Consider the following 57,671-nt stretch of genomic DNA (forward strand, 5'->3'; position numbering starts at 1 on the left):
AATAGTGGCTTCAATCTCAGCACCTAATGTGGATCTATATAACCGTTGAGCAACGTTATCCGCTCTAGTGGTGACCAATACGTGCTTTAACGTGGAACCCTGCTTTGCCAGCTGCTCTTTAACCAAAGGGAGTGAATTTTCGATTAATTGTTTCCCAACCCCTTTACCTTGATGATTTGGCAATACTGCCAATTGCTCTAACTCCAGAACCGCCTCTGGACGGAAGCCGCTCTTTTGCATCCAAACAATATATCCAATAACGCTACACTGCTCCTCTACGACAAAGCAGAGAAATCGAGGAGTGGCACTGAGGCTGCATTTCAACCATTCATACGAATGCGTTTGGCGAGGAAATGCCAGTGAATGAACGTTTGCAGCTTCATCCAAATCAGCGCTGTTCATTGACCTTATTTTCATTAAAAACCTCATCAATTTATTGATAGCATATCGGCTGCGACTAGCCTTTCAGTGCCAACCCTATTAGCCTGCTAATTCACTTTAAGGGTTTAGCATGCAAGAAACGACTTTTCGGCAGCGCTTGGCGGGTGTGCTGATTCTGCTTGGGTTGATCGCACAGATTCTTGGGTTTACCGGTCTGATAAACACGGCGCACGCAGTGAGCTATGTGTTGTGGCTCGCCGTGATATTGCTGTGGAAGGACATTCCCAAGCGCTCACGTTTTCAGGCCGGCGTGTTGATGGTTTTGGGCATATTAATGCTGCTGGTGGCGCGTTTTTATTACCATAACCACGTAGATTGGCCCGCTATGCTGCAGGGCAATGCCTTTGTAGTGGCCATGCTGGTAGGCGTCAGCTTTATTTCCCTGGTAGGTAAACAGCAAGGGCGAAAAAAAGCGCCAGGCAAACGCTTAACGGGCAGTGGCGGCGTATTACGTACCTGGCTTGGCGTGCATTTTCTGGGCACGATTTTGAATATATCAACCGTTATTATGGTCGGTGACCGATTGGCACGAACGGCTCCTTTAACGATTCCACAGTACCTGGCATTGAATCGAGGGCTTTCAAGTGCCGCGCTATGGTCACCGTTTTTTGCTTCCATGGGAATAGTGATCGCACTCGCACCGCAGATGCAGTACTCCTACGTGGCACTCTTTGGATTCCCATTAGCAATGATTTCCGGGTTGCTAACGACGCTTGAACTTGGCCGTCGATTTGATTTACGTGAGGTGTATGGCTTTTCTCTGGCACCGCGTAGCCTGCTAATGCCCGTGATCATGGCCTTGTTGGTCATGGTGTTTCATTTCTGGCTAACGCCCAGGCTCTCAATCGTTGGCATTATTACTTTTTTGATCCCGGCCGTTGCCTTGATCTATAACCTGCGCGAAGGCACCGGCTATACGTTGTGGCGTGTTCGCCAACACACCACCACACGGCTCCCGGCCATGCGAGGAGAAGTCTCACTGTTTTTAGCGGCGGGGCTTTTTACGCTGGGGCTTTCAGCGCTTGTGGCTGCCGTAGCGGGCAACGATTGGACGCTATTCGAAACCTTTGGCGCGCAGCAAGGCATGATCAGTTTTCTCAGCATTGTGCTGAGTGCGCTAGTGGGGCTCCACCCAATTATTGGGGTATCGGTGCTGGCCTCTATCGTAAGTTTGCACGGTGGAGAGCACACTCTGTTTGCGTTTGTCTGTTTATGTTCATGGGCCGTGGGCACCAGCGTCGGGCCTTTATCAGGGATTAACCTAAGCCTTCAGGGCCGCTACGGGATCAACGGTTACCACATGATGAAGAACAATCTTCTTTATGCAGCGGTGATGAGTCTACTTTCGCTAGCCTCAATCACGGCGATGAGCTATCTGGTGACGTAGCTCATCGCCTGCTGCATCACACGGAATTACCAACGCAACAGGGGCAGCCCCCTTCGGCGAGCCCCTGCTCTGACCCGCCCTCGCTGCCCACACCGTTTGTTAGCGGTTAGAGAGATGCTCAGGTTTCGATAATCTTACTGGGAAACCGATAAAAGTAGCGGTGACCACATTGATGGCAAGGCTCAAGGCGCGCCACATGGGGCAGCATTACCTGGGCATCACAGTGGACACAGGCCATCAAACCCGGTGCTGCCATTTCACCTTCGCAGTAATCTGCCCGAGCCGCCTCAAGATCGTCATCAAAGCGTTCACGCTCTACAATGCTTCGATCTGCGATGGAAAGTAGTGACTCCGCAACGCGACGTGAAAGCCCGCTGATATCGACACCCAACCAGGTAGCGACCTGCATCCCGGTATCTGCCAGGTAGTGGCGCATATCTTTTAAGTCGCGCTCAACCCAAGCACGCAGCAGGGCCAGCTCATCTTTCGTGTACTCTTCAAGCTCCGCTTCAAAAGCGACTGCGTCGTCTAAATCCTTTTGCAGGTTGTCCCAGGTTAAGTCATTTGCGCCATGCTGCATGCGCTCCAGCAAGCGCTCATAGCCTTCGCGCAAGCGGTGGTCATTGTGTTGTTCACTCATGATGCCTCTCCTTTTGTCGACGCAGGTGTTTCCTATCATCAGCTTGCCGTTCAAGGATACCCCTTCATAGGATACAATCGACACTACTTATCTGACAGTCGTCATCTACCATTCACTTTGCGCCCTATTGGGCGAATACGCCAAGGCATTAAAAAAACCGATGGACGCACACTATAGCCCTCGTGAAATTGAACGTGACGCCCAGCAGTACTGGGACAAACATCAGTGCTTCAAAGCAGTAGAAGACGCGAACCGCGAGAAGTTTTACTGCCTATCCATGTTCCCCTACCCCAGCGGCAAGCTGCATATGGGCCATGTGCGTAACTATACTATCGGTGACGTCGTTTCACGTTTCCAGCGCATGCAGGGTAAAAATGTGATGCAGCCCATGGGCTGGGACGCGTTTGGCATGCCTGCGGAAAACGCAGCGATCCAAAACCAGGTGCCGCCTGCGGAATGGACGTACCAAAACATTGATTACATGCGCAACCAGTTGAAGGCGCTAGGCTTTGCCTACGACTGGAGCCGCGAATTCGCCACCTGCGATACCAGCTACTATCGCTGGGAGCAGTGGTTCTTTACCAAATTGGTCGAGAAAGGCCTGGTTTACAAGAAGATGTCCACAGTGAACTGGGACCCGGTTGACCAGACCGTACTAGCCAATGAGCAGGTCATTGACGGCCGCGGCTGGCGCTCAGGTGCGCTGGTTGAGCGTAAGGAAATTCCGCTGTGGTTCTTGAAGATCACCGACTACGCCGATGAGCTTTTGACCGACCTGGACAAAGTAGAATGGCCTGAGCAGGTCAAAACCATGCAGCGCAACTGGATTGGTAAATCGCGTGGTGTTGAGCTGACGTTTGATATCGAAGCAGCAGACGGTAGCGCGGCTGAACCACTAGCCGTTTACACCACTCGCCCGGATACGCTGTCAGGGGTTACCTACGTCGCGGTAGCCGCTGGCCACCCGCTTGCCAAACAGGCGGCAGAACAAAACACAGAGCTGGCAGCCTTCTGTGAAGAGTGCGCCAAAGGCGGCACCTCAGAAGCTGAAATGGCCACTAAAGAGAAACTTGGCATGGCCACCGGTCATGTCGCCATTCACCCGCTTAGCGGCGCTAAAGTTCCGGTGTTTGTGGCCAACTTTGTACTTATGGAGTTCGGCACCGGCGCTGTCATGGCAGTACCTGCCCACGACCAGCGCGACTGGGAGTTCGCCACCAAGTACGGTGTCGATATTAAACCTGTTATTGCCGATGAAAACGGCAATACGCCCGACCTTTCCGAAGCAGCGTATATTGAGCATGGCGCGCTGATCAATTCCGGTGAGTTCGATGGCTTGGAGTTTGAGCAGGCCTTTGACGCGATTGCCGCAAAACTTGCCGAAATGGGCCGTGGCGAGGTTAAAACCAACTATCGCCTGCGCGATTGGGGGGTTGCCCGCCAGCGGTATTGGGGGGCGCCGATTCCGGTTAAATACGGCCCGGAAGGCCAGACCGTTCCGCTGACCGATGAAGAGCTCCCGGTATCACTGCCCATGGAAGTGACGGTTGACGCCTCCGGCTCACCGCTCAAGAAAATGCCTGAGTTTTCCGACCTGGGCGATGGTTGGGTACGCGAAACCGATACGTTTGACACCTTTATGGAGTCCTCCTGGTACTTTGCGCGCTTCTGCTGCGCCGATAACCATGACGCCATGCTGGATGATCGCGCCAACTACTGGTTACCGGTTGATCTTTATATCGGCGGTATCGAGCACGCCATTTTGCACCTGCTATACGCACGTTTCTTCCATAAGCTGATGCGCGACTTTGGCCTGGTGGATTCTGATGAGCCCTTCCAGCAGTTACTTACCCAAGGCATGGTCATCGCGGAAACCTACTATCGCCATACCGATAACGGCGGTAAACAGTGGTTCAACCCGGACGATGTCGACGTTCAGCGTGATGAGAAAGGCCGTCCGCTAAGCGCTATCTTGATAAGTGATGGTCAGCCGGTTGAGATGGGCGGCATCGAAAAAATGTCCAAGTCGAAGAATAACGGCGTTGATCCGCAGTCAATGATCGACAAGTTCGGTGCTGATACTGTCCGCTTGTTTATGATGTTTGCGGCCCCGCCCGAGCAGTCGCTGGAATGGTCTGATTCAGGTGTTGAAGGTGCGCACCGCTTCATCAAGCGCATTTGGCGCCAAGTGAGCGAGCATCTTGAAGTCGGCACACCAGGTGAGCTGAAGGTTGATGCGCTTAATGATGACCAAAAAGCACTGCGTCGAAAAACGCATGAAACCATCAAGAAAGCCAGCGACGATATTGGCCGCCGCACCACCTTTAATACCGCTATCGCGGCAGTCATGGAGCTTTCCAACGCACTTGGCAAGTTTGATGACACCTCTGAGCTTGGTTTAGCGGTAAGCCGTGAAACGCTGGAAGCATGTATCTTGCTGCTTTCTCCAATCACTCCGCACGTGTGCCATCAGTTGTGGCAGAACCTGGGGCATGCAGAACCCGCTATTGAAGTGCAGTGGCCAGTGCTTGATGAAGTAGCGCTTACTCGCGATAGCATTGAACTTGTCGTGCAAGTAAACGGTAAGTTGCGTGCACGCCTGGAAGCACCGGCTAGTGCAGATAAAGCAGCCATCGAGAAACTGGCGATGGAAAACGAAAACGTCCAGCGCCACCTGGAAGACAAAACGGTCCGTAAAGTGATCGTCGTGCCAGGCAAGCTGGTAAACATTGTGGTAAGCGGATGAATCGACGCACATTTTTGACAACCAGCATCGCCGCTTCAGCGGCGGTGCTGCTCAGCGGTTGTGGCTTTCATCTGCGCGGCCATAGCGTTATGCCCAGCCTGCCTGCGCTTACGCTGGAAGGGGACATTAATAGCACCACGGCCCAGCAGCTACGTGCACGCCTGACACAGTTAGGAACGGAGATGAGACCTGACGCGCCCTGGCGCGTCACGTTAGGTACCCCTTCCTTATTGGAGCGACGTATTGGTAGCGATAGTCGCGCCAGCCGTGAACACGAGCTGGTGCTAAGCACAACGCTCTCGGTGCAACAGCGTCAGACCAATGCCTATGCGCTTAACGGCAGTAACGTATCTGTCAGCAGAACCATCCGTGTTAACGATGATGATTTGCTCAATCGTGAAACCTTGTTCAATGAAGCAGAGCGATCGCTTGCCCGGGAGCTAGCACAACGTATTGTGGAACGCCTGGTTAACATTAAGGGTGTTGAGTGAAGGTTTTTGCCGACCAATTGCCGGGTGCCTTAAGTAAAGCGCTGCCTAAGGTCGTCATCGTAGCGGGCGATGAGCCGCTCCAGCACCGCGATGCCTGTGATGCGGTACGTGCCGCCGCACGCCAGGCCGGTATTGAAGAGCGCGAAGTACTGGACGTAGATGCCAACTTTGCCTGGGGCCGCTTACTGGAGGCCGCCAGCAACCTTTCATTATTTGCAACCAGCAAGTTGATGGAAGTTCGCTTGGGCACCCATAAACTGGGCCAGGAAGGCAGCAAAGCACTAGCGCAGTACGCTGAAACCATCGCAAACAGCGACGACCTACTGCTACTCAGCATGGGTAAGCTGGATGGCAAACAGCAGAAAAGTGCCTGGTTTAAAGCCCTTGATAAGCACGGCCTGTTTGTCCCCGTATGGCCCGTAGATAATGCTCGCCTGGGCTACTGGCTACGTGATCGAGCATCAATGCATGGCTTGCAGATTGACCTTGAGGCTGCGCGCCTACTGGGTGAACGCACTGAGGGTAACCTGCTGGCCGCTGATCAGGAGCTTCAAAAACTCTCGCTGATTCATCCGCAAGGTACCCGCTTAAACGTTGAGAGCATCGCCCAGGGCGTAGAGGATAGCTCGCGCTTTGATGTGTTCAACCTGGCAGATGCCTGCTTGAAAGGTGAGGTTAGCCGCGCCTCACGCATAGTGCAGGGGCTGCGTAGTGAAGGGGTCGAAGCACCCATTGTGTTATGGGCATTAAGCCGTGAGTTGCGCACGCTACTCTCTTTGCATCAGCACCTGGATCAAGGGCAAAGTTTTGAGCACGCCTGCAAAACCCAAAAGCCAATGATTTTTGACAAGCGCCGCCCCGCTTATCAAAAGGCCATAAAGCGTCTTCCCATGAAGCGTTTGCACAAGCTACTTTTGATGGCCCAACGGCTGGACTTAGCCGTTAAAGGGGCCGCTAACGTGCCCTTGTGGCCAGGCCTTCATGACTTGGCGATGACCATGGCGGGCGGTAAAGGTATTCTTGCTGAAACAGCCTGGACCTATCGCATTAGTGCAAATAATTAGCATATTGGACAATAGACTTAAAGCCTGTCCTCTTTATTCCTATACTAGTGATTAGAGCAGCACAATGCTCGACACCCCTGACCAGTCTCTAAGGAAGAAGACGATGAAAACATTGCGCGCTTACCTCTCTACACTCTTGATCGCGGCGCTAGTGATCACCAGCCTGCCCGTCGCTGCTGCGCCTGCCGCCCCCCAATCCATGGATTTAGTTTCAACTCAGTCTGTTTTAGCAGGTGATCGTGTCGGCGCTGACCGTGAGCGGATAAACGAAATTCTGGCCCGTGCCGATGTACAGGACCAGCTGCTAAAGCAGGGTGTAGATCTTGATGAGGTGGATGCCCGCGTTGCCGCTCTGAGCGATGCCGAAGCACAGCAAATGGCTCAGCAGCTTGATCAGTTGCCTGCCGGTGCAGGCGGCGGTGTTATCGGTGCCCTGTTTGCCGTTTTCATCATTTTGCTGATTACTGATATTCTCGGTTTAACCGACGTTTATCCGTTTACCCGCTAAGCCAGTCGCTATGAAAACATTGTTACCCTACGCCCGCTTTGCGGGCGTTTTTATGCTCGCCCTACTGCTTTCTGCCTGTGCCCGCAGCCCCATTTTACTCGACAGCACCTACGAAGCCTTGACCCCTCAGGTAGAAAATCGTGCCGTGCCGTTTTTTGCCCAAAGCGAGTACCAGTGTGGCCCGGCAACGCTTGCCATGGTGTTGAACTACCAAGGCGTTGAGGTGGGCGTTGACCAGCTGATTCCGCAAGTATTCTTGCCAGGGCGTGACGGTAGCGTTCAACCTGAAATGCTGTCCACCGTTCGCCGCCACCAACAGCTTGCCTACCCCATTCGCGGTACCATGGATGCACTGTTAAACCATTTGGCTAACGGCGACCCAGTCGTGGTGATGCAGAACCTGTCACTGCCTATTTATCCCATGTGGCACTACGCGGTGGCTATCGGATTTGATTTGCCTGATGAAACGCTCATCCTGCGCAGTGGTGAACGTGAGCGACATACGTTGTCGTTTAGCCGCTTTGATGCGACCTGGGCGCGCAGTGGTCGCTGGGGATTTATTGTGGCCAACCCCGGCACTCTGCCGGAAGGCATTAGTGCCCGTAATGCACTGGAGGCTATTAGCGCTTACGAAGAAGCTCACGGCCCCAAAGAAGCTCTAAGCAGTTGGCAAGCCTTGGTTAACCGCTACCCAACTGACCCACTGGCGCAGTTTGCGCTGGGCAACGCGCTGTACGCCGACAGCCAGCCCAAGGAAGCGATGACAGCCTTTGATGCAGCGACCCAGCACGATGCACACATGGGGGCCGCTTGGCTCAACTTGGGTATTTTGCTGCTGCAACAGGATAAGCCCGACGAAGCACGCAACGCCTTGATGCAGGCAGCATCAATAGACGGCAGTTGGCAGGCACGCGCGCAGCAGTTACTGGATGAATATTAAGTATGCAAAAGGGGCCACGCAATTTCTGGTGGCCCCTTTCACACAGCGATGTATGACACTACACCTGCGCTTTACACTACCCAAAACGCGTTAAAACACTCTGTTCAAGCCATTTTGTGCTGCCACTCGGTACGCTTCTGCCATCGTTGGATAGTTAAAGGTTGTGTTCACAAAGTACTTAAGCGTATTGGCTTCGCCCGGCTGCTGCATAATGGCCTGGCCGATATGTAGAATCTCGGAGGCCTGGTCACCAAAACAGTGGATCCCCAGGATTTCCAACGTATCCTGATGGAAGAGAATCTTCAGCATACCCACGACATCGCCGGTTATTTGCGCACGCGCGGTATCTTTAAAGAACGCTTTTCCGACTTCATAGGGCACTTTGGCTTCAGTCAACTCGCGCTCGTTAGGTCCAAACGAACTAATTTCAGGAATAGTGTAAATGCCGGTAGGTACATCGTTGACGAAGCGATACTCTTTATCGAGCAGCTCGTTGCAAAGGTTTAGCCCCTGGTCATACGCGGCACTGGCAAGGCTTGGCCAACCGATCACGTCACCGGCGGCATAAATATGCGGAATTGTCGTACGGTAGTGTTCATCAACGCTGAGCTGGCCGCGCCCATTGGCTTCTAATCCAATATTCTCAAGCCCCAAGCTATCGGTATTGCCCGTGCGACCATTGGCCCATAAGAACGCATCAGCGCGGATCTTCTTGCCCGACTTAAGATGTACGACAACGCCAGACTCATCGCCTTCTACACTCGCGTATTCCTCGTTATGACGGATCAATACGCCATGTTTACGCAGGTGGTAAGAGAGCGCATCACTGATTTCATCATCAAGAAATGAAAGCAGGCTGTCACGGTTGTTGATGAGATCTACCTTGAGGCCTAATCCTGAGAAAATTGACGCATATTCACAGCCGATAACGCCTGCACCAAAAATCACTAACGTACGCGGTGTATGAGAAAGGCTTAGAATAGTGTCAGAGCAGTAGATACGTGGGTGGCGGAAGTTGATGTCCGCGGGCCGATAGGGCCGTGAGCCGGTAGCAATCACAATTTTTTTGGCGACCAGCTCTTCCATTCCTTCATGCTGGTCGCGCACAACCACGGTATGCGCATCTTTAAAGCGCGCAATACCATGAAACAAGTCGATTCGGTTACGTGCATAAAAGGTAGTACGCATTTCTACCTGTTTATCAATCGTGCCGCGCGAACGCTCCATCACTTTAGGGAAAGAAAACCAGCGCGGCTCACCAATATCGCGAAACATTCGGTTGGTGTTAAACGCCATGATTTGCTTAACCTGGTGGCGCAACGCTTTTGAGGGAATAGTGCCCCAATGGGTACAGTTACCGCCTACCTGTGCCTGCTTTTCGATAATCGCTACACGCTTACCGTGCTTGGCGGCGTTAATAGCCGCGCTTTCACCTGCAGGGCCTGTACCAATAACCACGACATCGTAATTGTGAACCGCCATACTCTCTGCGTCTCCTCGTTCCCCAATAATAAGGCGCAGCTGATCTCTCGGCTGCGCCCTGCACTCTTTCTCTTTCCGATACGGTTACGGATTGTGCTAGCGCCGTGTAGCGTCGTAGCCCAAGTCCGCTCCGCGGCTTTCATCACTGCGGCGACGCACATTTCCTCGCTTGCGGTTCTCCTCTTCACATACGTCATCTTTACCGCCACAAATATCGCAGCCGTCTTTCATACCAATCTGGTTTAAACCGCCACATGAACCTGCGATAGGCTTACGACCCATTAAAACGCCAACCGCCATTGCGCACATTATCAACGCCATAAAGCCAAATACCAGTAGCCAAATCGCCATGTTAACCTCCCCGCATTGCTATGGATGCACCACCTACCGACAACAGCTTAGGCAATTAGTGCCTTCCAGATACTCGCTATACCTTAATTGTACCTTAGCTGACACATACTTATTAGCTGCCACGTACTGATAACTGCCACGTACTGATAACTGCCAAGCACTTATTCACCGCTCAGCACCTATTAGCGAAGGTAGCGTAGGCTTGAGTCTATTCAAAACAAATGGGGCCAACCTTACGGCCAGCCCCAAATGTGCCCGAAGGCTACTTTCGATTACCTGAGCGCTTACCCGCCGAAGTCATCCAGCATGATATTTTCAGGCTCAACCCCGAGATCAAGCAGCAACTTAATCACGGAAGCATTCATCATGGGCGGCCCACACATGTAGTATTCACAATCCTCAGGCGCCGGATGGTCCTTCAGATAGTTTTCATACAGTACATTATGGATAAAGCCCGTCGGCCCTTCCCAATTATCTTCAGGCTGCGGATCAGAAAGCGCCAGATGCCATTCAAAATTCGGGAACTCTTCTGCCAACTGATCGTACTCTTCGTTGTAGAAGGTTTCACGCCAAGAGCGAGCACCGTACCAGAAAGACATTTTACGCTTAGACTTAAGACGCTTAAGCTGATCGAAGATATGGCTACGCATCGGCGCCATACCCGCACCACCACCGATAAAGATCATTTCGGCGTCGGTATCCTTGGCGAAGAACTCACCAAACGGACCCATTACGGTCACCTTGTCACCAGGTTTCAAGTTGAAGACGTAGGTAGACATTAGGCCCGGCGGATGACTGCTGCCTGGGGGCGGTGTAGCAATACGAATGTTGAACTTGAGGATACCCTTCTCTTCCGGGTAGTTCGCCATAGAGTAGGCGCGAATCACTTCCTCATTGCTCTTATGGGCAACCTTGAAAATTCCAAACTTGTCCCAATCGCCGCGATACTCTTCCTCGATATCAAAATCGGAGAATTTAATATCGTAAGGCGGTGCAACCAGCTGAACATAACCACCTGCGCGGAAGGCAACTTCTTCGCCTTCAGGCAGTTTTAGGTTCAGTTCCTTGATGAAGGTCGCGACGTTAGGGTTAGCGATAACTTCGGTTTCCCACTTTTTAACGCCGAACACTTCCTCAGGTACTTCGATCTTCATGTCTTGCTTAACGGGCACCTGGCAAGAGAGCCGCCAGCCCTCTTTCTTTTCACGCATGGTGAAATGCGACTCTTCAGTCGGCAGAATGGAACCACCACCCTCTTCCACACGGCATTTACATTGGGCGCAAGAACCACCGCCACCACATGCCGAGGAGAGGAAAATACCATTTGCCGCCAAGGTGTTTAAAAGCTTACCACCGGCCTGAGTCGTCAAGGTGTGCTCAGGGTCGTGATTAACTTCAATCGTCACGTCCCCGCTACTCACAAGCTTGCTGCGCGCTGCCAGAATGATCACCGTTAAGCTAATAACGATGATCGTGAACATGACAACACCGAGCAAGATGACAGATGTATCAACCATGTCGGTTTCCTATTGCTGAGGTTTCCTGTAACCCGGCAGCACAGAGCGCCGCCGGGAAAAACCGGCTCCGTTTAGAGCTGAATGCCCGAGAAGGACATAAAGCCCAACGACATCAGACCTACGGTGATGAAAGTAATACCCAGCCCTTGCAAGCCACCAGGCACATCGCTGTATTTCAGCCTTTCACGGATACCTGCCAAGGCCGTAATAGCCAACGCCCAACCAACACCGGATCCAAAACCATAAACGAGGGATTCACCGAAGTTGTAGTTACGCTCAACCATGAACAGCACGCCACCCAGGATGGCACAGTTGACGGTAATAAGCGGCAGGAATACGCCAAGCGCGTTATACAGTGCAGGCACGTACTTATCCAAGAACATTTCAAGGATTTGCACTAGTGCTGCAATGACGCCGATATAGCTCAATAACCCAAGAAATGAGAGATCAATGTTCTCAGCACCGCTAATACCGGTCCAGGAAAGTGCACCTTGCGCAAGCAGAAGGTTGAATACCAGGTTATTAACAGGCACTGAAATAGTCAGGACGACAATAACCGCAATGCCTAGGCCAAACGCGGAGGAAACCTTCTTGGAGACCGCGAGAAAAGTACACATCCCCAGAAAGAATGCCAAGGCCAGGTTTTCAACAAAAACCGAAGCGACGAAAAGGCTTAAATAGTGTTCCATTTTACACAGCCTCCTGTGGCTTGGAGTTTTCCTTCATCTTGAACTCAGTCTCTTCTACCTGCCCTGGATCGATTGAGCGCATAACCCAAATCATCAGGCCGATAATAAAGAAGGCGGACGGAGGCAACAGCAGCAGGCCGTTAGGCACATACCAGCCACCATCTTGAACGGTAGGCAGGATAGTAAAACCGAACACACTACCCGCACCCAACAGCTCACGGAAGAAGCCAACCACCAGCAACACGAACCCATAGCCCAAGCCATTTCCGATACCGTCCAGGAAAGACATGCCGGGAGTGTTGGACATGGCAAAGCCTTCCGCACGACCCATTACAATGCAGTTGGTGATGATCAGACCCACAAATACCGACAGCTGCTTGGACATTTCATAAGCATAGGCTTTGAGGATCTGGTCAACCACGATTACCAATGAAGCAATAATCGTCATCTGCACAATAATACGAATCGCGGACGGAATATGGTTCCGGATCAGCGATACGAAGAAGCTTGAGAACGCCGTTACAAAGATAACGGCCAACGCCATTACCAACGATACGCTCATGCTGGTCGTTACTGCCAGCGCAGAACAGATCCCCAATATCTGAAGTGCAATGGGGTTGTTCTGAAAAATAGGCGCTATTAAAACGCTTTTTGCATTTACGTCCGCCATGATTAAGCCCCCTCACCGTCTTCGAAGTCGGTATCGGTGTTGTCGGCATCTTCCGGATCAGCACCACTGCGGAATGTCGCAAGGTACGGACCAAACCCTTCTTCGCTTAACCAAAATTGCAGCATATTGGTCACACCATTACTGGTGAGGGTAGCACCGGATAACGCGTCAACTTCATTTTCGTTACTCGCGCCGCCTTTGGCTAAGTGGATGGCTGGCGAAAGAGAACCTTCTTCAGCGTAAATTTCTTTGCCTTCCCACTGCGCTTGCCAACGCGGGTTGTTCACTTCACCACCGAGGCCCGGCGTTTCGCCGTGGTCATAGTAGGTAATACTGATAATAGTATTACCGTCACCTTCGATCGACAAAAAGCCCATCATCCGGCCCCACAGGCCTTGCCCACGAATCGGCAATACGATTTGGTCTGGGTCGTCTGCATTACCGACCAAATAAACAGTCGCGTAATTTTCAACCCGAGAAAGCCCGGCGATATCGCGGTCTCCGGACAGTGTGCGGCCGGTTGCCGGATCACGCGATGCTTCAAACCCATCAAACGTTTCGGGGTCAAACTCATCGGTATACTCACCGGTTTCAAGCTCAACCACACGCGCCGTAATTTGGGTCCGGAACGCTTCCTCTACATCCATCCCCGGCTCGTATAAACGCGCCACGTTAAGGATGTTGGTTTTACGATCTAATTCCTGATTGAGCTGCTGCGCAGGACGTAGTGCCACGGCGGCCGTCGAAACGATTACCGAACACACGATACACAATGAAAACGCGACAATCAGGACCTTCTTGATTGAGTTATTACCTTGTGCCATTAGGCAGTCTCCTCGGCCGGAACGCCAGTACGCTTGATACGGCGTTTTATATTGGCCTGGACGAAGAAGTGGTCAATCAATGGTGCAAACAGGTTAGCAAAGAGAATTGCCAACATGATGCCTTCGGGGAAGGCAGGGTTAACCACGCGAATCAGTACCGTCAGTACACCAATGAGCGCACCAAATATCAAACGGCCCTGGGTCGTCATGGAAGCAGAGACGGGGTCAGTAGCCATAAAGACCATACCGAATGCAAACCCACCTATCACGAAGTGCCAATACCACGGCATGGCAAACATGGGGTTGGTATCGGAGCCAATCAGATTAAACAACGTACTGGTGGCTACCATCCCAAGGAACACGCCAAGCATTATTCGCCACGAGGCAATACGCGTGTAGAGCAGCACCAATGCGCCGACAAGGATCGCAAGCGTCGACACCTCACCTACTGAGCCTGGAATAAAGCCAATGAAGGCATCCCACCAGCTAAACGCATTAGTGACTGCACCCATGCCGTCCTGGAACGCCATCGAAAGTACCGTTGCACCCGTATAGCCATCAGCGGGCACCCAAATGGCGTCGCCGGAAATTTGCGCAGGATAGGCAAAGTAGAGGAAGGCACGACCAGTGAGCGCCGGGTTCAGGAAGTTTTTGCCCGTACCGCCAAAAATTTCCTTACCGATCACGACACCAAAGGTGATACCCAGCGCTACCTGCCAAAGCGGAATAGTTGCCGGAAGAATCAGCGCAAAGAGCACCGAAGTAACGAAGAAACCTTCATTAACTTCATGGCCACGCTTGATGGCAAACAGTACTTCCCAGAAACCACCAATGGCAAAAGTGACCAGGTAGATAGGCAGGAAGTACGTGGCGCCAAGAACAAAGTTGGACCACAAGCTACCCGCATCATGCCCGCCAGCCAAAGTCATCAGGATCGCTTCACGCCAGCCACCCATGGAGGCATAGCCTGCATCAATCGCCACGTTGGCTTGCCAACCCGCGTTCCACATACCAAAGAACATTGCCGGGAAAGTACACAGCCAAACGGTGATCATAATGCGCTTCAGGTCGATACCATCGCGCACGAACGACGTTGTTTTGGCAACGCTTGGGGGTGAGTAGAAAATCGTATCTACGGCTTCATAAAGCGGGTAGAACTTTTCGTACTTACCGCCTTTATGGAAATGCGGCTCGAGATTATCGAGTGTTTGTCGAATACCCATTATCAGGCCTCTTTCTCGATCATGGCGAGGTTGTCACGCAGGATAGGGCCATACTCATATTTGCCGGGGCAAACGTATGTGCACAGTGCCAGATCCTCTTCGTCTAGCTCCAGACACCCAAGTTGCATGGCAACTTCAATGTCGCCCACGATCAGCGAGCGCAGCAGCTGAGTCGGCATGATATCCAGCGGCATTACCGTCTCGTAAGTACCAATCGGCACCATGGCACGTTCAGAGCCGTTGGTCGACGTGGTAGGCGCGTAGTTACGCAGGCCTTTAATACGCGAGAGGTAAATACCGAGAATCGAGTGACGATCGGCCCCAAGAGAAAGCCAGCCTAACAAGGCACGCTTGTTGCCCTCTTCAAGCAAGCTAATCTGATTGCTGAAACGCCCCAAGTAGGTCAGGTGACCTTCCGCCGAGAAACCCGAAAAAACCGAGCCGGAAATTACTCGGGTGTCATCGGGTTTGATGACTTCGCCTGCCAAAAACTCTTGGGTACTTGCTCCCAAGCGGGTCCGCAGAAGACGAGGTTTTTCAGCGCGTGGGCCGCCAACAGCGACAACACGAGTTGTATGCAGTTTGCCTTCGGCAAAGAGCTTACCAAACGCGATCACATCCTGATAACCGATATGCCAGACTTGTTTGTGCAGCGCGACTGGCGAAAGATAATGGATATGCGTACCCACCAGACCCGCAGGATGCGGACCGGCAAAACTTTCGGTTTTCACACCGTCAATATCCCCGCCAGGGATATTGGCATCAGCCCCCGTGCACAGAAAAACGTTGCCCTCGGTCAGGCGTGTTAGCACCTTGAGGCCGTCTTCAAATGCCTGGGTTTCTTCATTGATGACAATTGCTGGATCAGCGCTTAACGGGTGGGTATCCACGGCCGTTACAAAGATATCAGCAGGAATGCTATCAATAGCTGGCGTACGAGAGAAAGGACGTGTGCGTAACGCTGTCCAAAGCCCCGACTCAACGAGCTGGTCAACGACCAACTGTCGGTCAAGCTGCGCTAAAGAAGCACGATCATGAGAAGCAAATGCCATCGCTTCTTCATTCTCGTCAACTTTAATAACGACAGATAGCAGGCGACGCTTTTCGCCACGGTTAATGGATACTACTTCACCGCTTGCAGGTGCCGTAAAACGGACACCCTCAATTTTTTTATCGGTAAAGAGCAGCTGGCCCAGTTTGACCTTATCCCCTTCCTGAACTTCCATGGTTGGCTTCATGCCAACGTAGTCAGTGCCCAGGATTGCCACGTAACGCACAGGCTGCGCATCTTCAATACGCTGCTCGGGCGCTCCCGTGATGGGGAGATCCAGGCCTTTTTTGACTTCGATCATAGTCTCGCCCAGTTGATGGATCGGATATACGAAGGTAAGGGGTTCGAATGCTTATTTTCTGTTCAGTGAATTGTTGTTTTCTGTCAGATCGTTACCAGTCAGGCCCAAGCACGCTTGAACCACCCCGAAAAATCTACAACATTATAAAGATAAGCGCGGACAATGACCACATCCCTGATGCCCACATAAAGTGTTACATGCCATCCATGACACTTGATTTTACAATTAAAAACGCCACCCGAAGGTGGCGTTAAGCAATCCAGACGCGATGGAAAAAGCTATTCCGCAGCTAATTCACCGGCATAGAGGCACTATGCGTGGCGTGGCAGTTTTAAAAACTGTACGTTCGACATTTGCTGCAGGATACGAATAACCTGGCAGCTGTAACCAAACTCATTGTCGTACCATACGTACACAACTACGTGATTACCGTTAGCAATCGTTGCTTTTGCGTCCACGATGCCAGCATGGCGGTTGCCAACGAAGTCCGATGAAACCACTTCAGCAGAGTCCACATAATCAATCTGCTTCTGATAAGACGAATCAATAGACATACGGCGCAAATAGTCATTCAGCGCGGCAGCATCGGTTGGCTTATCTAACGTCAGATTTAAAATGGCCATCGAGACGTTCGGCGTCGGCACGCGAATCGCATTGCCCGTTAGCTTGCCTTCCAATTCAGGTAGCGCTTTTGCTGCGGCTTTGGCCGCACCCGTTTCGGTTAACACCATGTTAAGCGCCGCACTGCGGCCACGACGGTCACCCTTATGATAGTTATCAATCAGGTTCTGGTCGTTGGTATAAGCATGAACAGTTTCCACATGACCGGTGGTGACCCCGTACTGATCATTGAGCACCTTTAGAACGGGCACAATGGCATTGGTGGTACAGGAAGCCGCCGATACAATACGGTCATTCTCACCAATGGTCGCGTGGTTAACACCGTAAACGATATTTTTAATATCGCCCTTACCTGGCGCCGTTAGTAGCGCCTTGGCCACGCCTTTACACTCCAAGTGCTGACCCAAGCCAGCCTCATCGCGCCAAATACCGGTATTATCAACAATGACCGCGTTTTTGATGCCATAAGTGGTGTAATCGATGTCGCTGGGTGAGTCAGCGTAAATAACCTGAACCACATTGCCATTTACAGTAAGCGTACGCGCTTCGGCATCAACAGAAATAGTGCCTTCAAACGGGCCATGCACCGAGTCACGACGCAGTAAGCTGGCACGCTTTTCAAGGTCTTTACCCACATCGCCACGCCCACGCACCACAATCGCGCGCAAACGCAACAGGTTTCCGCCACCGGCTTTTTCAACCAGCACGCGCGCCAGCAGACGACCAATGCGCCCAAAACCGTAAAGCACAACATCCTGCGGCTCGCCTTTACTGGCTCCCGGCTGATAACCGCCAATAATATCCTGCAGTTCGTTATGCAAGAATGCGCTTACATCACCGCCGCCCTGCTTTTTAAACATGACCGCCAGCTTACCCACATCAACATGAGCAGGCCCCAGATTAAGCGCACTCATCGCTTCAACGATGGGGAAGGTGTCCTCAACCGACAGTTCTGTTCCTTCAATTTTGCGCACAAACCGATGATCTTTCAGGATACGAATAACGGACTGATTGATCAGCGAGCGCCCAAACATGGTAGCCACAACATTGTTATGCCGATAAAGGCGCCCAACAAGCGGGATCATCTGTTCGGCCAGAGCCTGGTTGTTCTGCCATTCCTCAAAAACGTTTTCGAGAGCTTGCTGACTCACATGCGGCCTCATTGGGTAATGATAAGGTAGTGATAAAAGGTTACAGGCGCATTATCCCGGCCTTATTAGCTACTCGCAATGGAAGGATGGTCGCACACGTTGTAGGGGTATTACAGGAATAGAGGTTTGACTACAAACACAAAATAGGCTCTCACAGTAACAGTAATGTTTTGGCCCTCTAACTGAAAGAGGCGATCGTGTATGATCCAATATCCGTTTCAGCGCAAAATGACCTGACTATGCCTTCATTCTCTCTGCTCGAACCGCCTCAGCCACACGGAGCTCGCGACACGCTTTTCTGGACAGCGCCCCCGGGCAGTGCGTCTGCACTGGCGTTAGCCCAGGTAGCTTCTAGCGCTCCGCTGCTGGTAATTACCCCCAACACGGCAAGCGCTCAACGCTTGGAACAAGACCTTGCGTTCTACAGCGATGTCCCTGTGCTGCCATTCCCTGATTGGGAAACCCTCCCCTACGACAGTTTTTCCCCGCATCAGGATATCGTCTCGGCACGCTTGCGCACATTACGCCAGCTACAAGACGGTGTTCGCGGCATTGTATTGGTGCCTATTAATACACTAATGCAGCGCCTTCCCCCCGTCTCGTATATCGCGGGACGCGTGATGACGCTGAACGCGGGCGCCAAGCTTAATCGGGATACCTTTAGGGAGTCGCTTACCCGGGCAGGGTATCGCGCCGTTGAAACCGTGTACGAGCCTGGAGAGTACGCCATACGCGGCGCACTCATTGATCTTTTTGCGATGGGGATGGATGAGCCGATTCGTATCGACTTATTTGATGATGAGATCGACACACTTCGTCATTTTGACCCCGGCAGTCAACGTTCAACGGGCAAGATAGACACGCTGGAACTACTTCCTGCCCATGAGTACTCGCTTAGCCGCAGCGCAATCGCCTGCTTTCGCGAGCAGTTTGAAACCCTGTTCGATGTCGACCCTCGCCAGTGCCCGCTCTATAACGACGCTCTTAAAGCCATCCCCTCACCTGGGCTCGAGCACTATTTGCCACTATTTTTTGACGAGACGGCGTCTTTATTTGATCACGTAACCGATGATACGCGAGTAGCGCTGCTACCCGGCGTTTTCCAGGCCGCCGAACAGCACTGGCAATCCATTGAGGCACGCTACATCAACCTGGGCGTTGACCCTACCCGCCCACTACTGCCGCCTGGCCGGGCATTTTTCCCGGTTAACGATGTCTTTTCAGCGATCAAATCACGCCCTCGCATTGAACTCACTGAAGACGAAGCGCATCGCCATGCCTTAATGCCGGAAGCAAAAGCGCTTCCGCCGCTGGCCATCAATGCACGCGCCAAACAGCCGCTGAGCGAATTGGAAGGTTTTTTAAATAGCGAACCTGATACGCGGGTCCTGTTTGTCGCTGAGTCACGCGGGCGTCGCGAAGCATTAGAGGAAGTGCTTGCACCGCTCACCCTGTCACTGCCTTATGTTGATAGCTTTCAGTCATTTCTTAAAAGCCAACACCCCTTCGCGATCACGGAAAGCCTGGTAGATAGCGGCTTATGGCTTACTGACCCTAGCCTTGCCATTATTAGCGAAACGGAACTGTTCGGCGAAGTCGTTCGCCAAAGTCGACGGCGTGAAAAAGTCACAGATGATAATGAATTGGCGGTTCGCCACCTTTCGGAACTACGCGAAGGGGCACCCGTTGTTCATCAGGCGCATGGGGTAGGACGTTACCTGGGGCTAGAAACCCTCGCGGCCGGCGGGCAAGCCAACGAATTTTTAGCCCTCTCTTACGCCGATGGCGCCAAGCTTTATGTACCCGTTGACAGCCTTCACCTTATTTCACGCTACAGCGGCGCTGATGATGAGCTGGCACCGCTGCATAAGCTGGGTTCTGATCAGTGGGAAAAGGCGCGCCGTAAAGCGGCCGAAAAGATTCGCGATACTGCCGCTGAATTGCTGGATGTTTACGCAAGACGAGAAGCCCAGCAAGGGGTTGTCTATGAAGCGCCAAGCGATGAGTACGTGCGCTTTTCCGCTAGCTTTCCGTTTGAAGAAACGCCTGATCAACAAGCGGCCATTGAAGCCGTCATTGAGGACATGGTTTCTCCGCAGCCCATGGACCGCGTGGTATGTGGTGATGTTGGGTTTGGTAAAACCGAAGTGGCCATGCGTGCCGCGTTTCTGGCCGTGCAGTCAGGTCGCCAGGTCGTCGTTCTCGTGCCGACCACGCTGCTCGCCCGCCAGCACTTTGAAAACTTCCGTGACCGCTTTGCCGATACGGCCGTCAATATCCGTTTGATCTCGCGCTTTACGGCGGGCAAAGAGATGACCCAGACGCTCGAAAGCATCAAAAACGGTCAAACCGATATCGTGATTGGCACCCATAAGTTGCTCTCCAAAAATGTTGAGCTACCTCAGATGGGCCTGCTAATTATCGACGAAGAGCACCGCTTTGGCGTTGCGCAAAAAGAAAAGCTTAAAACCCTGCGTGCAGAGATTGATATTCTAACACTCACCGCCACCCCCATCCCACGCACACTCAATATGGCCATGAGCGGTATTCGGGATCTTTCTATTATTGCGACACCGCCCACTCGCCGCTTGTCAGTTAAGACGTTTGTACAGCAGCGTGATAACAGCATTATCAAAGAAGCCCTGCTACGGGAAATACTTCGCGGTGGTCAGGTCTACTTCCTTCACAACGAAGTAAAGACGATTGAAAACGCGGCTCAACAGATCCGCGAGCTGGTGCCAGAAGCTCGCGTAGCCGTGGCGCATGGCCAGCTCCCAGAACGCAGCCTTGAACGCGTAATGTCGGACTTTTATCATCGCCGTTTTAATGTATTGGTATGCTCAACGATCATTGAAACCGGCATTGACGTACCCAGCGCCAATACCATTATCATAGAGCGAGCCGACAAGTTTGGCCTAGCGCAGTTGCACCAACTACGAGGGCGCGTAGGCCGCAGCCACCACCAGGCCTATGCTTACCTGCTTACGCCTCCTCCCAAGGCCATCACGCGCGATGCGGTTAAACGCCTTGAGGCTATAAGCGCCTCTGATGACCTTGGCGCTGGGTTTACTCTGGCAAGCCACGATATGGAAATTCGTGGCGCAGGTGAGCTGCTAGGAGATGAACAAAGCGGCCAAATGGAAACCATTGGCTATACTCTTTATATGGAAATGCTGGATCGAGCAGTGAAAGCAATCCGCGCTGGCAAAACACCTAATATTGAGGCGCCCTTCAATACCGGCGTAGAAATTAGCTTGAACCTGCCAGCGCTGATTCCAGATGACTATATTCATGATGTACAGCAGCGGCTTGTTATGTATAAGCGCATTGCCAATACACAAAGCGATAGTGAGCTTAAAGAACTACAGGTCGAGCTCATTGACCGCTTCGGCCTACTGCCACAGCCGCTGAAGAACCTGATACGTCAAACAAAGCTACGCCAACGCGCAGAGCAGCTAGGCATTAGCCGTATTGAAGCAGGCGAAAGCCGTGGCCGGGTGCTGTTTGATGGCACAACGAAGGTCGACCCACTCACCCTGGTTACGTTGATTCAAACATCGCCCAAGCACTACCGCCTGGATGGTTCAGACACCTTGCGGTTTGAATTTACAATGGAAAACAGCGATCAGCGTTTCGAGCAAGTTGAAGCACTTATAACGACCCTTAATCAAAAAGTAGCGGCGGCGTGAACCTTGGGGCAAACTGACGGCAAGCAACCATTGTTTGCCCGTTTACGCGTACTAGCAGTGCACTAACTTATTAGGAAAGACCATGAACATTCGTCACAAATTCAACCTTTGGGGTCCTACCAGCCTGGCAGTATTGTTGGCAGCCTCCCTTACTGGCCCTGCTTATGCGCAAACCGCATCTGAACAAGCAGAAAATGCGCCCGCGATCGCCGATGAATCCGTGGCAAGCGCTGAGCAGATTACCGACGCGCGTGAACTACCCCGCGGGCATTTTCGACTCCCTGACCAAGGCGACATTATCGGTGAGTCGTATACCATCACGGTTGATGACCCTGCTGAGACTCTCATTGATATCGCTCGTCGTCATAATATCGGTTACGAAGAAATCCGCATGGCCAACCCCGGTGTCAGCATGTGGGTGCCTGGCGAAGGGACGGAAATCGTTATTCCAGCCCAATATATTTTACCGCCCGCACCACGTGAAGGGGTTGTTGTTAACCTTTCGGAGCTGCGTCTGTATTACTACCCTGCCAACAACCCGGGCATCGTTGAAACGTATCCGGTGAGTGTGGGCCGTGAAGAGTTTGCAACCCCCGTTGGCATTACACGCACGACCATTAAGGTAAAAGATCCGGCGTGGGCCCCTCCTGCCTCCATGCGTCGTGAAGCGGCCGCTCGCGGCGAGCCTGCTCCCTCCGTAGTGCCTGCTGGGCCGAACAACCCTTTGGGCGAACATGCCATCCTGCTTGCTATGCCGAGCTACCTGATTCATGGCACCAACCGCCCTGATGGCGTTGGCATGCGCGCCAGCCGCGGCTGCATTCGTATGTACCCTGAAGACATTAAGTCACTCTACGAGCGCCTGCCAAGCGGTACGCAAGTAAACTTGATGGATGCGCCTTTTAAAGCTGGCTGGGCAGCGGATGGCACGCTGTTCGTGCAGTCCTACCCGCAGCTTGAAGAGAACGTGGGTGACTTTGAACCGCTCCTGGATGCCATTGATCGCGTTGATGCGCTAACTGAAGACCAGGTAGCTGTCGACTATGCAAAAGTAAAAAGCGCCGTAGAATCACCTAACGGCCGTTTTGTAGCCCTTTATGGCCCTCAGCACAGCCAACCGTAGAAGAGGAGCCTGCCAGCCGTAACAGCCTGCTTGAGGAGGTAGAACTTAGCCACCGACAAATGACTGAAGAAGATGCTTAACCTAAAATAGACAAGCAATAAAAAAACCCCGCCGAGGCGGGGTTTTTTTACATCTTCAGCAACCGCTGAGTCAAACATCAACCCAGTGGTCCAAGCAGAATTACTTCTGCATGGAGCGCTGGAACATGCGGTTCATTTCTTCACGGTTTTGCTCAGTCATCTGCAGTGCAGCATTCGCGTCACGCTGTGCCTGGTTTGCAGTGTTCAGAGCTTGTGAAGCCATGCTGCGTGCTTCTGCGGCATCAGCCTGTGCAGATTCAGCAGTCATGCGAACTTCTTCCAGAGCGCTGGTAGAAGCACAGCCAGCCAGGATTGCCAGAGAAGCGGCAGCGGCGGTCATTTTCAGAGTCGTTTTCAAAGTCATAATGTTCTCCTTGAGTCTTCCTTGGGTACAACGTTAAGGGTATGACAAACCTAGGCTAATTGCTTAGCTGCGCTTTGTCTACCTGCGGTGCAGGTTCTTTTCAGTGACTTGTGCATGAGCACGCTAGTCAAACGCTGTTTTATAATAGACCACAACGCTTGTCTATAGCCACTTGTAGAAAACCTCTTACTTCCTTCAACAACATAAGACTAGCCGATCACGACGCGAGTGCCAATATCAACAAGCTGCACAACTCGCTCAATTTGCTCATTTGTTACCGCCACGCACCCTTGAGTCCAGTGGTAACGGCTATGAACATCAGGGTCTGCACTGCCGATACCATGAACACCAATGGCTCCACCCAGCGCCGTATTTTGCGGAGGATGGCCATATCGGCGGTAATAGTCGAAATAGGCTTCATAATCGCGTTGCGAGTATATGCCATTTTCTAACGCCATCCGCGCATGGGCCGGCGTAGGATAATCGATACCAATAAAGATATGCCATCGACTTTCGTAATTAAAACGATTAATACGAAATTCGCCCAGCGGCGTAACGTTATCCCCCATTACCCGCTGCGTTTTTGCACCTGAGCGACCCAGCGAAACCGGGCTAAAAAGCTCAACCAGCGTATCGCCACGATACACGCTAAGCGTAGATTCTTGATCATTTATCAATAACCATACTTCGTTGCTGTAGCGGGGCAAATGAGCCCGAGACAGTAACGTCTCAACCAGGTCTATCGGCTGTGAGTTTAGCGTAGCATTTGACGTAGCAGCGCTGGCCACTACTGGCCAGCCAAGCGCCAGCGCTAAAAAGCGGCGACGGTTTAAAGGCATAGGTTAGCTCTCAAAAACAGGTTAGCTCAGCACTGGCCAACTAAGCATTTCTTGAAGGTGTTATACCTTATATACACCGCGTCTGTCAGCGATTTTGAGAACAATTTAACCATGTGGACACGCCAAGCCCTGCCAATGAAACGCTATTCAACGCAGCGCTAAATATCGTCAAACTTTTGCATACTGCTGACAAGCTTACGAATTTCTGCTTCGTGCCCCTCTGCCAGCGCATTAAAAAACTCTGCTTCTGGCGGTATAGCAGCTCTGGAAGCGCGATGCTCATAGAGTTCTTGAAGCTTTCGATTGGACTCAACAGCCATGCGCGCTATTTCATCGACTGAATTCCATTCAGACTTTTCCGTAAAGCGCTCAAGCTCAGGTGGCTGGGGAAACTCACTTGACTCATCAAACCAGGTCTCCAACACGTCTCTATGGTCATAACCATCATGAAACAAGTCATCAAGCCCTTTCTGCATCCGAAGCTCTCGGCTAGCTAGATAAGTCAGCACCATGCTCAAACGCTCATTATCTGTCCTATCAGCCGCTTCGCTGTACTGACGAGCCATACGCTCGTGAAAACCTTCAGCCCATACGACTAAGTCCTTGACCTGGTTGTAGCGCATCCGCGTCTCCTTTTCAGTCGTTCTATCATCTCGGCAACATTATGCTGCTGTATGAGCGTAGCCGGTCAGGATAGATTCGTCATGAGGCATGCTTACCACTCCTGGCTTGTCTCCCTTAGAGCGGCTATTTCCCGCTTTGCATCGCTTACGTAATCAAGCAATTGTTCCCTCAAGCTTTTCTGGCTCCCCATGGCGATCATAGCGGGATTAGTGACGGTGCGTCGTGCAGCCCCGTCGCTGCTGTGCAACTGCTCTAATTTGAACGCCAGCCAGTTTAGCCAACTACCCGGCTCGCGCCTCACATCGCGCAACCGCTGAAGCTCTGCCATGGGCGGACCATCAAGGGCTAATAACTCACGCCAGGCATGGTTTTCCAGACGAGCATGTTCGGTGACTTCTTTCAGCAGCGAACATAACGCCAGTTCAAACAGGGCCAAGGCGCTCTCTTCGAGCGCCATTTGACGAGCGACCGCATGCTCATCCTCACCAACAGGCATACTTACCAGCAGCTCGGCCTGATAGAGCAGTTGATTAGTACGGGAGCGGTCGCTCATTTACGCTTGTCCTCTACGTGCCATTTGCCTGCATCGAACGTTGCTTTCCACCCTGTGGCTTTGCCTTCTTCATCGGTCATCACGTACTGCTCTTTGCTTTTACGCGAAAAACGAATTTGAGTTGGGCGGCCGTCCGGGTCTTCACTGGGCGCTTTGAGAATGAAGTGATACTTCTCAGGCAACTCGTCAGCATGAGCTTTCAGCTCCTTCACCAACGGCGGACGCGTTTCACGATTTTTGGGGAATTTACTGGCCGCTAAAAACAGGCCGCTTGCCCCATCGCGCAATACGTAGTGGTCATCCACTTTCTGACAGGCAAGTTCCGGCATCGGAATCGGGTCCATCTTGGGCGGCGCCACTTCACCACTTTTCAATAGCTTGCGAGTGTTTTTACACTCGCTATTGGTACAGCCAAAGTACTTGCCAAAGCGGCCGGACTTAAGCTGCATTTGTGAACCGCACTTATCGCATTCGATAACCGGGCCGTCGTAGCCTTTGATCTTGAACTTGCCCTGCTCTATTTCATAACCATCACAGTCAGGGCTATTACCGCAGATATGCAGCTTGCGGGTTTCATCAATCAGGTAGTTATCCATTGCCGTGCCGCACTTATCGCACCGATGCTTGGCACGCAAGGCGTTGGTTTCGGCCTCTTCACCGGCATCTGCCGCTACTGCTTCCTCACCCGGGATCAAATCGATCGTGGTTTTGCAGCGCTCTTTGGGTGGCAGGTTATAGCCACTGCAACCTAAAAACACCCCAGTAGACGCGGTACGAATCTGCATCTTGCGGCCACACGAGGGGCAGTCAATATCGGTTGGCACGGGCTGGTTGGGGCGCATCCCGTCATCGCTTTCTGCCTTGGCCAGCTCTTCACGAAATTCACCATAGAAGGCATCGAGTAGCGCTCGCCAGTTGCGTTCGCCTTCAGCGACCTCATCCAGGCTATCTTCCATACGTGCGGTAAAAGAGAAGTCCATCAAGTCAGGAAACGACTCTTTCAGGCGCTCGGTAACGATATCCCCCAGCTTCTCGGCATAAAAACGCCGATTTTCCAGCTGCACGTAGCCGCGATCCTGGATCGTCGAAATTATCGACGCATAGGTAGAAGGACGGCCAATCCCTTGTTTTTCAAGCTCTTTAACCAGGCTTGCCTCGGTATAACGCGCCGGGGGCTTGGTGAAGTGCTGCTGAGGGTCCAGCGTTTCCATCGCCATCGGCGTGCCTTTGGGCAAATCGGGCAGCGTCTGGTCTTCATTTTTACCGCTCGGCTTCATGACCCGCGTATAGCCGTCAAACTTCAGAACACGTCCTTTAGCGCGTAGGTCGTAGCCATCCACTTCAACGCTCAATGTGCTCGACAGATATTCGGCCGGCGTCATCTGGCAGGCGACGAACTGACGCCAGATCAACTCATACAAACGCTCAGCATCGCGTTCCATACCCACTAAATCGGTTGCCTTGCGCTCAACGCTGGATGGGCGAATCGCTTCGTGAGCTTCCTGAGCGCTCTCTTTGCTGCTATAGCGATTGGGCGCCTCGGGCAGGTAGCGCTCGCCGTACTCGCTGCCAATAAACTCACGCGCACTTTCAACCGCATCTTTCGAGAGGTTGGTGGAGTCGGTACGCATATAGGTGATATAGCCCGCTTCATACAACCGCTGGGCCATGGTCATGGTTTTCTTGACCGAGAAGCCCAGGCGCCCACTGGCCGCCTGCTGCAGCGTAGAGGTAATAAACGGCGCCGTTGGTTTGGAGCTGGTCGGCTTATCTTCACGCGAGGTAATCGCAAGCTTTGCATTACGCAACGCCGCAATACGCGACATCGTGTCTTGCTCAGACGTTGGCTTGAACGCCTTGCCATCCTGCTTGGCGAGCACAAAGCGTACCAGTTCGCCGTCTGGTGAGACTAAATCCGCGTGCACATCCCAAAACTCTTCAGGAATAAACGCGCGAATATCCCGCTCGCGCTCAACAATGAGGCGCACCGCAACCGACTGAACGCGGCCAGCGGAGAGGCCACGGGCCACTTTGGCCCACAGCAGCGGCGACAGCATAAAGCCCACCACGCGGTCCAAGAACCGCCGCGCCTGCTGAGCTTCTACACGAGGAATATTGAGCGCACCAGGGGCTTTAAACGCATCCTGAATCGCATTTTTAGTAATTTCGTTAAAGACCACACGCTTATAACGGCTGTCGTCTCCACCAATGGTTTCCCGCAAGTGCCAAGCAATGGCTTCCCCTTCGCGGTCCAAATCCGTTGCCAGGTAAACGGCGTCTGCCTTTTCAGCAAGCTTCTTTAACTCAGCCACTACCTTTTCTTTGCCCGGCAGCACTTCATACTGGGCTTCCCAGCCGTTGTTGGGATCAATACCCATACGCCGAATTAACTGATCGTGGCTCTTGCGCTTTTTATACTCTGCCTTCTCTTCCGCCGACATTTTACGTGTTGCCGCGGCTTGGCGAGCGCGCTCCTTGGGGTCGGAAGCAGCCTTGCCCGAGCCGCTGGTCGGCAGGTCACGAATGTGACCCACGCTCGACTTGACGATGAAATCGTTGCCGAGATACTTATTAATCGTCTTCGCTTTCGCTGGCGACTCGACGATGACCAGTGACTTGCCCATAGTGCTCCACTTTTCTATTGCTTGGGCCGAGAGCCCGCGCTCTGAATACGGTACCGCATGGTTTTGAGTTTGCGGCGTTATTTCACTCGCCGAGACAAACATACGGATGAAAAAATGCGCCTACCCTACCCCAGGCCTCCACTTAGCGCCAGTGTCAACCGAACAGTAGTGAGAAAAGCTTACTTTTTTATACCGAAGTAGCTAGACACTAGACTGACGTTACGAGATCAGCAACCTACTATTTCTTTCATAAGCAGAACGCCCCTACGGTAAAGTAGAGGCGTTCTTTTTCAATCAGGATCCGATTAACGTTTGCGGGAGCCCTTGCCTTGGCTCACTGACGTGTCGGTCTTTTTGGCCTCACTCGGTGGGCTCTCAACCGTGGTTGCCTTATTGACGGCCGTTTTTTTGACCGCAGGCTTGGCCGGACGTGCTTTATCAAACAACGCTTTTACCTGTACAAAACGTTCTGCCGCGTGTTCAGTAAGCTCACCGCTTGCTGCAAACACCTGCTCCAGGTTTTTAATATAGCCATCAATCGCACTGTTGCTTTCACCGGCCAGTAACTCAGGTAGCGTATTCAGCGCCCTTTCACGATCAAGTTTTAAAATAAAGAATTGCTCGCGCACCAAGCGCTTGAATTCGCAAAGCTCGATGTCTGACTCAAGCTTCGTCCTTGTGGCACGTAACTGCTTGAAGTTGCGCTCATCGGTGGAGGGTGCTCCACCCAACACGTAGATTAATGAACGCATAATCGCTTCATGCGCGCCCCCTTGAGCAATGCGCTTACCTAACTCTTCCCGGCGCCGCGCCAGGAAGCGACGATGCTCAGGCTCAGCGCCCGGCCTCCGACGGTGTACATGCGCATCACCATAAAGCCCGACAGCCGCCTGTAGCAGTGGCTGGCCATAGACATCCATAAACAGACGCTCTGTACTGCTATCACGCAGATCGCGCCAGGCACTCAATGCGGCGACGATCTGGTCAGAGTGCATCGTCTCTAGCGCTTTAAAGAGATTGTCTGGACCAATTTCCTGACGGTTCTTGCGTATTGCTTCCGCCATTACCGGCAGGGGGACAGATAAAGGATTGCGGTCCGACAGCAGCTTGTAGCCCAAGCGGATAGGATGCATACGCCGAATAAAGCGCGCTGCTTCTGGCGTCATTATGGCCTGCAACCAGGGCTGCACATACAAACGATACAAGCCCAAATTTATCTCGGAAATTCGGGCAACCGTCGCGAAACGCCGGTCATCGTCCGCATCATGCTGCACTTCACGATCCAGCTCTTCAAAGTTACGCGGCGTAAATTCCAATAAGTAGTCACGCTCATACAGCGCGGCATCGCTACCCTCTGGCGCCTCGGTAACCGAGGTTTCATACAGCCCCGGTGGCAGCACATCGATGTAGTCCATATTGGCGGTAAACTCAGAGTGCTCTTTGCGGGATACGCTGCCGGATACAAAGATCCCCAAATGGCCGGTCGTATCATGCATGCAGTAGACGATGGTTTGGTCGTTGGCGATGATATCGTCGGTATCTTCGTATAAATCACGGATCCAGCCCAGCGCCTGAGGGGGCGGGGTAATGTCGTCACCACGCGAACAGAACACCACCACCGGTGAACGTAGATTACGCAGATCAATCCGCCGCCCGTCACGGGTTACCAGTTGGGCCGTCGACAGCCGGTTACCGACAAATAAATTATCGACGATGTACTGGATTTCTTCGCCACCCAGAACCACGTGCCCGCCCCACCAGCGCTCAAAATCAAGATAACGCTCAGTTTCTGTGTCGATGTTAGCGTACAGGTGGTACTGCTTTTTCCAGTACGTATTGGCAGGATTCAAGCGCTCAAAGTTTTGCACCAACCAAGCGCCATCGAATAAGCCGTTACCCATATCACTGGTGAATGCGGTGATCCAGCTCCCCCCCGTCATGCCGCCGGTATAACGCATGGGCGCATTGCCATGCTCCCCCGCCCAGTAAGAGAGCGGCGCCCCCGCGATCAAGATAGGCCCAAAAACGTCCGGCTCAAGTGCGGCCGCCATCATCAACTGCCAGCCCGCTTGGCAATTGCCTACCACCATGGGCTTTTCGCTTATATCAGGATGCAGCTCAATCACATGGCGTAGAAAAGCAACTTCTGCCTCGACAACGTCCTCAACCGTTTGCCCCGGTTCAGGGAAGGGCAAGAAGCCGATAAAGTAGCAAGGGTGCCCTGCTTTTAACGCCACGCCTAACTCACTGTCAGGCTTAAAGCCACCAATACCAGGACCGTGCCCTGCACGCGGGTCAACCACCACGAACGGGCGCTTGCGGGGGTCAGTGACGGTATCTTCAGGGGGCAATACACGCAGCAATTCATAGTTGGTCGGCTGGGCAAGCGTGCGACCATCAAGCAGCACTTCGGTTTTAAACCCAAGCACACTCGGCTTGGTTTGTTCCATGTGCTCCAGATACTGGTTGCCACGCTCACGCATTACATCCCAATAGAGCACGCTACGCTCAACGCTATCTCGCCAGTAATCGGCCGCGGCACGCCCAAACCCAAAGGGGTCCATGAAAGAGGACAGCGTCTCACTGCCCGGTAGCAGCGTGGAGGAGTCGTTTGACTGCCCCCAAAAGGTACGTGTTAACGAGTTAGCGGTAAGCAAAGGGTTGGCGAGAAAATTCATAGAGTCTCCCTAGGGTGAATGCGCTGGCGATCAACCTAAAAACCATGATGCTGCGATGCAATATAGCTTAAGCCACTTCTCAACAGACGTCGATGGGTAACACCACTGATTTACCGCAAGCGCTGCAAACTAGCGACACGGCAGGCATAAACAGTGGTAGCATTTTTAGGCAGCGTTAGTCATTCGTAACGCTCGCCGTCTTATTCGCCGCCGGAGGGCAATTCTCTTGAGGTTGTTATGTCATCCCCTACGCTGCTCAATCGCCTAACGTTTCGTCAATTACAAGTCTTCCAGGCGGTATATCGCCAACGCTCTTACTCACGCGCAGCAGAACAGCTAGGGCTTACCCAACCCGCCGTCAGCGCTCAGATACGCCAACTGGAGCAGGCACTTGGGCAGCCGCTGTTTAAATATGCGGGAAAAACGCTGCATGTGCTGCCTGCCGCCGATACGCTGGCACTATCAACAAGAGAAATCTTTAGTCAGCTCTCCCGGTTGCAGATGAACCTGTCAGACATCAATGGAAAAATTTCCGGGGAGCTCAACCTGGCCGCCGTGTCGTCAGCGCAATACATCGTGCCGTATATACTGGCCCGCTTTCGCGCAAGCTACCCTGATATTCATGTGCGCTTAAAGGTGTGCAACCGCAGCCAGGCGCTTGAGCGCTTGGCCGAACAGCAGGATGACCTGGTGATTATGGCCATGGTGCCCGAGGATGATCGCTTAGTCGTGACGCCCATCATCGATAATGAACTAATAGCAGTGGTATGGCCTGACCACCCTTTACTCGCCATGCTGACGCCTACTCTGGCTGATTTTTCCCGCCACTATGTGTTAATGCGCGAACCAGGCTCCGGCGTGCGCAATGCCTTTGAACAGCTTGCTGCTTATCAAAAAGTCGCGCTGCCGCACCGTATTGAGCTCGGTACTAACGAAGCCATCAAACAAGGGGTTATGGCGCATTTAGGCGTGGCCGTGCTGCCACGGCTTGCCGTGCAGCTAGAGCTTGAGCAGGGTCTTTTGTTTGAACTGCCGCTACCGGACTTTCCCATCCGCCGCGCATGGTGCACGGTTTATCGCCTTGAGCGCTTTCCCACACCTGTGGCAGAGCTTTTCATGCGGTTTATTCACGAGCATGTCACTGAGTATCAAGACTACTTTGCAGCATCTCCTAGCCCCTTACCAAGCCACGGTGTTGCCTGTTTGCCCATGCCGGTAAGCTAAGTTGACGGTGTCTTGTTAATCACCAGATATGTTACATTACACCTACTACCTATGTATTAATTAGTAATCTGTTAATTGGCAACGTATTAATCGGCATGATTGGGGGGCAAGCGCTTACGTTTCTATGATAAGCCTTGCCTGCCGCACAGTAGAGAGGCTCTATTCCTATGAGCAACAACCCCACACAGCGTGTACCCAGCGGCCAGAAATTCCGTAATGAACACGGCACAACGGCGATCAAGGATGGCATGAAGGTGCGCAGCGCGCAGGCTGAAGCCCCGTCTCTTGAACGCAAGCCCAAATGGCTGCGCGCTCAAATTCCCGGTGGCGAGCGCTTTGAAGCCGTTAAGCGCAATGTCTCTGAGCATCGTCTAAGTACCGTCTGTGCTGAATCACACTGCCCTAACATGGGCGAGTGTTGGAGCAATGGAACTGCCACCATCATGCTGATGGGGTCTGTGTGTACCCGCGCATGCCGTTTCTGCGCCGTTGATACGGGCAACCCCAAAGGTTGGCTGGACCACGAAGAGCCCGAAAACACCGCCAAGTCCGTTGAATTAATGGGGCTTCGCTATATCGTCCTAACATCGGTTGATCGCGATGATCTGGACGATGGCGGTGCGAGCCATTACGCAAGCTGTATCCGTGCTATTAAAGCGCGCACACCAGACGTGGTCGTTGAAGCGCTGACACCTGATTTCGATGGTGAACACGCAGCCATTGAGAGCGTTGTGGATTCGGGCCTGGAAGTGTTTGCGCAAAATGTCGAAACCGTTGAACGCCTGACCAGCCGGGTTCGCGACCCCCGTGCAGGCTATCGCAAAACACTCGACGTTCTGGCCTACGCGAAAAAGCATCGCCCCGATGTCATTACCAAAACCAGTATTATGCTGGGCCTTGGCGAAACCGATGAGGAGATCCTGCAAACGTTTGATGATCTTCGTGAAATTGGTGTCGATATTGTGACACTCGGCCAGTATCTGCGCCCCACGAAAAACCACCTGCCGGTTGAGCGCTGGGTAAGCCCTGAAGAGTTTGATCGCTACCGTGTGCTAGGGCTTGAAAAAGGCTTTATGGAAGTGCCTTCTGGCCCGCTGGTTCGTTCAAGCTATCGCGCTGACCGAGTGTTCGAAAAGAACAATCTCGGACTGGCCTCACCGGCAGCGATCCCAGGCCAGGAGTCTGACCCTAATATTATTCCCGCCCTAAATGTAGGCTGAAACAGAATTAAGCACGGACTTAACCAGAGCAAGTCTAAAACAAGAAGCCGCCGCGAATATTAACTATCGCGGCGGCTTCTTTTTATGTACTACCATCGCCTGCTTTACGGAAACCACTGCGATTAGCCGATAGTCACCAGCTCTCTGTTCAGCTTCAGTGCCAGTGCAGATGCCAGTTGCTGGCCTACGTGATGCTCATTAGGCAAAGCAACAAGATCAGCCAAGCGAGTGACCGCCATACCTGCGTAGCCACAGGGATTTATGCGCTGAAAAGCAGAAAGGTCTCCATCCACATTCAACGCGACGCCGTGGTAACTGGCTCCCCGCCGAATTCGCAAACCCAACGACGCTATTTTGGCCTCGCCCATCGGGCTTTTGACATACACACCCGGTGCATCTGGGCGTGCATGCGCACTGACGCCATAGTCGGCTAACACCGTAATGACTGCATTTTCCAGTGCAGACACCAGGTCACGCACGCCTATTTTACTGCGCCGAACATCCAATAGCGGATACAGCACTATCTGCCCTGGGCCATGATACGTTACTTGCCCACCACGGTCGGTTTGCACCACCGGTATGTCGCCTGGCATCAGTAGATGTTCAGGTTTGCCTGCCTGCCCTTGGGTGAAGACAGCGTCATGCTCTACCAGCCAGAACTGATCCGGCGTCTCACTGTCACGAGAGTCCGTCAAGGCGCGCATTTCTTCCCAAACAGGCAGATACGGCCTGCGACCCAAGCAGTGCAGCTCAACAGGTGCAGAACGACTCACTCACACCACCATATGAACACGGCCAGTGGCTTTTAGCTCTTCAAACAGCTGGCTAATTTGCTGCTCGCTGGTCGCATTAATCGTGATGCGAACGGATTGAAAACGACCGTTTCGACTATCCACCACTTGCAGCGTCGATTCATCAAAATCCGGTGCGTGACGCACCACGATTTGACAAACACAAGCCGTAAAATCCTCAGCAGCATCACCCACTATTTTTAAAGAGTAGTCACAAGGAAAAGTGATCTTGGGGGTTTCTTCTGCCACCGGCTCGCGCAGGTCTCGAAATCCCTTTTTCGTATCCTTAGTCATAACGCGCCTTTTATTGAAGGTAAAAAAGGCCCAGGACGCACCTGAGCCGAATCACTTAGTCAGTGAAGTTCGCAATTAAACCGCTGAAGAAGCGCTGAACCTGATCAAAAAGGCGTTTAAACAGCCCGCCCTCTTGCACATTTTCAAGCGCTACCAACTGGCGCTCGCCAACCATCTCTTCACCCAAGTAGACCTCTAGCGTGCCCACATCATCACCTACCGCAATAGGTGCTTGTAAATCAGAGTGTAGATTAAGACGAGCACGCAGCTCTTCATTACGGTTACGTGGAAGGGTCATAAACACTTCTTCATCCACCCCCGCACGCAATTCGTTAATGTCACCACCCCAAACACGCGGCGTTGCAAGCACAGCACCACGCTCGTAGAGGTTCATGGTTTCGTAGAAACGAAAACCATAGCTTAAAAGCTTCTGAGTTTCCTGTGCGCGCGCTTCATCCGAATTGGTGCCCATCACAACCGAAATAAGCCGCATGCCATCGCGCTCAGCTGACGACACCAGGCAGTAGCCCGCAGCATCTGTCCAACCCGTTTTCAAACCATCTACTGACGGGTCACGCCACAACAGGCGGTTACGGTTGGGCTGATCAATTCCACCATAGGAAAAGTGGCGCTGCGAGTAGATCGCATAGTGCTCAGGGTAATCATTGATGATATGACGTGAAAGCCGCGCCAGGTCATGCGCTGTTGAGTAGTGATTATCAGAAGGAAGACCGGTTGCATTTTCAAAGTGGGTATTTTCCATCCCCAGTCGAGCCGCATGCTGGTTCATTAAGTCAGCAAAAGGAGCCTCCCCACCAGCCAAGTGCTCTGCCATGGCCACGCTGGCATCGTTACCTGACACAATAATAATGCCGTGCAGCAACTCCTCGACGGGGACCTGGTTGCCCACTTCAATAAACATTTTTGAGCCACCAGTCCGCCAGGCGTTTTCACTGACATTGACCAGATCATCCAACGTGATGGTATCGCGATCCAACTCACGCTCGACAAGGTAGGCGGTCATGAGTTTGGTCAAGCTTGCAGGCGCCAAACGTTCGTCTGAGTTGTGCTCAACCAGAATTCGTCCGCTATTGGCATCCATTAAAATCCAGGAACTGGCAGCGAGCTGCGGAGCGGCTGGAATAATCGTTTGCGGCTGAGGTATGACTTGAGCCGCAGCCGGCAACGCAACAGCCGTCATGGCCGCAAACAAACATAATTGGGCAGAGCGGCGAATCGACACGAATACATTCATCACTAACATCTCACTTGCAAGAAAGTGGCGCTAAGCACCAAAGAATATAAAAAATGAATTATCTCACGATAAAAACTTGAGGAAACCCCGCTTGGCGAAGTGCTTCCCGAGCTTGGGTCTCTTGAGCCGGTGTTACTGGCCCCACCTGCACACGATGCACATTAGCCTCATTCATTACACGAACGCTGTGAGGCAATTCGTCTGTCAATCGCTGGCTAAGCTTACGAGCGCTATCAGCGCTTTCCAGCGCAGCAATCTGAAGGTAATAGCCGCCTGAAACCTCACCCTCAGCGGGGTTATTAGAGGCCACAGACGGAGCTGCTTGAGGTACAGATGCGGCTGGCGCGGGCTCCGCAACGGGCGCATCCTCATTCGGCGCAGTACTCGCGGGCGCTCCGCCGCGCTCAGCTAGCCAACGGTCAGGCTCAATGGCCTCGACTTTTACTCGCCCTGTTCCATTATCCAATATATCCAACCGGGCGGCGGCTGCGTAAGAAAGATCTATTTCTCTATCGCTATGAAAAGGACCACGGTCGTTAACACGGACAATCACCGACTGCCCGCTGTCCAGGCTGGTAACGCGTGCAAAGGTAGGCAACGGTAGCGAGCGATGCGCCGCCGACATTTTATACATGTCGTAAATCTCGCCATTTGAGGTCGCATAGCCATGAAATTTTTCGCCGTACCACGAGGCCAAACCTTGCTTGGCATAGCCAGAAGCGTCCGGCATTACATGGTACTTTTCACCCCATACTTCATAGGTTGAGCGGTTGCCCCCCGCAGAACGCGGTTCATTACGTGGTACAGCATCCGGCACGGTGGATACATCCGGCGGCGCAACAGGATACGCATCCCCATGCATGGCATAGCGCCCACCTCCACTGGCAGTAGTACTTGCGGCGGGTGCAGCGTCAGGTTGAGTTTGAGTTGGCGTAGCAACGCGCTGAGCTTCACGATTCGCGCAGCCGCTTACCACTATTATCAAGGCGATCATACTGCCTACTTGCCAGGTCCTTGATTGCAACATGCTCATCCTTGTTCCTCAGCCCGCTGTTGAATGGCCTCAGCTAACTCTGTCACTGCCATGGCGTATAAATGACTGTGGTTATAGCGTGTAATAACATAAAAGTTGTTTTCACCCAGCCGATAGCGTAGCTGTCCATCATCCATCTCAAACACCAAGGGCATCACAAGCAAAGTATCGTTAAGCGCTTCTTGCGGTTCAATCCCTTGCTTGGCTGTCTCAGCCACACTCATGGTCGGCGAAGACGTTTGGTTAAACGTCAGCGCCTGGGGCAACACTTCCGGTCCCGTTGCTTCATGATAAATGGCACCATCACGCCGCCAGCCATGCTCAGCAAAATAATTCGCGACGCTACCGATGGCATCCACTGGGTTTTCCCATAAATCACGAATGCCGTCATCGTCAAAATCAACGGCATAGGCCTGGTAACTAGTGGGAATAAATTGAGGATACCCCATTGCGCCTGCATACGAGCCATAAAGTTCAGCCGGATCGACCTTTTGCTCATGGGCGATCTGCAAAAAAGCAGCTAGCTCACCACGGAAAACCCCCCCTCGACTGGGATGATAAAACGCCAGCGTAGCCAGTGAGTCCAGCACGCGATGGCGCCCTTTATGGCGGCCATAGTACGTCTCTACGCCAATAATGGCGGTAATAACATTACCCGGCACGCCATAAACATCTTCCGCACGCGCCAGGGTCTCAGCGTGCGCTTGCATAAAGGCAGCGCCCTCTTCGATACGCTGCTCCGTTAGAAATATATCGCGGTACTCGTGCCACTTTAAGCGGCGCTCTGCCGCGCCTTCCATGGCATCCAGCACCGCTTGAGAATATGCGGCTTGAGAGAAAGCATCACGTAACCACGCTTCCGGTATGCCTTGGGCGATTAACTCATCTACCAATATCTGGGTGCGTTCATTATGTTGCAGGTCCACCCCTTCCGCCGAGTGCTCCTCTGCGAATACGGCAGGCATCGAACACGCTATTAGCGCGGCAACAAGGCAACTGCCAGCTTTATTTCGGGCCCTTTTTATCAACTCACCACTCCTTTGAAAACACACCGTCCTGACTGAAATACTAACGTGGCAATAGCCGACGATGGGCATGAATAGACATGAGAATACCGAACCCTGCCAACAAGGTCACGCTAGAGGTGCCGCCATAACTCACCAAGGGTAGCGGCACGCCTACCACGGGTAAAATACCGCTAACCATCCCCACGTTGACAAACACATAAATGAAAAAGGTGAGAATGATACTACCGGCAAAAAGGCGTCCAAACGTATCCTGTGAAGAAGCCGCCAACCAAATACCGCGACCTACGATCATCAAGTAAAGCGCCAATAAAACCAGCATCCCGATAAGCCCAAACTCTTCACCCAATACGGCAATAATAAAATCAGTATGCCGCTCAGGCAGAAATTCAAGCTGCGACTGCGTGCCCCCCAGCCACCCCTTTCCCCATAGCCCTCCACTACCAATGGCCGTGGTTGACTGAATAATATTCCAACCCGAGCCTAGTGGGTCGCTTTCTGGATCAAGAAAGGTTAATACCCGCTGACGTTGGTAATTGTGCATGTTCATCCACAAAAGCGGCACGCACGCAGCCAACAATCCACCAACAAATCCAATCAAGCGCCATGAAAGACCCGCGAGCAAAACCACGATGACAGCCGCACTGGCCACCAGTAACGATGTACCCAGGTCCGGCTGAATAGCGGTCAATACAACCGGCACACCAATGATCACCGCGCACACCACAATATCCTTTAATCGCGGTGGAAGCTGGCAACGATTCAAATAGGCAGCCACCATTAACGGAACCGCTAGCTTCATCATCTCTGAGGGCTGAAATCGGATAACGCCAGGGATCTCAAGCCAGCGCTTAGCCCCCATGCCAATATCACCGGCAATTTCCACTGCCAATAACATGATGACCCCTGCGCCATAGGCAAAGGGTGCCCAGCGTAAAAACGTGGTCGGTGACAGCTGCGCCAATAATGCCATCACTGCCAGCGCAACGCCAAACCGCATCGCCTGAGCGATTACCGACTCAATACGCTGGCCAGACGCACTATATAAAACCAGTAGGCCACCCACCATTAAGACCAATAAAAGGCCTAATAACCAAGGGTCAATATGGATGCGTTCCCAAATACTTTTACGTCGCGCGATACCGCTATCGGGCGGTCGAACGGGATAACGACGCAATGGGCGGGTAATCGTCTGCCAGGGCATAGGTCAGTTCCCCTCCACTTGAGCGGTATCTTCTTCCAACACGTCGCGTACATCATCTGCGTCAGGCGCTTCATCTTTTAAAAGCCATGCATCGGTCATGGCGCGCGCCAAATGCGCTGCATGGGTACTGCCGCCGCCCGCATTTTCAACGATAACCGACACGGCAATTTGGGGGGAATCAACCGGCGCAAACGCTACAAACAAGGCGTGATCTCTCAGGCGTTCCTCAAGCTCATCGGCGTTATAGCGCTGGTCCTGGCCCAAAGAAAACACCTGAGCCGTTCCCGATTTGCCGCCCATTCGATACTCAAGGCCAACGCCAGTCCGCCGTGCAGTGCCTTCGCTACCGCTGAGCACTTTCTCCATACCGCTAAATACCCGGTCCCACCAGGCATCATTTTCCAGCTGAATATCGTCCAGCGTGTCGGGTAAATCTTCACGAAGCAGCGTATCGCCCACCTGGAGAGCTAAGCGGGGTTTTACCCAGTGGCCCCGGTTGGCAAGCGTTGCCGTTGCGCTTGCCAGCTGCAACGGCGTTACTTGCCAGTAACCTTGGCCAATACCTACTGACAAGGTTTCGCCGGGGTACCACGGCTGGTTAAAACGCTCCCGCTTCCATTCGCGAGACGGCATCAGCCCAGTGCTTTCCCCTTGAACATCGTAGGCGACTCGCCGCCCGAATCCGAACCCATTCATCCGTTCATGTAGATTATCGATACCTAAATCATGGGCCAATGTGTAGTAGTAAGTATTATTAGACACAGCTAATGAGCGCTCTAAATCCACACGACCATGCCCCCAGCGCAACCAGTTCCGGTAACGCCGGGAGTCATTAGGCAGTTGATAATAGCCTGGGTCGCTAATCGTGCTGTCTGGGGTAATAACCCCCCCAGCCAGTCCCGCGAGGGCTAAAAAGGGTTTAATGGTCGAGCCAGGTGGATAGTGACCACGAATAGAGCGGTTAAAAAGAGGTAAGTCCAGGTCGTTCTGCAAGCCGCGATAGGAGGCAACATCGATCCCGGTCACAAACTGGTTGCTGTCAAACCCAGGCGTCGACACCATGGCCAGAATCTCGCCCGTTGCAGGCGCAATAGCGACGATCGACCCACGCCGCCCATCCATTAATTCATAGGCAAGCGTTTGTAGAGACTTATCAATCGTCAGCGTTATGTTCTTCCCAGGCACAGGGTCGGTGCGACCCAGCTCTCTTAATACTCGCCCTCGGGCGTTGGTTTCGACTTTACGCAGGCCTGCTTCGCCATGAAGCTCCTCTTCATAGAAGCGTTCAATGCCGGTTTTACCAATAAAGTGGGTGCCGGCATAACGGCCGGCATCCAAATTTTGCAGCTCATCAACATTAATACGCCCTACATAGCCCAGCGTATGGGCCATAACGTTTGAATCGGGATAGTAACGTAGCAGTTGGGCTTCGACTTCAACGCCTGGCAGGCGGTGGCGATTAATCGCGAGCCGAGCAATTTGGGCTTCACTCAGATCGCTCATTAAGAGCGCAGGTTGGAAAGGACGCTGTCGCTGGCGTGAACGTACGTTAAAGGCCTCGATATCTTCTTCTGGCAGTTCCAGCAATTCCACTAATAGGGCCAGCGTTGCATCAAGGTCATCAACACGCTCACGCACCAGCGTCAGGTTATAAGTAGGCCGGTTTTCAGCTAACAGCACACCATTTCGGTCATAAATCAAACCTCGATTAGGTGGCAGCGGCTCAACACGCACACGGTTTTTTTCTGACCGCGTGGTGTAAATTTCATGTTGAACAATTTGTAAGTAGCCTAAACGCCCTACCAGAAGACCGGTAAGCGTTATAACGACCAGAACGGCAAGAAGTGTTCTGACACGAAAAATGCGCAACTCTTGCTCAGAATTTTTTAGCGTGTCACGGCGCTGGGGCATGGCAACAGATGACTCTCAAATCAGACGATTGACGCAACACAGCCAACAAATACCACCACCTTTTGAGCCGTTAACGGTGGTAGGGGTGACCAACCAATAGCGTCCAGGCACGATAAAGCTGCTCGGCCAGCATGATACGAACTAACGGGTGCGGCAGCGTTAACGGTGACAATGACCACGCTTTATCGGCTATCGCAGAGAGGGAAGGTTCAAGACCATCAGGCCCACCGACCAGCAATACGATATCGCGGCCCTCCATACGCCAGCTATCCGCTTCCTGGGCCAGTTGTTCGGTTGTCCAGGGTTTGCCTTTTACTTCCAGCGCAACCAGATACTCATCACCCCGCAGTTTATCGCGAATGCGTTGAGCCTCTTGAGCACGCGCTTTGGCAATATCTGCATTTTTACCGCGCTGGCCAAGCGGGATTTCTTCTATTTCAAGGCTGAAATCCCGAGGGAGCCGTTTACGGTAGGTTTCAATGCCCTCTTCAACCCAAGCAGGCATTTTCGTACCTACCGCCAACAGCCTTATTCTCATGACATCGTGGCTCGCTCTTCAAAAAGCGTGCGTGCCTCATCCGTCATGCTTGCATCGCTAGGCAGGTCTGCCCAGAGGCGTTCAAGGTCATAAAGTGCACGGGCTTCCGGCATCATGATATGAACAACAATGTCACCCAGGTCGACCAATACCCAATCCGCATTATCACCGCCTTCAACACCGCGCGGCGCAAGACCGGCTGCCTTGGCTTTTTCTACGACGTTTTGCGCAAGTGCCGCAACATGCCGGGTAGACGTACCACTAGCAATCAACATAAGGTCGGTAACCTCAGTTAAGCTGGAAACGTCCAGTTGAGTGATATCGCGTGCTTTAAGGTCTTCTAACGCATCAAGCGCTAGGCTTTTCAGTGTATCGATGTGCATGACTCCTGCAGATAACCTCGTATGGTGTTCGGCTAGCAAAGCGGGCCATTGTAACGGCTTCTTGCGTGACTACCAGCGCTATTCAACGTCCTGGTAAAAGCCTTTATGTAAAATGGCCTCTTCAACCGCTTCCGGGAGCAAATACCGAACGCTTTTTCCCTCACGCAGCCGCTGACGAATATAGGTCGCTGAAATTGCCATCATCGAAGGGAACGACAGCAGTAAAACGCCACCGCAGGGGCGCTGCATCAGCGAGTCCACGCCTTCGACTTCACGTTGCCCTACCAGTTCCCTTAATTCATCAGACCAGGGTGTTTGATAGCCAGGCCTAGCCATCACTACCAAGTGAGCGAGGGAAAACAACGTGTCAACCTGCTGCCACTGAGGAAGGCGTAAAAAGGCATCAAAGCCAATCACCATTACTAAACGTGCCTGTTCACCATATTCAGCCCTCAGTTCAGCAAGCGTATCAACGCTGTAGGATGGCCCTTCGCGGCGCAGCTCACGGTTATCCGCGTAAAGCCCAGGCGTAGTGCCAATCCCGGCTTGTAACAACGCCATTCGTTGCTCTGCCGACACTTGTGGTGCACCACGTAAAGGCGGCTTTGGCGCCGGTATCATATGCAACTGGTCAAGGCCCAATGCTTCTCGCACTTCCAAAGCACTGCGTAAATGGCCATGGTGAATAGGGTCAAATGTCCCTCCCAGCATGCCTGCTTTTATGGGTACTGAATTCATATCGACCTACCACTCATAGCGCTGCAAAACTCATATCGTACACGCCTTATTGGCGAACCTGGCCATCGCCGAATACAACGTATTTACGCGTGGTAAGGCCTTCCAAACCCACCGGCCCTCGCGCATGCAGCTTATCGGTCGAAATGCCAATTTCAGCACCTAATCCATACTCGAACCCATCGGCAAAGCGGGTTGAGGCATTAACAATCACAGAGCTTGAGTCCACCTCGGCCATAAAACGGCGCGCCAGAGAGTAGTCCTGGGTCACAATAGCGTCGGTATGGTGCGAGCCATAGCGCTCAATATGCGCAATCGCCTCTTCCACGCCATCCACTATTTTGATCGCTAGTACCGGTGCAAGATATTCGGCGTACCAATCTTCCTCGGATGCCGCCAAGGCCTGAGGAAGCAGCGCTTGAGTGCGTTCACAGCCTCGTAGCTCAACCTCATGTCCTGCGTAAGCCCGCGCCAGCTCTGGCAGCAGCAAATCAGCCACCGGCGCATCAACCAGAAGTGTTTCCATGGTATTGCAGGTGCCGTAACGATGCGTTTTAGCATTGACCGCGATAGCCAAGGCTTTAGCTGGATCAGCCGTGGTATCAATATAGACGTGACAAACACCATCAAGGTGCTTGATAACGGGCACTTTAGCGTCACGCGAGATTCGCTCAATGAGCGATTTCCCACCACGCGGGATAATGACATCCACGTAATCTGGCATGCTGATCAATGCGCCGACGGCGGCACGGTCGGTCGTCGCCACCACCTGAACGCAGTTAGCAGGCAGTCCCACATCCACCAGTCCTTGCGTAATGCATTCGCCAATGGTTTGATTGGACGCGCTCGCCTCTGACCCGCCGCGTAAAATGCAGGCATTGCCCGATTTTAAGCACAAACTGGCCGCTTCAAGCGTTACATTGGGGCGTGATTCGTAAATGATGCCAATGACCCCCAAAGGCACGCGCATTTTGCCTACCTGGATGCCGCTGGGACGGTAACTCATATCGTCTATCTCACCCACCGGGTCAGGCAAGGCGGCCACTTGACGCAGCCCTTCAATCATCGCATCAAAACGGGCGTCATCAAGCGCCAAGCGGTCAAGTAACGCACTATCCAGACCATTTTCCTTACCGCGCTGCATATCCTGAGCGTTGGCGTCTAAAATACGCGCGCGAGCCGTCATCAGCTGCTGCGCTATTGACTCAAGGGCACGATTTTTGATGCCGGTATCGGCACGACGTAGCTCGCTTGCGGCTGAACGCGCTGCCTTTCCAAGCGCCTGCATGTATGCGGGAACATCACCGGCGGTGAGTTGCTGTTGAGCCTCATCTTGTAAGGGCGTTGAAACGCTCATGCTGTCTCCCTTTATCATCATGCACGCCGCCATCATTTTATCTGGTCAGGCGCGTCGTAATTGTGTCCAGTAGTAGGCAATATATTACGCTACTTAAACGTTATAATGAGCATTTTAAGTTTCACACTTGGTCCTGTCACCGCTGATTAGACGACGGGGAACGTACATGGAGTTCGTGAAGGTGAATAGTAAGCCACCATGCAAAGCAAATACAAAATTCACTTGCTTAGAGCCAATTTACTCGCCGCAGCGGCTGCACTAGCGTTCTGGACATTGGGCGCACAGCCCATGGCCATCCTGCTGCTTTGGCTCTCCGTCAGTTGGCTTTGCATTACAGCTCTGCTTCTGGACTTTAGTCATCGTCATTCCAGAGGGCTACCCTGGCAAGTGCTGCCGGGCTTATTACTGCTGGGATTAATTGCCAGCGCACCAGAACAGCATGATATGTTGATCTGGGCGTGGGCGGCCATATTCATGCTACCCCAGGCGCGCTGGATTCTTGTACTTAATGCCATGGCCGCACTACTTAGCGGCGCCTTAATAGCGCCACAATTGTCCTTTCCAGCCGGGGGGCTAATAGTGCTGTTATTGGGCATACTGTGCTTACTGGCGGTTTCTAGCGCACGCCAATTGGTTGATATGAATGGGGCTATCGGCCAGCGTTTGCGGCTTATCCCAAAGGTTAATCTTTGGGCTGGCGAACAGTTGCTGCGCGATCTTCCTCGTGAGCAAACCCGTTCTGAGCGCGAGGCTATCTACGCAGAGCTATTTATATTGCAGGTTAAGCGGCGCCAGCTTTGGCCCACCGCAAAAAAGCTTTGTGAGCTAACCTACTCCTTTGAGAACACCTATCGTCTGAATAGCACAACGCTTGCCGCCTTGATGCTTTCTCGCTCGCCACAAGAAGCCACACGCCGTCGCACGCAGCTCCAGGCAGCACTTCCTGAAAATGTGGTGAGCCATCATGAGCCGCTAATGGATATTGAGCCCTCAACCTTAACGCTTGAACACCTCTGCAATACCCCCACAACGCTGGGTTCCTCATGAACAGCTATCCATTCTCCAAGCGGCTAATGATCATCACTTACAGTACCAGCCTGGTAGTAATGATGGGGTACGCGTTATGGCTTTATAAAATGGGCAGCTACCGGAGCTTATGGGTACCCGCGTTTGTTACCCTGGCCCTATTAGCGGCCCTACTGATGCATTTAGGGCAGGGATTAAAGGGATACATATCTCAAATACTGCTGGTAGGCAGCACCTACCTCACGGTATTAAGTACGCTTTCTATCTCTAACGCATCAGCCATCTGGCTTGGCCTACCCATCACCTCTGCTTTTATACTCTTACCCCTTTGGCTTGCCTTGGTGCTGACGGGGGTGCTTGGCCCCCTTGTCTGGTTGTTTATCTCTCACCCGACACCTGAGCCACCCTTCTATCTCGGCTATGTTATTTTGCTTTTACTGCTGGCCCTCCCTCGATGGGAGCATGCTCGCCGCCGCGCATTACTACAGGCCACCGACCCCTATGATTGTCACTGTCGCGCCTACAACTACGAAACGCTAAAGGAGCGCTTAAACAACGAATTTCAGCGTGCTGCCATGCTTAACAAGCGCTTAGCGGTACTGGTCATTCACCTGCCACAGCTGGATATGGCCGAAGAGCAGTTCGGCTCTCGAGCTAAAATCGCGCTACTTGATACACTGTGTAGCGAAGTGATAGGTCGCTGCCGTGATCATGACATACTGGGGCGCGCTGGCGAGGCCACCTTCTGGCTGGTGCTGCCCGACACCAGTGAAAGCGGTGCGCTGCTGGTTCGTGAGCGGCTACAGCATGCACTTTCCCAGTGTGTATTGGTTGAAACCGGTCATCTTGAAGCCCGCATTGCAGCTTGTTTGCCTCATAAAGAGAGCTTCGAGCGCTATATACAACGCCTGCACGCCCGTGCTCATGCGCTGGCAAACGGATGACAGCGTATCGCCCTTCAAGGAGTCCCTCGTGTCTTTAGTCGAAACCTTTCAACAGCTCTCGCTCTCTCCTTTCATGCTTCTTCTGCTGATGCTGCTCATTTCGCTTGCAGAATCGTTAGCATTAGTGGGCCTGTTGGTGCCCGGCGTGGTGCTGATTACGGCAGTGGCCTCCCTGGCGGGGCATGAGTCTATCGGGATAGTGTGGTTAGTAATGGCCGCCTTTTTAGGCGCGGTGATCGGCGACGGCATTAGTTTCAGGCTTGGTTATCGCCACCATGCACAAATCACTCAACGCTGGCCACTTTCCCTACATCCGGAATGGCTAGGCAGAGGCTCCCGCTTTTTTGATCGTTATGGTCTTTACTCGGTCTTTATTGGCCGATTTGTTGGCCCGGTAAGACCCGTCATTCCGCTCATAGCGGGCATGATGCGGATGCCACCCCGTAATTTTTTATGGGCAAATATCACATCTGCCGCACTGTGGGCACCTGCCTATGTACTGCCAGGCTATTTGCTCGGACGAACATGGCAAGAACACCTTGATTTACCCCCGGGCATTGAAACAGCGTTGCTCATAATAGCCGCCAGCGTGGTGGTACTCGCGGTAGTGTTCTCCTGGGGGCGAGCACAGGTGGGCCGTCATGGACGCCTCTACCTTGCTACCGCCCGTTTAGCACGTCGTATTCCGTTTATGCGCCGCCCCTGGCTTGTCATGAGCCAATCTGGCGAAGTTCCTCTCGCTTCGCTGCTGCTATTTATTATTGCCTTAACCTGCCTTTCGGGTTGGACACTGCTGGTTGTGCATCACAATGGTCCATTGACGCTCGACCTCTATATCCAACGGCTCTTTAGCTGGCTTCAAAGTGACACCCTTATCGCTATTGGTGCCGTATTTGCCAAAATTGGCGACAAGTTGGGCATTGCTGTCCTGTTGCTGCCGTGGGCACTATGGATGATCTTTTATAGAAGATGGGATGCCTTGCTGCATTGGGGAGCGGCGGTGGGAGGCGTAGCGCTTCTTAACACACTGGGTAAAGCCATTTTCGGGCGTGCTCGACCTGACACCCCCGATTACCTGACCGGCTCGCTCTCTTATCCGAGTGCCCATACGTCAACCTCGGTTGTCGTATTGGGCCTGGCCGCCGCGTTTATTGCCTCAGAGCTACCTCTCCAAAAACGTATCTGGATCTATTGGGTGGCGATTGCTTTGGCGGTGCCAATGGCACTGTCACGGCTCGTTATTGGCGTGCACTGGTTTAGTGACCTGGTCGGCGGCGCTCTGCTTGGGCTGATGATCTGTGCGCTGGTTCGTTTAAGCTGGCAGCGCTATCCTCGAAAGCCATTAACGCCCTGCCCTTGGCTGCTATTGGGGTCGGCCTCGCTGGTGTTAATCAGCCTTCGCGTGATTTTCTTCCCACCGGTTTAAGCGGCCTAGCCTAGCGCCAGCCATAATCCAACGCCCATCATTAACGTGCCGGCAATGCGGTTAAGTAAACGAACATTGCCGCTTTTTCCCAGCGTTTTACGCAGCGTTTTACCGCCGACGGCATACACCAACAGGCTGGCAAACTCGATCAACAAAATAACCACAATCAGCAGAACCAGCTGGCTACCCAGCGGGCGGCTGCTATCCAAAAAGGGGGGCAGCAGTACCATAAAAAATGCCCACCCCTTCGGATTAGCCACAGCGGTCACAAACCCTTGCATGGCAAGTGTTAGCCGCCCGGCGGCAGGCCCCGCATTTAGTTCACTGGGTATCGCCATACGCCCACGAGAGCGCCACATCATAATGCCCAAATAGGCCAAATAAGCGCCGCCCACCCACTTGAACACCGTGAAGAGTTCAGGCTGACGGAGCATTAAGGCGGCTACCCCAGCGCCTGCTGCTGCGGCGACCAGCCCTACGCCCACCAGCTCTCCCATCATCATCCACAGCGTACGTTTCACGCCTTGGGTCATGCCCAGCACCATGGCAAGCGTCATGCACATACCCGGCGTGAGTGACACAAATAAAAACGTGGGTACAAATATAGAGAGCGTGGCCCAGTTCATTGCTTATCCTTAGACATGTTATCGGCTTCATCCTCGCCCCAGCGAGGCATCAAGGTATGCTGAATGCCCAACTGATTAAGAATGCGTGCCACAATAAAATCAATGAGGTCATCAATGGATTGCGGGCGGTGATAAAACCCCGGGGCGGCAGGTAAAATAACAACCCCCATGCGGCTTAGCCCCAGCATGTGTTCCAAATGGATAGGCGAAAATGGGCTCTCCCGGGGCACCAGCACTAGCGTTCGGCGCTCTTTAATCGCGACATCGGCCGCCCGCTCAATCAGGTTGTTACTTGCCCCAGTGGCAATAGCCGAGAGCGTTCCCGTCGAGCATGGGCATACCACCATAGCCGAGGCCGCTCCAGACCCGGAGGCAACAGGCGCCATCCAGTCCTCTCGCCCAAAGCAGCGGATTTGGCCAGCCGCGGCGCCGCTACGCTCTCTCAATGCAGCAGCCAGCCGTTCTGGCTGAGCAGGCAGGCTAATGTCGGTTTCCGTGGCAATCACCATGTGTGACGCTTTGGAGATCATGACCCACACTTCATGGCCTGCCTCTACCAATACGTCTATCAGCCGCAGGCCATACTGCGCCCCAGAAGCGCCCGTTAATGCCACGGTGATCGGCTTTTTGAACAGGGAATCTGTACTCACGCGTTCAATTCCTTGGCCGTTAAGGCATTTAGTAGACGTTCATGTACGCCATCAAAGCCACCGTTGGACATCACCACAATCCGATCCAGCGGTTCGGCATGGCGAACAACCGCCTCTACCAGTGTTTCAATCTGCTGATAAAGATGAGCTTTAGCACCTTGCTCAGCTACCAGCGCCTCCATCGACCAATCAATACCGGCAGGTTGATACCAATACACCTGGTCCGCACCAGCGATGCTGTCGTTGAGTCGATCGCGTAGCGCACCTAACCGCATGGTATTGGAACGTGGCTCAATGACCGCCAGCAAGCGCCCTTTGGTCGTTGTGGCACGCAAGCCTTGCAAGGTCGCCGCAATCGCCGTGGGGTGATGGGCAAAGTCGTCAATGACTTGAACGCCCCCCACTTCTCCACGCACTTCCTGGCGCCGTCGTGGCGTTTCGAAACGCGCTAGTGCTGCGCATGCCCGGGCTAAATCAACTCCGCACTCGTGGGCAGCCGCCAACGCTGCCAAGGCATTTCGCGCGTTGTGAACGCCACTTAACGACCACTCGACGACGCTATCCTCTTCGCCCTGGTCTGTGCGGTGAATCACCTGAAAACGGCTGGCATCAGGGCGCTCAAGGCAGAGCTGCCACGCACTTTGGGACTGCTCACCAAAGTGCTTAATGGGTGTCCAGGCTCCCATCGCTATGACGCGCTCTAGCGCTGGCTGTTCATCGGCTACTAGCAGGCGCCCTTGGCTGGGTACGGTGCGCGCAAGGTGATGGAACTGGCGTTCAATAGCAGCTAAATCCGGAAAGATATCCGCATGATCAAACTCAAGATTATTGAGCACAGCAATATCGGGGCGATAGTGTACAAACTTGGAGCGTTTATCAAAAAAGGCCGTATCGTACTCATCTGCTTCAACAATAAAAGGCCCCTGAGGATCCCCCAGCCGCGCGGAAACACCAAAGTTACGCGGCACACCGCCAATTAAAAAGCCCGGTACTTGGCCCGCGCTCTCCAATAGCCAGGCCAGCAAACTGGCGGTGGTGGTTTTACCATGGGTACCGGCGATAGCAATTACCCGCCGCCCTGGTAACACATGCTCAGCAAGCCACTGCGCTCCTGAGGTATACGGCAAACCGCTGTTAAGTAGCGCCTCTACTTCAGGATTTCCGCGTGACAGCGCATTCCCCACTACCACCAGGTCAATCGAAGCACCAAGGTGCTCTGCTCGATAACCTTCCATTAACGTAATGCCTGCTTCAGCAAGCTGAGTACTCATCGGAGGATAGACGTTTGCATCTGACCCGCTAACCTGATGGCCCTGCTCGCGCGCGAGCAGCGCAAGACTACCCATAAAGGTGCCGCAGATACCGATAATATGGAGATGCATGGTTTCTGTCCCTGAACAACGTAATAAACACAGCTTAAAATAGCTGAAAAGACTAGCATGCTCGGCTTGTTTACTCACCCAGAAGCAAGGATTTAAGCACACCTGGGGGTTAGAAAATGCCCCAATATACGTATAGCGAGCGTCGCCAAGTGACAAATGCGTTCGATTATTGCAGGATGCGCGCACGCTTGTTTAAAGCCCACCTGTTGGCGCGTAGCATCGCTGTTTCCAATGACGTACTTTTTCTAAGAACGCTGACCCATGCCCCAGGGTTAGCGATGGAGTTTATTATGCGTGTATTAATTCGCTATTTTTTCCGTGGTGTTCGTTTGGTGCTGGCACCGGTCATGCTTATCAGTGAAAAACTCTCAACGCCTAACGCGATTGAGCGTGCCCCCGCCGATCAAGCGCGCGTCGACCAGGCTTGCCAACGCCTAGCCCTTTATCAATTCCGTACCTGCCCTTTCTGCATTAAGGTGCGTAAAGAAATTGCCCGCTTAGGACTAACCATTGAGCTGCGCGATGTTCAGCATGACCCCGCACATAAGCAGGACCTCCTTGAAGGCGGCGGCAAAACCAAAGTGCCTTGCTTAAAGATTCACCACGAAGATGGTCGCGAAGAGTGGCTGTATGAGTCTGATGATATTAATGCATGGCTGCATCAGCAATTTGGAGCTTAAAACCGTGCTTGTTAGAACCGTGCTCGATAGGCATTAACGTCAAACTGCACATCGATGTCGATTCCCTCAGCCCGGCTGGGCGCGTCGTCCAGTGCAGTTTGCAACGCCAATACGCCTTCGACACGTCCAGCAATATGAATGTGGCTGCCTTGCTGCTCAAGCTGCGTCAACGTGACGGTAACACTGCCTCCTTCAGAGGTGTAAAGCGGCGGTACGGTGGTGCTACCGATCAGTTGTACCACTTGGGCATCGATAAGCTGGTTGTCTTCAACCGCCAGGCTAATAGACAACCCTTCGTAGGCGTCCCTTTGATCAGGCTCGACAAACCCTGTGATAGTGATTTGGCGTTGATCGCCAACCTCTACAAAAGAAGCATTGGAGTCACGGCCCTGGCTCAGCACAAACCACTCCCGCGGCTCGCCGTCCAGCATGCCGTCAATAGTGTCAGACTGTGCGGTTAATGGAAGCCAACCGATTAACACCAGAATGATCCATTGATTCCATTTCATCATTTTCAGCCTGCCTTCCAGCGGGTCACTAATGGCTTTCGTGGGCTGATACCAAACGCCCGTTTATTTTTCATCTACGACTTTAGACTAGCTTGCACTCCAGTATTCACTGCTACAAGCCCAATCATTCAATAGTTGAATAGGGTCTATCACTATTTCGATTGTATGACGCATTCAACACTCTCTATGTTAATAGGATAGCTTACAAGCTGACCGTGTCTGCTTTGCTGTCTCGCCAATAGCGTTTAGACGGTAATGTGAACAATAAAATTATCAATAAGACGGGAACGATTATGGCGCTCAAAAAAAAGATACTGGCCACTATTGTCGGTGCAACTGTTGCGGGTAGCGCAGTGCTCCCTTTGACAGCAAACGCTGAAACGTTGCGCATTGGCTACTCCGCCGATCCGGAAACGCTTGATATTCACGAACAACTTTCCGGCGGTATGCTGCGTTTCTCCCACTTGGCGTTTGATCCTCTCGTCCGCTGGACCAAGGACTTTCAGTTTGAGCCCCGCTTGGCAACTGAATGGGTACAAACAGACGATACGCATATGCGCATGACGCTTCGTGAAGGCGTCAAGTTTCATTCGGGTAACGAGCTGACGGCTGAAGACGTGGTATGGACGATTGAGCGCTTAAAAGAGAGCCCTGACTACCGCGCCATTTTTGAGCCCATTGCTACCGCCGAAGCGGTTGATGACTACACGGTGGAAATCACGACGACGACCCCCTATCCGCTGTTGCTCAACCTGGCGACCTACATTTTTCCCATGGATAGCCAGTTCTATACTGGTGAAACCGAAAATGGCGTCGATAAAGCGGAGATCGTAAAAGCAGGCAACTCGTTTGCTTCACGCAATGTTTCCGGTACCGGCCCCTTCGTTCTTACTGACCGTCGCCAAGGCGTACGTGTCGATTTTGAACGCTTTGAAGATTATTGGGATACTGAAAGCGAAGGCAATGTCTCAAGCATTGTACTCACGCCGATTGCGGAAAACGCCGCGCGCGTAGCAGCCTTGCTCTCAGGCGGCGTCGATTTTATTGACGCTGTGCCGCCGAATGATCTGGAGCGCGTTCGTGAAGCAAGTGACGTTGAGCTTTTCGAAGTACCGGGCACGCGTATTATCGGCTTCCAGCTTAACGAAGAACAAGTTGAAGCCTTCAAAGACGTGCGCGTTCGTCAAGCCGTTGATCTTGCCATCAACCAGGAAGGCATCGCTGATCGCTTAATGCGTGGCTTTGCGACGCCTGCTGGGCAGTTTTCACCGGAAGGCTACTCCGGTCACAACCCGGATCTGGTACCACGCTATGACCTGACCCGCGCTCAAGAGCTAATGGCGGAAGCGGGTTATGAAGACGGCTTTAGCGTTGACATGATTGCGCCCAACAATCGCTACGTCAACGACGCACAAATTGCCCAAGCGGTAGCGAACATGCTATCGCGTATCAATATCAACGTTAACCTGCGCACCATGCCGCTTGCCCAGTACTGGCCAGAGTATGATACCCGTCAATCGGATATCGCCATGCTTGGCTGGCATTCGGATACTGAAGATACTGCCAACTTCTTCCAGTACCTCACCTTCTGTATTGATGAAGAGAGCGGTGCGGGCCAATACAACTATGGCAATTACTGCAATGAAGAGATCGACGCGCTGGTCACTGAAGCCGACAGCGTAACCGATCTTGAGCGGCGCAATGAAATGCTGCGTGAAGCAGAAGCCATGCTGTATGAAGATGTTGGTTTTATTACGCTGCATTGGCAGAACCTTGCGTATGCCGCTGCCGAAGGCGTTGAGATTGAACCTGTCGTTAACGCCATCGACTTCCCCTACTTGGGCGATCTCGTTATTAACCGCTAAGTTTGACTAACGGTTTGTAAATTGCCTGCACGGATGCTTCGCTCTCCAGCCAACTGGAGGGCGAAGCGCTTGTTGTGTCAAAACCCATTGCGAAATGTTTAACGGCACTGACCTCTACTTCCTTTGCTAAACACTATTACATAGGTGGCGTACGCCATGATTGCCTTTTTAATCAAGCGGCTGATGCACGCGGTATTGGTGATGTTCATCATCAGCGTGCTGGCCTTCGCCATCCAGGATAACCTGGGTGACCCGATACAGCAGATGGTTGGACAATCGGTCCCCGAAAGTGAACGAGAGGCCCTGCGCGAGCGCTTGGGGCTTAATGATTCTTTCATGGTGCAGTATGTGCGCTTTGCCAAAAATGCCGTACAAGGCGATTTTGGCAACTCCTACTTCTACCGCGAGCCGGCACTCAGCGTTATTGCACGCCACCTGCCAGCAACGCTTGAGCTCGTCTTTGCGGCCACCTTAATTATCGTGGTTTTTTCGGCACCTATCGGGGTGTACAGCGCTATCAAACCGCGCTCGATTATCTCGCGTTTTTTTATGGGGGCATCGATTATCGGTATTTCGATTCCGGTGTTCTTAACCGCGATTGTATTAATTCAAATTTTTGCTATCGGCATTACCGTCTCAATTTTTCCCGAAGGGACCGCGTGGGGGGCCTGGTTAAACAGTGCGCTATCCACTCAAGGTAATATGCCCTCGTTTGGGCGCGGTTATGACCTGGTGCACGTGTTTGGCTATTGGGATACCAACCTGGCCACCTGGAGCGGCCTGCAACACCTGGTGCTGCCCGCCATTTCACTCGCCTCTATCATGCTGCCGCTGTTTATTCGCTTGATCCGCGCTGAAATGATGGAAGTACTGCAGTCTGAATACGTCAAGTATGCCCGCGCCAAGGGCATTTCAATGCGCCGCGTCTATTTTGTCCACGCGCTTAAAAACACCATGCTACCGGTGATCACCGTAGGCGGTGTTCAAATCGGCACGATGGTGGCTTACACCATTCTGACCGAAACCGTGTTCCAGTGGCCGGGCATGGGCCTGATGTTTTTGGATGCGATCAACCGGGCTGATATCCCGCTAATCGTGGCCTATCTAATGATTGTCGGTGTCATTTTCGTGGTGACCAACACCATCGTGGATTTGATTTACAGCTTTGTGAACCCCACCGTAAAACTGACGGGTAAACCCGCATGACGATGACAACAAAGAGCGTGCCCAAGAGCAAATCGCCCAGCCATTTCCAACGCTTTCGCGACTCCTATTTATGGTACAGCTTCAAGAGTGACCGCACGGCACAGCTCTGCCTGGCGGTATTTATCTGCCTGGTAGTGGCTGCCTTTGCCGCGCCTCTTATTGCACCTACCGATCCCTACGATTTGCGTCAGATCGATATTATGGCCTCCGAATTGCCACCGTTCTGGGTCGACGGAGCGGATGAACGCTACTCACTGGGCACCGATGCCCAGGGCCGAGACCTTTGGTCGATTATTTTGTACGGTACGCGAGTATCGCTTTTGATCGGCTTTGGTGCGGTGATCTTGCAGGCACTTTTAGGCGTAACGTTTGGCCTAATGGCAGGCTATTTGGGCGGCCGTGTGGATGCCTTTTTTATGCGCCTGGCGGATATTCAGCTGTCATTTTCCACCTTGATGGTGGCTATCGTGGTCGGCGCTGTGGTGAAGGCCACCTTGGGTAGCTCTTTTTATAGTCAATACGCAGTACTGATGCTGGTACTGATTATTGGCTTGGCCGAGTGGCCACAATACGCCCGTACCGTGCGCGCTTCCGTACTTGCCGAGAAAAACAAGGAGTACGTAGACGCTGCACGAGTAATGGGACTGCGCAGCAAACGGATCATGTTCCGCCATGTGTTGCCTAATACGTTATCGCCTATTTTCGTTATTTCTACCGTGCAAATTGCCAACGCCATTATTTCTGAAGCGGCGCTGTCGTTTTTGGGCCTGGGAATGCCCGAGACCCGTCCATCGCTTGGTTCGTTAATCAAGGCAGGCTTTGACTACATTCAATCAGGCTCCTGGTGGATCACGCTAATTCCCGGTGCGGTACTGGTAGTGCTGGTGCTGTCTATCAATCTATTGGGCGACTGGCTGCGCGATGTCATGAACCCACGACTCTATAAAGGCTGAGGGCACCATGGCATTACTTGAAGTTTCCCAACTGGATGTACGGTTTGGCCTGCGCCAGGGCGAAGTACGTGCACTGCGTGATGTTAGCTTTACGCTAGAGCGCGGTGAGCGTTTAGGCATTGTAGGCGAGTCTGGTGCTGGCAAATCGGTTGCGGCGTTTTCGCTGCTTAATCTGATTGCCAAGCCCGGATTTATTGCCGGTGGCAGTATTACGTTTGAAGGACAAACGCTGAATACCATGTCGGAGCGCGGGCTGCGTAAAATACGTGGCAACCGAATCTCAATGATCTTCCAGGATCCAATGATGACGCTGAACCCGGTGTTATCGATTGGCGCTCAAATGGTGGAGTGTCTAAAAGCTCACCGACGAATTTCCTCTAAAGAGGCCCGCGCCATTGCACTGGATAAATTACGCCAGGTGCAAATTCCCTCACCGGAAAAGCGTCTGGAACAATACCCTCATGAACTTTCCGGCGGCATGCGGCAGCGCATTATTATTGCCATTGCGTTGCTGCTTGACCCGGACATCATTATTGCCGATGAGCCTACAACGGCGCTGGATGTCACCATTCAGGCAGAAATCATGGCGCTATTGCTGGATCTCTGCGAACAGCACAATGTCGGGCTTATTTTGATTACTCACGACCTTGGCGTCGTGAGTCAGGTCACTCAACGCATGCTGGTCATGTATGCCGGCCGCGTGATTGAACAAGGGCCAACGCGTGAGATCATTAATGACCCGCAGCATCCTTACACCCAAGGGCTGATTAATGCCCTGCCCCAGATGGCAACGCCCGGTGAAAGACTGAATCAGATCCGTGGCAGTATGCCTTCGCTTTCCAATCTCCCCAGCGGCTGCGCCTTTCACCCGCGCTGCGACTTTATTAAGCGCGCCGATGGACAAACCCGCCCCGCTTGTATTGAGCAAGTGCCCGGATTTGTACAAGCGGGCAACTGCCAGGTAGCTTGCCATATGGTGGCTGAACTGCTGGAAGATCGTCGTTTAAAGGAGGAAAGCCAATGAGTACGCAGGCAAGTGCGATGGCAGAGCATCACATCCCCGCTGAAAACGTCGAAGAAGCCCAAGTACTTCTGCAAATCCGCGATCTCAAAAAGCGGTTTTCGCTATCAGGCGATTTTCTTGACCAGTTGCGATTTAAAGGCGGCAAGCTCGTTCGTCACCAGGAACACGTACACGCTATTAATGGCGTAAACCTGGAGATAATGCGTGGCGAGGCACTCTGCGTCGTTGGCGAATCCGGCTGCGGTAAATCGACCGTTGCCCGTACAGTCATGGGGCTCATTACGCCATCTGTAGGCGAGATTCACTATGATGGTCAGCGCATTGACCATTTAAGCTCGCGCCATTTGCTGCCGTATCGCAAGCGCATGCAGATGATCTTCCAAAACCCTTACGCGTCGCTTAATCCGCGGATGACCATCCAGCAAACACTGGAAGAGCCACTGCGCTTGCACCACCCCGCATGGAACCGTCAGCAGATTGCCGATAAGGTCGAAGAAGTAATGAGCTCGGTGGGCATTGACCCAGACTGGGGCAAGCGTTTTGGTCATGAATTCTCCGGCGGCCAGCGTCAACGTATTGCCATTGCGCGAGCGCTGGCAGTGGACCCTGAGTTTATTGTTGCTGATGAGCCCATTTCAGCGCTGGATGTCTCTATTCAGGCACAGGTGCTGAACCTGTTGATGGAAGCCCAGCACGCGCGCAATTTGACCTACCTGTTTATCACCCATGACCTTGCGGTAGTGGAGCATTTTGGTACGCGGGTTGCCGTGATGTATCTGGGCACCGTGTGCGAAATAGCCACGACCTCGACTCTGTTCGCCAAGCCCCGCCACCCCTACACCCAAGCACTCCTTTCATCTATTCCGCGCCTTGAAGATGACCGGCCACAACATATTCGCCTTAAAGGTGAGGTGCCAACGCCGGTTAACTTACCGAGCGGCTGTGTTTTTCATGGTCGCTGCCCGTATGCCAATGCGCGCTGCATTCAAGAAATCCCGCAATTAAAAATGCAGGATGACGGCACGCGTGTAGCCTGCCACGCTGTTGAGGAAGGCCGCCTATGAAGCGTAGGCATTTACTGGCCAGTCACGCCATCTCACTGCGAGGTAAAGCATGGAAATTCGCTGGCTAGAAGACTTTATTGCCCTGGCCAGGACTCGGCACTTTTCACGTGCCGCTGATGACCAAAACGTAACCCAGCCGACCTTCTCTAGACGGATTAAACTGTTGGAAGAAGAGATGGGCATTACGCTCATTAATCGCCAAACGCTACCGCTTTCGTTAACCCCCGCCGGAGAGGAGTTCCTCACCTTATGCGAACAGGTAACGGAGCGCGTTCGTTTAACGCGTGACCGATTGCGCGAGATTAATGCCGGTCAACAGCGGCGCATTATGGTAGCCGCCCCGCAAAGCCTGCTGGGGAATTTCCTGCCTGAATGGCTAGCGTCTACCGGCTGGCAGGACCATGTACAGCCCTACCTGCGCGCAACCGGGTGGATTGCTCACGACTATTTTCAAGCGTTAATGCGCGCAGAGTGCGACCTGGCTATCTGTTACTGGCCTGCCGGGCGTTGCGATCTGGATATCGATACAAGCGCTTGTACCTATCGGGTGATCGGCCATGAGCGGCTAATTCCCGTGACAGGCCTTGCCCCTCAAGGCGAGCCTTGTACCGTTTTACCGGGCACACGCCAGCAGCCCTCGCCTTGGCTTGCCTACCCCAAGCGAGGCCTGCTGGG

General features: G+C 52.9%; 51 protein-coding genes and 1 pseudogene (1 of these 52 running past the window's edge). 20 read left to right on the forward strand and 32 right to left on the reverse strand.

Going from position 1 to position 57,671, the window contains the following annotated elements:
* Positions 1–402, reverse strand: a 402-nt coding sequence (locus ACT3TJ_RS11300; protein ID WP_444665742.1) for a GNAT family N-acetyltransferase, incomplete at its 3' end; no start/stop codon positions are given.
* Positions 403–511: 109 nt separating this feature from the next.
* On the opposite strand from ACT3TJ_RS11300, the gene ACT3TJ_RS11305 reads away from it, so the two are divergent.
* Positions 512–1,828: a hypothetical protein gene (locus ACT3TJ_RS11305; protein ID WP_442353356.1), complete on the forward strand. Its 1,317-nt coding sequence runs from the start codon at positions 512–514 to the stop codon at positions 1,826–1,828.
* Positions 1,829–1,946: 118 nt separating this feature from the next.
* On the opposite strand, the gene ACT3TJ_RS11310 is transcribed toward ACT3TJ_RS11305, so the two are convergent.
* On the reverse strand, positions 1,947–2,468 hold the full coding sequence (locus ACT3TJ_RS11310; protein ID WP_172118391.1) for a zinc ribbon-containing protein: 522 nt from the start codon (positions 2,466–2,468) through the stop codon (positions 1,947–1,949).
* Positions 2,469–2,628: 160 nt separating this feature from the next.
* On the opposite strand from ACT3TJ_RS11310, the gene leuS reads away from it, so the two are divergent.
* The 5 genes from leuS to ACT3TJ_RS11335 all read left to right on the forward strand — a co-directional run bounded on the left by leuS (position 2,629) and on the right by ACT3TJ_RS11335 (position 8,217).
* Positions 2,629–5,214 (forward strand): leucine--tRNA ligase, encoded by a 2,586-nt coding sequence (gene leuS, locus ACT3TJ_RS11315; RefSeq protein ID WP_442353355.1) that lies wholly within the window; start codon positions 2,629–2,631, stop codon positions 5,212–5,214.
* Positions 5,211–5,705 (forward strand): LPS-assembly lipoprotein LptE, encoded by a 495-nt coding sequence (locus ACT3TJ_RS11320; protein WP_442353354.1) that lies wholly within the window; start codon positions 5,211–5,213, stop codon positions 5,703–5,705. The genes leuS and ACT3TJ_RS11320 overlap by 4 nt, the downstream gene beginning before the upstream one ends.
* Positions 5,702–6,769 carry a DNA polymerase III subunit delta gene (gene holA, locus ACT3TJ_RS11325; RefSeq protein WP_172118388.1) on the forward strand — a complete coding sequence of 356 codons (1,068 nt, stop codon included), beginning with the start codon at positions 5,702–5,704 and terminating at the stop codon, positions 6,767–6,769. The genes ACT3TJ_RS11320 and holA overlap by 4 nt, the downstream gene beginning before the upstream one ends.
* A gap of 103 nt (positions 6,770–6,872) precedes the next feature.
* Positions 6,873–7,277, forward strand: a complete 405-nt coding sequence (locus tag ACT3TJ_RS11330) for a PA2779 family protein (protein WP_087107490.1) — start codon at positions 6,873–6,875, stop codon at positions 7,275–7,277.
* Positions 7,278–7,287: 10 nt separating this feature from the next.
* Positions 7,288–8,217, forward strand: a complete 930-nt coding sequence (locus ACT3TJ_RS11335) for a PA2778 family cysteine peptidase (protein ID WP_193053117.1) — start codon at positions 7,288–7,290, stop codon at positions 8,215–8,217.
* A gap of 90 nt (positions 8,218–8,307) precedes the next feature.
* Here the strand turns inward: ACT3TJ_RS11335 and sthA are convergent, their stop codons facing one another.
* The 9 genes from sthA to ACT3TJ_RS11380 form a co-directional block, all read right to left on the reverse strand.
* Positions 8,308–9,699, reverse strand: a complete 1,392-nt coding sequence (sthA, locus tag ACT3TJ_RS11340; protein WP_172118387.1) for a Si-specific NAD(P)(+) transhydrogenase — start codon at positions 9,697–9,699, stop codon at positions 8,308–8,310.
* Positions 9,700–9,795: 96 nt separating this feature from the next.
* Positions 9,796–10,050 carry a (Na+)-NQR maturation NqrM gene (nqrM, locus tag ACT3TJ_RS11345; protein WP_087107496.1) on the reverse strand — a complete coding sequence of 85 codons (255 nt, stop codon included), beginning with the start codon at positions 10,048–10,050 and terminating at the stop codon, positions 9,796–9,798.
* Positions 10,051–10,334: 284 nt separating this feature from the next.
* Complete coding sequence (nqrF, locus tag ACT3TJ_RS11350; RefSeq protein WP_444627849.1) at positions 10,335–11,567, reverse strand: NADH:ubiquinone reductase (Na(+)-transporting) subunit F; 1,233 nt, start codon at positions 11,565–11,567, stop codon at positions 10,335–10,337.
* A gap of 71 nt (positions 11,568–11,638) precedes the next feature.
* Positions 11,639–12,256 (reverse strand): NADH:ubiquinone reductase (Na(+)-transporting) subunit E, encoded by a 618-nt coding sequence (gene nqrE / locus ACT3TJ_RS11355; RefSeq protein WP_087107500.1) that lies wholly within the window; start codon positions 12,254–12,256, stop codon positions 11,639–11,641.
* Between the two features lies 1 nt (position 12,257).
* Entirely contained in the window at positions 12,258–12,926 is a 669-nt protein-coding gene (locus ACT3TJ_RS11360) for an NADH:ubiquinone reductase (Na(+)-transporting) subunit D (RefSeq protein ID WP_442353415.1), read from the reverse strand.
* 2 nt (positions 12,927–12,928) lie between these two features.
* Entirely contained in the window at positions 12,929–13,750 is an 822-nt protein-coding gene (locus tag ACT3TJ_RS11365) for a Na(+)-translocating NADH-quinone reductase subunit C (RefSeq protein WP_442353416.1), read from the reverse strand.
* The gene (locus ACT3TJ_RS11370) at positions 13,750–14,973 is read right to left on the reverse strand and encodes an NADH:ubiquinone reductase (Na(+)-transporting) subunit B (RefSeq protein WP_193053120.1); all 1,224 of its coding nucleotides are present in this window, start codon (positions 14,971–14,973) and stop codon (positions 13,750–13,752) included. Before ACT3TJ_RS11370 ends, ACT3TJ_RS11365 begins: the two co-directional genes overlap by 1 nt.
* A gap of 2 nt (positions 14,974–14,975) precedes the next feature.
* Entirely contained in the window at positions 14,976–16,325 is a 1,350-nt protein-coding gene (locus tag ACT3TJ_RS11375) for a Na(+)-translocating NADH-quinone reductase subunit A (protein WP_442353417.1), read from the reverse strand.
* A 311-nt stretch (positions 16,326–16,636) separates the two neighbouring features.
* Complete coding sequence (locus ACT3TJ_RS11380; protein ID WP_442353418.1) at positions 16,637–18,097, reverse strand: glyceraldehyde-3-phosphate dehydrogenase; 1,461 nt, start codon at positions 18,095–18,097, stop codon at positions 16,637–16,639.
* 239 nt (positions 18,098–18,336) lie between these two features.
* On the opposite strand from ACT3TJ_RS11380, the gene mfd reads away from it, so the two are divergent.
* Both mfd and ACT3TJ_RS11390 read left to right on the forward strand, forming a co-directional pair.
* On the forward strand, positions 18,337–21,786 hold the full coding sequence (gene mfd / locus ACT3TJ_RS11385) for a transcription-repair coupling factor (protein WP_444665747.1): 3,450 nt from the start codon (positions 18,337–18,339) through the stop codon (positions 21,784–21,786).
* Between the two features lie 82 nt (positions 21,787–21,868).
* Positions 21,869–22,989, forward strand: a pseudogene (locus ACT3TJ_RS11390) (L,D-transpeptidase family protein).
* Between the two features lie 100 nt (positions 22,990–23,089).
* Here the strand turns inward: ACT3TJ_RS11390 and ACT3TJ_RS11395 are convergent.
* The 6 genes from ACT3TJ_RS11395 to ACT3TJ_RS11420 form a co-directional block, all read right to left on the reverse strand.
* The gene (locus ACT3TJ_RS11395; RefSeq protein WP_087107516.1) at positions 23,090–23,353 is read right to left on the reverse strand and encodes an Lpp/OprI family alanine-zipper lipoprotein; all 264 of its coding nucleotides are present in this window, start codon (positions 23,351–23,353) and stop codon (positions 23,090–23,092) included.
* A gap of 209 nt (positions 23,354–23,562) precedes the next feature.
* Positions 23,563–24,192 carry a L,D-transpeptidase family protein gene (locus tag ACT3TJ_RS11400; protein WP_087107518.1) on the reverse strand — a complete coding sequence of 210 codons (630 nt, stop codon included), beginning with the start codon at positions 24,190–24,192 and terminating at the stop codon, positions 23,563–23,565.
* A gap of 158 nt (positions 24,193–24,350) precedes the next feature.
* Positions 24,351–24,815 (reverse strand): hypothetical protein, encoded by a 465-nt coding sequence (locus ACT3TJ_RS11405; protein WP_087107520.1) that lies wholly within the window; start codon positions 24,813–24,815, stop codon positions 24,351–24,353.
* 92 nt (positions 24,816–24,907) lie between these two features.
* Positions 24,908–25,369 carry a DUF6586 family protein gene (locus tag ACT3TJ_RS11410; protein WP_087107522.1) on the reverse strand — a complete coding sequence of 154 codons (462 nt, stop codon included), beginning with the start codon at positions 25,367–25,369 and terminating at the stop codon, positions 24,908–24,910.
* The gene (gene topA, locus ACT3TJ_RS11415) at positions 25,366–27,993 is read right to left on the reverse strand and encodes a type I DNA topoisomerase (RefSeq protein WP_442353352.1); all 2,628 of its coding nucleotides are present in this window, start codon (positions 27,991–27,993) and stop codon (positions 25,366–25,368) included. Before topA ends, ACT3TJ_RS11410 begins: the two co-directional genes overlap by 4 nt.
* A gap of 305 nt (positions 27,994–28,298) precedes the next feature.
* Positions 28,299–30,671 (reverse strand): DUF3141 domain-containing protein, encoded by a 2,373-nt coding sequence (locus ACT3TJ_RS11420; protein WP_442353351.1) that lies wholly within the window; start codon positions 30,669–30,671, stop codon positions 28,299–28,301.
* Between the two features lie 237 nt (positions 30,672–30,908).
* On the opposite strand from ACT3TJ_RS11420, the gene ACT3TJ_RS11425 reads away from it, so the two are divergent.
* Both ACT3TJ_RS11425 and lipA read left to right on the forward strand, forming a co-directional pair.
* Positions 30,909–31,895 carry a LysR family transcriptional regulator gene (locus ACT3TJ_RS11425; RefSeq protein ID WP_444621859.1) on the forward strand — a complete coding sequence of 329 codons (987 nt, stop codon included), beginning with the start codon at positions 30,909–30,911 and terminating at the stop codon, positions 31,893–31,895.
* A gap of 167 nt (positions 31,896–32,062) precedes the next feature.
* Positions 32,063–33,115 (forward strand): lipoyl synthase, encoded by a 1,053-nt coding sequence (lipA, locus tag ACT3TJ_RS11430; protein ID WP_441679469.1) that lies wholly within the window; start codon positions 32,063–32,065, stop codon positions 33,113–33,115.
* 122 nt (positions 33,116–33,237) lie between these two features.
* On the opposite strand, the gene lipB is transcribed toward lipA, so the two are convergent.
* The 11 genes from lipB to ACT3TJ_RS11485 form a co-directional block, all read right to left on the reverse strand.
* Positions 33,238–33,888, reverse strand: a complete 651-nt coding sequence (gene lipB / locus ACT3TJ_RS11435) for a lipoyl(octanoyl) transferase LipB (RefSeq protein ID WP_193053131.1) — start codon at positions 33,886–33,888, stop codon at positions 33,238–33,240.
* The gene (locus ACT3TJ_RS11440) at positions 33,889–34,200 is read right to left on the reverse strand and encodes an HP0495 family protein (RefSeq protein WP_193053132.1); all 312 of its coding nucleotides are present in this window, start codon (positions 34,198–34,200) and stop codon (positions 33,889–33,891) included.
* A gap of 55 nt (positions 34,201–34,255) precedes the next feature.
* A complete protein-coding gene (locus ACT3TJ_RS11445) occupies positions 34,256–35,455 on the reverse strand; it encodes a D-alanyl-D-alanine carboxypeptidase family protein (RefSeq protein WP_193053178.1) in 1,200 nt (399 codons plus the stop codon).
* Positions 35,456–35,513: 58 nt separating this feature from the next.
* Positions 35,514–36,488: a septal ring lytic transglycosylase RlpA family protein gene (locus ACT3TJ_RS11450; protein WP_193053133.1), complete on the reverse strand. Its 975-nt coding sequence runs from the start codon at positions 36,486–36,488 to the stop codon at positions 35,514–35,516.
* Entirely contained in the window at positions 36,485–37,453 is a 969-nt protein-coding gene (gene mltB / locus ACT3TJ_RS11455) for a lytic murein transglycosylase B (RefSeq protein ID WP_193056808.1), read from the reverse strand. The genes ACT3TJ_RS11450 and mltB overlap by 4 nt, the downstream gene beginning before the upstream one ends.
* 103 nt (positions 37,454–37,556) lie before the next feature.
* Entirely contained in the window at positions 37,557–38,717 is a 1,161-nt protein-coding gene (gene rodA, locus ACT3TJ_RS11460; protein WP_193056807.1) for a rod shape-determining protein RodA, read from the reverse strand.
* 3 nt (positions 38,718–38,720) lie between these two features.
* Positions 38,721–40,628, reverse strand: coding sequence for a penicillin-binding protein 2 (gene mrdA, locus ACT3TJ_RS11465; protein ID WP_193053136.1), 1,908 nt, complete (start codon positions 40,626–40,628; stop codon positions 38,721–38,723).
* 70 nt (positions 40,629–40,698) lie between these two features.
* Positions 40,699–41,166, reverse strand: coding sequence for a 23S rRNA (pseudouridine(1915)-N(3))-methyltransferase RlmH (gene rlmH / locus ACT3TJ_RS11470; protein WP_193053137.1), 468 nt, complete (start codon positions 41,164–41,166; stop codon positions 40,699–40,701).
* The gene (gene rsfS, locus ACT3TJ_RS11475) at positions 41,163–41,549 is read right to left on the reverse strand and encodes a ribosome silencing factor (protein ID WP_193053138.1); all 387 of its coding nucleotides are present in this window, start codon (positions 41,547–41,549) and stop codon (positions 41,163–41,165) included. Before rsfS ends, rlmH begins: the two co-directional genes overlap by 4 nt.
* Before the next feature lie 78 nt (positions 41,550–41,627).
* Positions 41,628–42,287, reverse strand: coding sequence for a nicotinate-nucleotide adenylyltransferase (gene nadD, locus ACT3TJ_RS11480; RefSeq protein WP_193056806.1), 660 nt, complete (start codon positions 42,285–42,287; stop codon positions 41,628–41,630).
* A 46-nt stretch (positions 42,288–42,333) separates the two neighbouring features.
* Positions 42,334–43,641 (reverse strand): glutamate-5-semialdehyde dehydrogenase, encoded by a 1,308-nt coding sequence (locus ACT3TJ_RS11485; protein WP_193053140.1) that lies wholly within the window; start codon positions 43,639–43,641, stop codon positions 42,334–42,336.
* 198 nt (positions 43,642–43,839) lie between these two features.
* Here ACT3TJ_RS11485 and ACT3TJ_RS11490 point away from each other — a divergent pair, with 198 nt between their 5' ends.
* The 3 genes from ACT3TJ_RS11490 to ACT3TJ_RS11500 are packed head-to-tail and all read left to right on the forward strand — an operon-like array spanning position 43,840 to position 47,037.
* The gene (locus ACT3TJ_RS11490) at positions 43,840–44,688 is read left to right on the forward strand and encodes a hypothetical protein (RefSeq protein ID WP_172118362.1); all 849 of its coding nucleotides are present in this window, start codon (positions 43,840–43,842) and stop codon (positions 44,686–44,688) included.
* Complete coding sequence (locus tag ACT3TJ_RS11495) at positions 44,685–45,611, forward strand: diguanylate cyclase domain-containing protein (protein WP_193053141.1); 927 nt, start codon at positions 44,685–44,687, stop codon at positions 45,609–45,611. The genes ACT3TJ_RS11490 and ACT3TJ_RS11495 overlap by 4 nt, the downstream gene beginning before the upstream one ends.
* A 28-nt stretch (positions 45,612–45,639) precedes the next feature.
* Positions 45,640–47,037, forward strand: coding sequence for a bifunctional DedA family/phosphatase PAP2 family protein (locus ACT3TJ_RS11500; protein WP_193053142.1), 1,398 nt, complete (start codon positions 45,640–45,642; stop codon positions 47,035–47,037).
* Positions 47,038–47,042: 5 nt separating this feature from the next.
* On the opposite strand, the gene ACT3TJ_RS11505 is transcribed toward ACT3TJ_RS11500, so the two are convergent.
* From ACT3TJ_RS11505 to mpl, 3 genes are read right to left on the reverse strand one after another with little or no spacing between them, the layout of a single operon-like run.
* Positions 47,043–47,663 (reverse strand): LysE family translocator, encoded by a 621-nt coding sequence (locus ACT3TJ_RS11505; RefSeq protein WP_172118359.1) that lies wholly within the window; start codon positions 47,661–47,663, stop codon positions 47,043–47,045.
* Positions 47,660–48,313 (reverse strand): flavin prenyltransferase UbiX, encoded by a 654-nt coding sequence (locus ACT3TJ_RS11510; RefSeq protein WP_287077089.1) that lies wholly within the window; start codon positions 48,311–48,313, stop codon positions 47,660–47,662. The genes ACT3TJ_RS11505 and ACT3TJ_RS11510 overlap by 4 nt, the downstream gene beginning before the upstream one ends.
* Positions 48,310–49,695, reverse strand: a complete 1,386-nt coding sequence (gene mpl / locus ACT3TJ_RS11515) for a UDP-N-acetylmuramate:L-alanyl-gamma-D-glutamyl-meso-diaminopimelate ligase (RefSeq protein WP_193053143.1) — start codon at positions 49,693–49,695, stop codon at positions 48,310–48,312. Before mpl ends, ACT3TJ_RS11510 begins: the two co-directional genes overlap by 4 nt.
* A 290-nt stretch (positions 49,696–49,985) precedes the next feature.
* Between mpl and ACT3TJ_RS11520 the strand changes: the two genes are divergently transcribed.
* The gene (locus tag ACT3TJ_RS11520; RefSeq protein ID WP_193053180.1) at positions 49,986–50,375 is read left to right on the forward strand and encodes a glutaredoxin family protein; all 390 of its coding nucleotides are present in this window, start codon (positions 49,986–49,988) and stop codon (positions 50,373–50,375) included.
* 11 nt (positions 50,376–50,386) lie between these two features.
* Here the strand turns inward: ACT3TJ_RS11520 and ACT3TJ_RS11525 are convergent, their stop codons facing one another.
* Entirely contained in the window at positions 50,387–50,887 is a 501-nt protein-coding gene (locus ACT3TJ_RS11525) for a hypothetical protein (RefSeq protein ID WP_226912108.1), read from the reverse strand.
* Between the two features lie 290 nt (positions 50,888–51,177).
* Here ACT3TJ_RS11525 and ACT3TJ_RS11530 point away from each other — a divergent pair, with 290 nt between their 5' ends.
* The 6 genes from ACT3TJ_RS11530 to ACT3TJ_RS11555 all read left to right on the forward strand — a co-directional run.
* Positions 51,178–52,749 (forward strand): ABC transporter substrate-binding protein, encoded by a 1,572-nt coding sequence (locus ACT3TJ_RS11530; RefSeq protein WP_193053144.1) that lies wholly within the window; start codon positions 51,178–51,180, stop codon positions 52,747–52,749.
* Between the two features lie 156 nt (positions 52,750–52,905).
* Entirely contained in the window at positions 52,906–53,955 is a 1,050-nt protein-coding gene (locus ACT3TJ_RS11535) for an ABC transporter permease (RefSeq protein WP_193053145.1), read from the forward strand.
* Complete coding sequence (locus ACT3TJ_RS11540; RefSeq protein WP_193056805.1) at positions 53,952–54,908, forward strand: ABC transporter permease; 957 nt, start codon at positions 53,952–53,954, stop codon at positions 54,906–54,908. Before ACT3TJ_RS11535 ends, ACT3TJ_RS11540 begins: the two co-directional genes overlap by 4 nt.
* Before the next feature lie 7 nt (positions 54,909–54,915).
* Entirely contained in the window at positions 54,916–55,932 is a 1,017-nt protein-coding gene (locus ACT3TJ_RS11545) for an ABC transporter ATP-binding protein (protein ID WP_172118205.1), read from the forward strand.
* A 17-nt stretch (positions 55,933–55,949) separates the two neighbouring features.
* Entirely contained in the window at positions 55,950–56,996 is a 1,047-nt protein-coding gene (locus ACT3TJ_RS11550) for an ABC transporter ATP-binding protein (protein ID WP_193053182.1), read from the forward strand.
* Positions 56,997–57,045: 49 nt separating this feature from the next.
* Positions 57,046–57,671, forward strand: partial view of a LysR family transcriptional regulator gene (locus tag ACT3TJ_RS11555; protein WP_193053146.1) — the 5' portion only. Its footprint extends 286 nt past the window's final position; 626 of the gene's 912 nt are visible here — the first part of the coding sequence; its start codon is at positions 57,046–57,048; its stop codon lies off the right edge, out of view.

It is taken from the genome of Halomonas sp. AOP30-A1-24 (assembly GCF_052378165.1).
GTDB classification, from domain to species: domain Bacteria; phylum Pseudomonadota; class Gammaproteobacteria; order Pseudomonadales; family Halomonadaceae; genus Vreelandella; species Vreelandella citrativorans.

Coding starts and splice junctions, on each gene's coding strand:
- ACT3TJ_RS11305 (WP_442353356.1), top strand. CDS start 512: ATGCAAGAAACGACTTTTCGGCAGCGCTTGGCGGGTGTGCTGATTCTG.
- lipA (WP_441679469.1), top strand. CDS start 32,063: ATGAGCAACAACCCCACACAGCGTGTACCCAGCGGCCAGAAATTCCGT.
- ACT3TJ_RS11400 (WP_087107518.1), bottom strand. CDS start 24,192: ATGCCTTTAAACCGTCGCCGCTTTTTAGCGCTGGCGCTTGGCTGGCCA.
- ACT3TJ_RS11395 (WP_087107516.1), bottom strand. CDS start 23,353: ATGACTTTGAAAACGACTCTGAAAATGACCGCCGCTGCCGCTTCTCTG.
- ACT3TJ_RS11320 (WP_442353354.1), top strand. CDS start 5,211: ATGAATCGACGCACATTTTTGACAACCAGCATCGCCGCTTCAGCGGCG.
- nqrM (WP_087107496.1), bottom strand. CDS start 10,050: ATGGCGATTTGGCTACTGGTATTTGGCTTTATGGCGTTGATAATGTGC.
- ACT3TJ_RS11410 (WP_087107522.1), bottom strand. CDS start 25,369: ATGAGCGACCGCTCCCGTACTAATCAACTGCTCTATCAGGCCGAGCTG.
- ACT3TJ_RS11545 (WP_172118205.1), top strand. CDS start 54,916: ATGGCATTACTTGAAGTTTCCCAACTGGATGTACGGTTTGGCCTGCGC.
- ACT3TJ_RS11375 (WP_442353417.1), bottom strand. CDS start 16,325: ATGATCGAAGTCAAAAAAGGCCTGGATCTCCCCATCACGGGAGCGCCC.
- nqrF (WP_444627849.1), bottom strand. CDS start 11,567: ATGGTTGATACATCTGTCATCTTGCTCGGTGTTGTCATGTTCACGATC.
- ACT3TJ_RS11490 (WP_172118362.1), top strand. CDS start 43,840: ATGCAAAGCAAATACAAAATTCACTTGCTTAGAGCCAATTTACTCGCC.
- ACT3TJ_RS11365 (WP_442353416.1), bottom strand. CDS start 13,750: ATGGCACAAGGTAATAACTCAATCAAGAAGGTCCTGATTGTCGCGTTT.
- ACT3TJ_RS11505 (WP_172118359.1), bottom strand. CDS start 47,663: ATGAACTGGGCCACGCTCTCTATATTTGTACCCACGTTTTTATTTGTG.
- nqrE (WP_087107500.1), bottom strand. CDS start 12,256: ATGGAACACTATTTAAGCCTTTTCGTCGCTTCGGTTTTTGTTGAAAAC.
- ACT3TJ_RS11445 (WP_193053178.1), bottom strand. CDS start 35,455: ATGAATGTATTCGTGTCGATTCGCCGCTCTGCCCAATTATGTTTGTTT.
- leuS (WP_442353355.1), top strand. CDS start 2,629: ATGGACGCACACTATAGCCCTCGTGAAATTGAACGTGACGCCCAGCAG.
- ACT3TJ_RS11520 (WP_193053180.1), top strand. CDS start 49,986: ATGCGTGTATTAATTCGCTATTTTTTCCGTGGTGTTCGTTTGGTGCTG.
- ACT3TJ_RS11450 (WP_193053133.1), bottom strand. CDS start 36,488: ATGAGCATGTTGCAATCAAGGACCTGGCAAGTAGGCAGTATGATCGCC.
- ACT3TJ_RS11550 (WP_193053182.1), top strand. CDS start 55,950: ATGGCAGAGCATCACATCCCCGCTGAAAACGTCGAAGAAGCCCAAGTA.
- ACT3TJ_RS11335 (WP_193053117.1), top strand. CDS start 7,288: ATGAAAACATTGTTACCCTACGCCCGCTTTGCGGGCGTTTTTATGCTC.
- nadD (WP_193056806.1), bottom strand. CDS start 42,287: ATGAATTCAGTACCCATAAAAGCAGGCATGCTGGGAGGGACATTTGAC.
- ACT3TJ_RS11530 (WP_193053144.1), top strand. CDS start 51,178: ATGGCGCTCAAAAAAAAGATACTGGCCACTATTGTCGGTGCAACTGTT.
- ACT3TJ_RS11310 (WP_172118391.1), bottom strand. CDS start 2,468: ATGAGTGAACAACACAATGACCACCGCTTGCGCGAAGGCTATGAGCGC.
- rsfS (WP_193053138.1), bottom strand. CDS start 41,549: ATGCACATCGATACACTGAAAAGCCTAGCGCTTGATGCGTTAGAAGAC.
- mrdA (WP_193053136.1), bottom strand. CDS start 40,628: ATGCCCCAGCGCCGTGACACGCTAAAAAATTCTGAGCAAGAGTTGCGC.
- mltB (WP_193056808.1), bottom strand. CDS start 37,453: ATGCCTGCCGTATTCGCAGAGGAGCACTCGGCGGAAGGGGTGGACCTG.
- ACT3TJ_RS11440 (WP_193053132.1), bottom strand. CDS start 34,200: ATGACTAAGGATACGAAAAAGGGATTTCGAGACCTGCGCGAGCCGGTG.
- topA (WP_442353352.1), bottom strand. CDS start 27,993: ATGGGCAAGTCACTGGTCATCGTCGAGTCGCCAGCGAAAGCGAAGACG.
- ACT3TJ_RS11540 (WP_193056805.1), top strand. CDS start 53,952: ATGACGATGACAACAAAGAGCGTGCCCAAGAGCAAATCGCCCAGCCAT.
- ACT3TJ_RS11360 (WP_442353415.1), bottom strand. CDS start 12,926: ATGGCGGACGTAAATGCAAAAAGCGTTTTAATAGCGCCTATTTTTCAG.
- ACT3TJ_RS11525 (WP_226912108.1), bottom strand. CDS start 50,887: ATGATGAAATGGAATCAATGGATCATTCTGGTGTTAATCGGTTGGCTT.
- ACT3TJ_RS11420 (WP_442353351.1), bottom strand. CDS start 30,671: ATGAATTTTCTCGCCAACCCTTTGCTTACCGCTAACTCGTTAACACGT.
- sthA (WP_172118387.1), bottom strand. CDS start 9,699: ATGGCGGTTCACAATTACGATGTCGTGGTTATTGGTACAGGCCCTGCA.
- rlmH (WP_193053137.1), bottom strand. CDS start 41,166: ATGAGAATAAGGCTGTTGGCGGTAGGTACGAAAATGCCTGCTTGGGTT.
- mfd (WP_444665747.1), top strand. CDS start 18,337: ATGCCTTCATTCTCTCTGCTCGAACCGCCTCAGCCACACGGAGCTCGC.
- ACT3TJ_RS11535 (WP_193053145.1), top strand. CDS start 52,906: ATGATTGCCTTTTTAATCAAGCGGCTGATGCACGCGGTATTGGTGATG.
- ACT3TJ_RS11370 (WP_193053120.1), bottom strand. CDS start 14,973: ATGGGTATTCGACAAACACTCGATAATCTCGAGCCGCATTTCCATAAA.
- ACT3TJ_RS11485 (WP_193053140.1), bottom strand. CDS start 43,641: ATGAGCGTTTCAACGCCCTTACAAGATGAGGCTCAACAGCAACTCACC.
- mpl (WP_193053143.1), bottom strand. CDS start 49,695: ATGCATCTCCATATTATCGGTATCTGCGGCACCTTTATGGGTAGTCTT.
- rodA (WP_193056807.1), bottom strand. CDS start 38,717: ATGCCCTGGCAGACGATTACCCGCCCATTGCGTCGTTATCCCGTTCGA.
- ACT3TJ_RS11495 (WP_193053141.1), top strand. CDS start 44,685: ATGAACAGCTATCCATTCTCCAAGCGGCTAATGATCATCACTTACAGT.
- ACT3TJ_RS11405 (WP_087107520.1), bottom strand. CDS start 24,815: ATGCGCTACAACCAGGTCAAGGACTTAGTCGTATGGGCTGAAGGTTTT.
- ACT3TJ_RS11425 (WP_444621859.1), top strand. CDS start 30,909: ATGTCATCCCCTACGCTGCTCAATCGCCTAACGTTTCGTCAATTACAA.
- ACT3TJ_RS11330 (WP_087107490.1), top strand. CDS start 6,873: ATGAAAACATTGCGCGCTTACCTCTCTACACTCTTGATCGCGGCGCTA.